Origin of the sequence: Paenibacillus sedimenti (assembly GCF_014534655.1) — a bacterium.
GTDB classification, from domain to species: domain Bacteria; phylum Bacillota; class Bacilli; order Paenibacillales; family NBRC-103111; genus Paenibacillus_E; species Paenibacillus_E sedimenti.
Genome location: NZ_JACVVD010000009.1, coordinates 1 through 57,671 on the forward strand (window position 1 = coordinate 1; position 57,671 = coordinate 57,671).

The following is a 57,671-nucleotide window of genomic DNA, read 5'->3' on the forward strand; positions in this document are numbered from 1 at the left end:
ATATATTTCCGTGCTAAGTGGGACGGTTCTTTCCCATACACATTTTTAAGTATACCACCTCATGAATTAACCATTAATAATTAAATATTGACAAGCTATTAGCTGGAATAGCTTAATGAAGCATTGTCAGTCTAATACTTTATTTTCTCAGTCTACAACTTTATTTTCCGAGTCTAACACTTTATTTTTCGGTCTAGAACTTTATTTTCTTCAAACAGTAATCGCAAATAGGGAGTATACTGATGAAGCTTATGCATTGGCACGATCAAATAAAATTCGTTTGATCAACCGGGAACAACTTGTTGAAATGATTCTTAAGCTAAATCCTGGTGCAACACCTACACCGAAAGCAGTAAAAGAAGCATTACCAGCAGTTTAAAAAAGCTTGCTCCAAGTGCGGAAGTAGGATGGTTTTGCGCAAAGGTCCAAAAGGTGAGTTTTGGAGTTGCAGCTCATTTCCGAAATGTAGGAATGTGAATGAGATTTAGATAAGATTAAGGCCCGAAAAGATTATTAATTCCTCGGGCTTTTTAGCTTCTCTCTAAATCTTTTAGACTACCGATCATTGAACTATAGTTTCCGTTAGTTTAATGGATTACTCTGAAATCAAGATACGTTAACAATTATTTTTTGATCCTATATATTATTCAATTTATACTTCGTTTTCTCTACTAGCCTTATCTTGTATTTTTCATTTAGATATCTTCCTATTGATTTCCCATCTCTGTTTAAGCAATGTGCAAATGATTTAATTTCATTTCCATCCCGTAACAAAAAGATATATTCATCCTCATCCGGTCCTTTCCCTAAACGGAAAGTAACCGTTCCGATTTTTTGTATCGTGACCGATGTGATTTGTTGAATTTCATCAACATTGAATTCACTGCTCTTGCAGAAAAATATATATTTCGCTAACAGTCCACCATGTAGTTTCCAGTAATACCCCTTCATGTAAAGCATGCTAATAATAAAGAACACCACGAAGAAGATTAATATAGGTTTGTTGATTCCAATCATGAAATGAACAATTATTAAAAAGATTAGAAACATCAACGGGTAAATTATAAGAGTCTTCTTGAAATTAAATTCCATCTTAGAATCCCTCAACCTCATTAGTTTAGCCCCCCATTCTGAATCGTAAGCGCCAAATAACTCGGTGGATGGAAAAAGAGCAAAACCCGAGTAAATGAGTTTTGCTCTATCGGCAGGCTTCTTGAACTTCAGAACTCCAAGGAAGGTAATCTTCAAGAAATTCCGGATGCTGGCCGAACTGCACCCCCGGCAATTGGCTGAAGATGAATTGAAGGTATTTAAACGGATTAAGACCATTTGCCTTAGCACTTTCGATGATGCTGTAAACGGCGGCACTCGCCGAAGCTCCTTTCGGACTTCCGCTAAAGAGCCAGTTTTTGCGTCCTATGGTAAAGGGACGAATGCTGTTTTCAGCAAGGTTGTTGGGAGGCACTTGGTCGTTGCTCCACGCCTTCGTTCCTTTTTCGCTGGAACTTCCAAATAGGCGCTTCACTGAAGCGGTAACGTTCTTTTTTATCATCTGTCATTTTAACGATCCTGCTTCCTGGATGTTATATAGATCATTTAGGATACGGTTCGGCATTACATTTGCATGTGAGAAATGCACCTTCGATCGTTGTGTACTTCATTATGTGAAGTCTCGTCACATTGCAACTGCAGCATCATGTGTTACGTGTTTCAAATAATGCTTATTGTCTCCATAGCCAATTCTCGAGTTGACTATAATCTGTCCTCCCATTGCGTGAACCAACTCTTTGGGATGGCCATTCCAAGCATGCTGCCTTCAATTGCAACGATCCGTGCCACAAAACCGCATATTTCATTTCTTGGTAGATTTCGGAGGCGTATCTAGCAGAGCGGCGACTTCCCGAACTCGGAGTACCACGGATCTTAATCACGCAACCGTGCATCTAGCCAATCTGCCATTAACTTTAAGGCAAGGCCCATGTTGCCTACTTGGCAATGATTATGTCCTTGCTCTTCCTTCCTAATAATTCTCCCGGTGACGGATTTGGCGTGGATCAAGGCTGCTATTTGCTTATGATGGATTTTCAGTGGGATAAAGTGGTCCTTAGCCCCCGTCAGAATAAGCACATCCTGGGTGACCTTATTAGAATGAAGATTTTCCTCATTGAGCTGAAGCATTACCTTAGACGCCTCAATTGGCGTGTCCTTCTTCGTAATATACATCAAGTTGTATATCCCCCATCGCTCCTGCATTCTTGCCCTTGCTTTCAGATAAGCCAGTTTATTCATTGTATTCGGCAGCTTGAGCAGCACCTTTGCAAACCAGGCAACAGGAGCCGGAGGAATTTGTAAATAATCGAAAGCAACACTGGAGGCGATCACTCGTTTAATACGAGTCTCGAAAGCAGCGGCACGGAAGCAAAGCCATCCCCCCATGGAAACGCCAAGCAGCGTTACATTGTCGAGCTGATAGTGGTCGAGTACCGCCTTTACTGGCTTCTCCCATTCATGTGTAAGGGGCAAGCCGTAGTTCTTCAAAGCTCCACCTTGGCCTGGCCCTTCGAACAGCACGACGTCGTAACCGCGGCGGGCAAGTGTATCGGCCCATGAATAAAGCTCTTCTACGAACGAATCGAAGCCGCCATGGATGACAACAGTACCTAAACGCTGATTGGTGCGGGAAGGCACATATAACGTCGGAAGATAGCCACCTTCATACGGAACACGCCCGCGCTCAAATACATGATTTGGATATGCTTTATCATAGAATATTTCCAAAAAACGGCCATAAATCCTTTTCTTGTCGGGGTCCGACGGAAGCGCGAAGAACTCCGCAGCCCGGAAGGCGAATGCCGCCTCGACATATCGCTCCTCTTGAAGCGCTCTTGAAGCCATCTGAAGCATGACAGGTTTCCAATCGTCCAGCGTCTTGATGAGTCTTGCCGCTTCCCGCATTTCGTGCAGTTGCGTATATCCGAACGAGTACCATCTGTTTAACTGATAATCAATAATCTTAACTTTATGCAGCTGATGGTAGCCGATCGGGAACGTGAATCCCCCTACCTCTGTCGTTGTCCTCATCCTTTTCCTTCACTCCTATCGTTTCTTGGATAAACCGTCTTTCAGCAGCATAATCAAGTGCTCTAGTGTCTCCTCCATCTCGGAAGGTTCTGCGGTGTCGGTCAGCTCGGTTGCATGCGTCAGTATGGTGGACACTATTTTGGCGATGAATGGCGACGGCAGATCGTCGCGCAATCGCCCTGTGTTCACCTCGTGTGTGATGAGCGCCTGCAATCCAGCGTCCTGAGCAAATCCATATTCTGAATCGATACTTTATCAATATGTTACCACATCAATTCACTGAAGATAACTGCCCGTTAGCGCAACAAAGCTGCCGATTATCGCGGCAGCTTCGTCGTGGTTTGTTTTTTTGCACTAACGTTCGCCGATAGATTAATGATCAATTCCTTATCCAGTCTTCAAAATTATCTGTTACAAACTCAATCTCACGCTCATAGTGCGCCAAGTGTCCTTTTTCAACCATTTTTTGATAGGCAGGATTTCCATCGGCAGCACCATTTCGTAATGTATCGCAAAGTGTAGTCAATCGTTGAATAATCCACTGTTGCAATTCATTAGGAATGGGAGTTCCATATGATTCAAAAAACAAATGAATTCGCCGACTTCGCTCTGCTGCATGTAAGTCGGATTGGTATGACATTGTTTTTTCCGAAGAATAGTCAGGTGCAAAGCTAGCAAGCGGAACCTAAGTGTACAGGGAATACGCAATGTCCCACATACGGGGACCTGGGCCTGCCATATCAAAATCAATCAGTGCCACAGGGACCCCTTGTTGAAAGACCACATTGTACAACGCTGCGTCATTATGACAGATCACTTCGTGCTGGCCTTCGTCAGAATAGCTAAGTTGCCATTTGCTTTCCGACGTGAGAGTGAATCCTTCAGTCGTATCATGGAAACGACGCAAAAGTCGTGCTAATCCCACAAGTGTTTCATCCGACCACATATATGGTTCAAGCTCAGGGTATTTATTACCTGAAACTTCCCCAGAAATAAATGTTAATATTTCACGTTCAGAATCGTCGATTCCAAGAAATTTTGGCGCACCTTCAAAGCTTTGTTTTTCCAGATGCTTAAGTAGTTCATGAACACACGGACTCTAATTGCCTGTGGGGCGGAGTACAGTGTTTTCTTTGCGAACAATGTGATTAATATTACCGCCTTCTAATACTTCTTCCTGAGTCAATATGCTTCACCCCTTGTATTACTTACATTACCACAAGAAACTGCCCTTTAGATCAACGGGAACATGGTGCAGCTACCGCGCGGCGAGCTGTTCCATGGTTATTGCGCCAGGGTAATTTTGCATTCGTATCAAACAATTAGGAGGATAAAGATCAGGTATACTGAATTATCCTGCCAGCTACTTCAACAGATTGCCGAGTAAGCCGACAGCCTGTTGTTTGTGCTATCGTTCCTCGTTTGTTCAATGTCAAAATTAACAGTAGGAAATAACAGAAAGAAGCACTATCGATTTATCGACTCGGTTCTAGGATAGAAACGGGAACCCGACATAAGCATGGGGAGGCGCTGGCCGCCTCTTTTCCATCTTGTAAGTTCCACTTTCAGTCTATCCCTTCGCTGCAAGATGTTCTCTTATTCCGTTTAATATGTACGTCATTCTCCCTTTAGGCTCAATTATAGAATCGGAACAGCTGCTCATTCGTAAATTTCCACTCCGGTGTTTGCAATTTATCACCAAAGGAGATATTGTACCAGGGATTTCCCTTACCATTAGAAGGGTTCTCCAGAATGTGGATTTCTTGTGCAGGCGTATATCCCTGAGCCAGGAGAAAGAGCTTCTCGCCGTTTTTTGGATTTTGGGCCATATCCATTACTACAATCGCATGTCCTGGTGATCCGCCTTCGAGGAAAACATCTCCGGGTCGCATATCCGATAGAGTTATATGCTCCATCTCCTTTGCCAAGGATAGAGTACCTGCATACGCAAACACCATGTTCAGATAGCTGCGGAAGCCCTCATAGCTATTGGAGCGGGCTCCACGTTTCACCCAGGAAACCTTATTCCCTGAAACCTCAATCCGATTTCCTTTCGTCCACGTAGCATAATCTGCTTTGAAGCCATTGGTAAAGTCAAAATGTATCTTGTCATACCATCCCTTACCGTATAAATATTCCGCTCTCAGTCTCATCACCGAATCGGCACATTGCTGGAGATCCCGTTCCCCCACATCCACATCCAATACCGCTTCGTAAACCTCTTTCGCCTTTAACTCACCGTTAAATAAATGAACCTTGGAGCCATGAGGCTTAAGCGGAATCTGACGTAAATATTCTTCATAAGATCCGGTCTCAACAGGCATCCGTTCGAAACCATTGGGCACAGCAATGCGTTCTGCCACATTTGTCCCATTTGGTTGAATCAAATCGGCCTTCAACGGCTTAACGGCAGACATAGGAGAATCGCCGCCCTCCGGTCCTTGACCCGGATTACCTTGACAGGAAACAAGCATGAATGCAAAGGATATGAATATAAGCATACCTTTTTTGTTCAACAATAGCAGCACTCCGTTCATTTGGAAGTCATTAATTAGACGATGCGGGCCTTATAATAGTTTATATCACCAAGCAATAACATACCACTTAACCCCATAGCCGCCGCAATGAACAACACTTAAATGAAGAAACCTAAGGTGCCTGTATATAATCAATCAATGGCAAATCGAGCGTTCAGCAAGATATATAAATACTATTTGGAGAATAACATTTAATAACATTTATCCTTCCGAAGGTGGCTATTATGCTTAAAATAAAGAGAAGTTCTATTAAAGAAACAACTCCGTTGTCAGGAGTGGCTTTATCTCTATATACTAATGTAATTCTTATGATCAAACAGAACTTTGTGTTTAGTTACACTACAGTGACCCGTATCACTAATAGGGAGCGATAATAAATAGCCATTCAACCACGCACTACTGCCAGTTACTTCAACAGGCTGCAGAGTAAACCAGCAGCCTGTTGTTATTGTCCTATCGCTTTTCGTTAGCTCAACGACTAATAATCTATTTAATGCTTTATTGCTTCTGTCTTTCTATTTTACCAGCTACAATTTGTGGAGGGTCGGATTGCATTACAACATATTCACCTTTGTCATTCGTTTTGGGAGTTACATTAACTTTTTCGCCTATCGTCAGCTCCTTGTAGAGTTGGGTATCTTCAATGATATAATTGACTAATTCAACATCATTCTTTTTAAGGGCTTCAAAGGTCTTACTTTCTGCATCTTTCCAAGAGATGTTCTTCGCTACTAAGATTCTTTGCTCTTCCTTTGCAATATTGTAATTCCCCTTTTCGGCTTCTGACGAGATACTACAACCAGCAAATACACATACGAAAAGTGCTAAGGCTACTCCTAATACTATATTTTTCTATATTCTCACCCATATTCAGTATAACCTTTAGACGAAAATGTAAGTGATAAGTTACGAACAACTACAATATTTAACTATTCTAGGACTTATTAGAGCCGGAAGAACCTCGTTATTAAAATCATCCCAGACAATTGCAATTTGTTAGAATCCTATTGTGAGCAATCAATAACTGTTGTGAACAAAAGTAATAAACAAACTATTAAAAAAAGCCTTCTTGGCAAGAATCCCCATAAATCCTTTTTAATAATTTAGAGACGGTTTTTTTGGAAAAAGTTACGATAGTCGGCTGTAATGAATAATACTATCGTTAACGCAATAACGGCTACCCCGCGGTAGCTGTTTTCACTATCGTTTTCGTCGCACAACATCAATATATTTTTGAATGCCTCTCGGCGGAACAATCCATGGACAAGTTTATCCGCTTGTTTGGCGGTTGTACCGACGTCTGACGAATGCCGCAACCAGCAGAATGAACGGTATGAATAGACCGAACGTAAGCGAAAAGGCGGTCCATGTCTTAACGGTAAACTCTATGAGAATGCTGACATTGGGCGCAATGATCAGCGCCGAAGGGAGCAGCATGAAAGCGACAGGGAACACAAGCGGACGTTGATCGGTTAAATTGAACGTTTGGGCAAGAATCAAAACGGCCGCATAGCAGCAGACAACCTCCTGGAAGTAGATCGATATGAACCAGATCAACGCCATGATCGCTTCCACGTGTTGGAATATGTCGATTTCGATAGTTCTTGCCAGTTCGTAGCCCGGATACAATTCGTTTGCGGTTCCGTCGCTTCCCATGACCAGAATGCAGAGGGCTGTTACAATCAACAGGCACGATCCCCCGATCAAAGTTCCTTGCGCGAATGCCTTCCCCGCTTCGTGGTTTTTATTGACAAATGGAAGTATCATTAGAAATAAAAAAAGGCTCATGTATGGAAATCCGAGTTGCTGGTACACCCCGCGCAACACCGGCCGAATCCCTTTGCCCAACACAGGTTGGAGATTATCGAGTTCAATCTGCGGGATAACAGAAACAACAAATAAGATGAAAAGCGGCATGGCCAGCAAAAAAAATATGTCCGCGGTTCTTCCCATGTTTTCAAGCCCATTCCGCACACCGATCGCCGCTGCAAACAAGAACATTCCCATGATCCACTCGATCGGCGTTTCGGGCATCATCGTCGACGCCATAAAAACACCAAGAGAACGGACGATCATCGAACCAAGCAAGAAGGCATAAACGAAAAATAGAAAGGCTACGGCTTTCCCCACCCACGAGCCCAGAAACTTCTGGGCGTATTCCGCCAAAGTCACTCCCGGATAGAGCTCACCTAATTTCCGGTACAATAAAACGAAGCAAAGGCCGATCAGCAATCCGCCCGCGGAGGAAATCCACGCATCCTGCTTCGACTCCGATGCGAGGATGCCCGGCACAATCAAGATCGCTCTTCCAAGCATAAATAACACGACCAGTTTTCGAAGCTGGACGGGTTCTATGTTGCCGTTATCCTGCATAAGTAACCGCCTCTCATGATAATATGCTCAAGATCGCCTTGCCGAACGGCTCATATACGGCCTTGATCCAATTCAACGGGCTTGGGATGTTCAGATCCAGAATAGTCGCCACATTCATGACAATTCCCGTTCCCAGCAGCAAGAAAACCGCCCACATATCCTTCTTCCGCTTTTTTTTGAGAAGAGCGGGTATTTCCACAGACGCGATAAGTGCGCCAAGCGCAAAAATTCCTGCAATATGCCATACCATGCGTGCTCTACTCCTTCATACGCTCCGGCAACGTTTTTTTCGTCTTGAAAATTTCCCGGATTTGTATGTCTGAGGATACATGAACCCGCACATCCGGAAATATATCGTCCCATTCCTTCTCCACTGTATACCAATATTTCGGTATTGAACGCTCGACCGCGTTTCCAAAACCGAATATGTCGGATTTGTACTTTTTTTGAGCCGTTTTGACGGAAGATTCTACGATTTCTTTAACCGTTTTGTTAACCAATCTCTCCATATCGCGAATCGCATCCTGCTTGGTCATATCGACGGGACATTTGGCGTCCGACATGTTGCCTTCGCCGCTCACCTTGACCTGAATAACCGGATTGCCATTCTTCAACTCGACTTTGCTCTTCGCATTCGTGCGGATCGCTTCGAAGAATGCCTGCTCATTGCTCCCGGGACAAGGTATGGCTATGTTGGAGCTTTTCACCTTTCCTCTTACAAAATTCACACCCAGGCTGTCCATTTGATTTAACCAACCGACGAGTTTATCATTTTTAAAGACCGCGAGACCTGTGTATTCCAGATTGGTCGGTACATAAATCCGCTCGACGTTTTCTTTAGCAGCCCCTTGTTGCGCCTTGCCCTCCACCGCAACTCCGGTCAATATAGGTTCCCGGCCTTTGGCAATGAGCATTGACAACAGTTCTCCGAAACGAATTGCCGCGGAAGCTCCCCATGATTTGGAAGACGACTCGAGGGAATCGCGCAATTTGTTTGCCGGTACGGACTCGAACGGTGTGAATACTTTCAAAATATCTTTCGCCCTCGCCCCCTTGGCAACGATCACGTAGAAATCCCTTCGGTATTCATGGTCCCTCGCGTAATGTTCCAGCGTCTCGATGATTCCCGATCTGGCCAACTCTTCTCCGATCACAAGTATCTGCACATGGCCTACATAAATTTTCTTTGAAACTTTCATGGTCATTTTTCGGACGGCTTGCTGTACCCCGGCTTCTGTTTCCTCCATCAAAGCGACGGGAGCTCTCTGTCCCCCTCCTCCATCTTTGGGGGAGACCGCCTCTGGATACAGGAGCTGATTGGTAACTATTATGTTGCCGCCTTTCCCTTTGTCCAGCCCCATTGCGGTCGAGATGGCAAGATCGTTCAATTCGCGGCGGTTCCAGCAGCCGGTAACGGCAGCCGAAGCAACAATGGAGCACAGGATGATCAAACAAGTTTTCTTCACGGTATCCTCCTGTTTGCAGCGACGGTGTGCGTGTATTGTTATTCGGGCGAACTGTCCTGCCGGTCCTGATTGCTCTGCGACATGAACCATGGACGAGTGAGCATCCTCCGCCATGGCGCGCGAAAGATGACGTCTTTGTGATCGGCTAACGTTACCGGACTGTATGGCGACATAAACGGAACGCCGAAGGAACGGAGTTTGCACAAGTGTTGAACGAAGAGGAACAATCCGATGATAATCCCGTATAGCCCGAAGGACGCGGCCAATCCCATAAAAACGAAACGCAGCATTCTGACGGCAATGCCCATGTTATATGCGGGGATTACGAAGCTGGCGATGGCCGTAATCGATACGACGACGACCATAACGGCCGAAACCACACCCGCCTCCACGGCCGCTTGACCGATTACAAGCGCTCCCACAATCGATACGGCCTGTCCGACTGCCCGGGGAAGACGTACCCCTGCTTCGCGCAGCAGTTCAAACGTAACCTCCATCATCAATGCCTCGACGAACGCGGGGAAAGGCACCCCTTCGCGTTGGGCGGTAAGACTTATCAACAGAGGCGAAGGAATCATTTCATGATGAAAAGTCGTTATCGCTATGTATACGGACGGGCCAAGCAAGGCAATAAAGAACGAGATGTAGCGAATAATCCGAAGCAAGGTGGCAATATCCGACCGTTGATAATAATCTTCGGCCGCGTGGAAAAATTGCGGAAATATCGCGGGAACGAGCAGTACGAATGGAGTCCCGTTCACAAATATGGCAACGCGCCCTTCCAGCAAGCCGGCCGCGATCACATCCGGCCTTTCCGAATGAAACATCGTGGGAAATGGAGTATACCTCTTATCCTGGATCAATTCTTCAATATACCCGCTTTCCAATATGCCGTCGATGCGGATTCGTTTCAGCCGCATCCGGACTTCCCGGACTACCTCGTCGTTGGCGGTCCCATGTAAGTACATAAAGGAAACGTTCGTTTTCGTCACCCGGCCGATCCTGAGCGATTCCAACCAAAGTTCGGGGTCCAATATTTTCCTCCGCACCAAAGCGATATTCGTCGATATACTTTCTGAAAACCCTTCTTTCGGCCCCCGGATGACGGTTTGCGAAGTAGGCTCCTCAATTGCGCGTTCCTTCCCACCCTTCAATCCGATCTGAACGCCCCGGTCATACCCGTCTGCAAGCACGATGGCTTTCCCGGACAAGATGGCCGTGAACAGGCTTTGTATATCCTTGACGTCTTCGATTCCTCCAACGGGCAGAATATACTTCAACTGCTCGACAACATCCGCACCCGAGGTGATTATCAAGTCGAATCCCGCGTCGCGGTTTCCAGACTTCAACGGTTCCATTATGAATTGGTTGACCGATTTTTCGTCCGCCAATCCTTCCATATATATAACCGCAATTTTGGTTTCATCCTTTTGTACAAATGCGAATTCCCTTATTACAACATCTGGGCTTTTACCGATGGAATGCAAAATGGTCTGCACATTGCTCTGCAGATCGGACGATAGCGGGAGGACTGGTCGAAGCGTGTCACTTTGATAGTTGTTTGTTGATGGTGCATCCTTTTTCAAAATATTATTGATGACCTTCCTATAAATCACCACATTCACCCGCCTTGTTGTTCTCCCCTTCGTCTATGGAATAATGTACCCCGGATGTTTACAAAATATTACCAGCACGTTACAAACAAGAAAAAGCACACTCCTCTCGAACCGTGACTGTATACTTACACTCTGGAAATCTATAAATTCTTGTTTACTCGACGAAAGCAATTAATTCATATTACATTCCCCAAAATTTTATAACTGACATTCAGGTTTACCAGCAGAAGCCAGCGTACCAATATGATGTCCCAAAAAACAAGAGAGAGATTTTAGAATGCACAAACTCTTTCAGCAAAATTAATCTGTTCTCCCATGGAAGAAAAATGTGGCATACCAGAGGATTATTTTGACTTTATTTATTCGATTTATGCCATAGGCTGGACTACCAACCTTGAGGTTACTTTTTGCCGGATTGTTTCTTATCTAAAAAAAGACGGCGTATTTATTTTCAGTTGGTCTCACCCTATACACAAATGTGTTGTTGCAGAAAATAATATGCTAACATTATCGGACCGTAAACTATCAACCTATGTGAATGCGTTGGCAAAAGCGGGATTTGTCATTGAGCAAATGATTGAGCAATCTGATGATGAAATTATGCAATCTCGTAACAGCGATTTTGCAAAAAAAAAGCAAAGATGCTTCCTGTAACTTTTGTAATCAAGGCAAGAAAACTATAGTACCCGTTAGCATAACGAGCTGATTTTCCAATCTCGCCTAATTTGACAAAGAAATTGGATATCAAATAGAAAAAAAAGCCTAGTCATTTGGGGCTGTTGACAAAATGGGTTGAGAAGCACTTTGCTCCTCAACTTGTTTTGTTTTACGTAAGTAGTTTGTCATTATGGTGCTTGAAACAGTGGTTACGCTCAAGCTTTTATCATACGCTTTATGTTAAAAGCCAATGAGGAAAAGAGACATTCTTTCTAACACATTTCGAATGCTCCGTTTATAGGTTTTACTTAAATTATGCTGCGTCTTAAGGTGCCAAAGGTACCTTCGCACCAGATGCTTCGTAGCCGTTGGACCCTCTTATACTCCTTGGATCCTGCCCGTTGTCGGTTGGTTTCCATAGCTAAATGAAACATCGGACGAGCTAATCACTCGTTTTGTAGCTGTCTTCCCAAAACGCTCATTACGAATTGGACAAGTTTTGCAATCTTTTGCTTTTGCAGAGTAGGCTTTTTGGTACCGGGCCATCTCTCGTTTCCATTTAAGATGGGTGAATTTTAGTAGATGAAGGTAAAGTCAACGCGGCTGCGAATTAATCGAAGCACATGATCTCGAGGAACCAGGTCATCCAAATTTACAAATAGAACCTGATTCTGTTTTTCCCGATCGATGCCCATCATTATTAATCGCCACCAAAAAAAAGAACCGTATAGACATTAATTCTACACGGTTCCCATTCGGATCGCTGATCTCTTTATTGAATGCCTTTATATTCACAAATCCAAACAAAGTGCCTTGATAAGCACTACAGAAAATTTTGATACGGTTCTGATATTCTTCCGCTTTTAGAATCTCAAGGTCTAGGTGATTAAGTTCTTGAAAGTTACTAGTGATGCCGTTCGCTAAAAAGTAAAACTTGGTCTGCTAAAATCATTAACTCCATCAAGTCCTTTCTTAGCGAAGGCTACCGGATCCATTTGCCGGCAGCCTCATTCTGATGAACTCTCGTTTCCCGTTATTAATTTAGTAGGTTATTATGATTGGCTGGCTTTAAGAAGGAAGGCTTTGATCAATGGATGAATGATATTTTTCAATGCTGAACGTTCTGGTTGAAATAACGTCCCGATAAAGAAAGGATGTTGATCAAGCTCCATAATTCGAACTTCACCATCAAGGTCTACTCCAGCAATGTTCAAGCCTGCTTTTTCTAACATAGGGCTAACCGGTGGTTAGCTTAAAAGTATGCATCTTTTCACTTACCGAGCATGTCAGAGGAGAAACTAGCTAATATCAAAGAAGCGGTAGGGTTTTCCTCAGCATGATCTGCTTCAGCAAGCCACATGACATTCCTTGCAAACTCAATAATCATGTGCTGAAAACCACCGCACGTACCTAAAAAAGGAATATGATTTTCGCGAGCAAACCGGATGCCATTGAGGGCCCCCTGCATGCTACGGTAAGGACTGGCAGAAACTACCCAAAGGGCATGATACTTGGATAGCTTCTGTACGAAATCTTGATCCAACGAAGGCGTTGAAACCTCAATCGAAATTGATTTGGACCCCCAGGTCATCTGCTATCAGTTGGATTGCTCGAGGTATAGCCAAGTGTGCTACGACTTCCTCATCATAATCACCAATTAATCCGATATTGCACACACTAACACATCCTCTCCACTTTTTGTTATAGCATCAACAAAAAAATTAATAATAAAGTGGTATTCATTTCAAATCAAGAATTAATTTCGCTATGCTGCCCGTTAGTTCAGCGACCTGGTTCCAAAAATCAAACAGCGGCAGTATTGGACGAGAAATATGAGTCCAAGACTACCGCTGTTTGATTTAAATATCGACTATTATAAGTTTTCTGCTCAATCTATTGCCCCGTAAATGACGGAACGCAGCCGGGGATGAATAAAAGGCTCCCGGCTCGGCAGCATCTGCTGCATGTATACGATAGAGAGCTCTTCCTTCGGATCGCTCAACAAGTACGAGCCAGCCATGCCTGCCCAGCCGAATTCACCGACCGAACCGTTAATTCCACCGGCCGCAGGATCGATCATAACCCGAACGCCCAGGCCATAGCCATAGCCGCTCATTTGCGACCAGTCGAAATCCCGGAGCTGCTGAGCATTCAAGTGGTTCGTCGCCATCAATTGAACCGTCTTCGGGCTGAGGATACGCGTTCCGTCTAATTCACCGCCCTTCGCCAGAGCTTGCGCAAACCTGCTGTAATCCCCGATGGTGGAAAGCAGCCCTGCTCCACCGCTTTCCAGCTGGCAATCCGGTTGGTAGCAGGCGTCCATTCTAATGTTGGGTGTCAGCGTGCCGTCCGCAGCACAATCATACATCATGCACAGGCGATCCCGCTGATCTTCCCTGATACGGAAGGAGGTTTCCTTCATACCGAGCGGCTCGAAAATTTCCTTCTGCAGAAACTCGCCGAATTTTTGGCCTGACAGCACTTCAATTAACGCGGCAAGAACATCGTGGCTCATCCCGTATTTCCAGCGCGTGCCGGGCTCGAAAGCAAGCGGTACAGACGCAAGAGCCTTCACCGCCGTTCGAGTATCCATGGTTTCTGCTGCATTCTCCATTATCACGCGGGTTTGGCGTTCGGTTTCGGTTCCATCTCCGCCATATGTAATCCCGGAGGTCATCATAAACAGATCCTTGATCCGGATCGGACCCGCAGCTGGAACCAAAGTCTTCTCCCCGAAATCGTTATACCTGTATACCTGCGGGTTTCGGAACTCCGGCAAGTACTCCCCTAGCGGGTCGTTCAGTAGATAGAGCCCCTTTTCATAAAGCATGAGTGCTGCTACACAGGTAATAACTTTGGTCATGGAATAAATCCGGTAGATCGTGTTTGGACCGATCTCTTTCTTTTTTTCCAAATCCGCATACCCTAGGGTTTCCTGATAAATTACTTCTCCCCGGCGCACTACTGTACAGGCGCAGCCGGCCGGTCCTTTCTCCATAAAGCTCTTTAACAGCGGAGTCAACCGCTCGGCTAGTCGATCGTTTCTGCCCATAGTCACAGCCCCTTTCGGAAACGTTTTCAACTACCATTATAACGGAATGGCGTCGTCTTGTCGCATCTAGCATCTCCAATTGCTAGCCCGATAAGGTTCTTAGAAACGATTGATCATAACAAACCTCTGGCCGTTACTCAAAGAGGTCGCTGCCGCGCCTGCTCCTGTAGTAAAGATTATTTTGGAGTTTTACTGAATATTTTGTACATCATTTCCAAGCACCAACCAGTTCAAAAGTTATATTCTTTTAATTCACAATTTCCTATATGAAAATAATAAAACTCTTCATTCGACTGCTCTTTAAAGTAGGCATTAATAACTCTACAGACACCACCATGGGCTACTAATAACACATTATGGTTTCTGTACTTTTCTTTGATGTCATCAAGTAAATTGAAAATTCTTTGTACTACTTGTAAGATTGATTCCCCACCGGAAAGTTTGTTTGCAAAATGAAGTTTTGCTTCTAAAAATTCTTTGTTGTCATGAGGAGATCCTTCAAAAACCCCATAATCCTGCTCAGTAAGTCGTTGATCCACAATGTAATCTGTACATATTTCCTTTGAAATTATTTCTGCTGTATTTAATGCTCTACACAGGGGTGAAGATATGATGATATTTATTTGCTTCTTACGAAGTAGTTGTGCTAGATCTTTTGCCTGTTCAATACCTCTATTTGTTAACCGAATATCAGTTGTTCCACAAACTCTATTTTCATAATTCCATTCTGTCTCACCGTGCCTCACTACATATAAACTCAATAAATCATCTCCCCATATTTTTTGAAATAAGATACTGATGTTATTCGGCAAGTCATTAAACTAACCAGTTAATACAACAAAGCTGCCGGTCATTTTCTCGGCAGCTTCTTGATGTATAGGATTAAACTAAAGCTCGCGCTCAATGGTGCGATTATTTTGGGTGAATGTTATTTTCTTCTCGTATTTTCTCCAAGATGGGATTGACAAAGCCAGTCTTATCATTTGCATATTTGTGCTTATTCTTGCTATTTTGGATTACTAACTGTCGTTTAAGCTCTTCGTATTGAAGTCTCGCCCGTTCGTTATTTCTTAAATAATCTCTAAATGATAATTGTTCAAGTAAATATTTATTTTAGCTCTCATACATATGTATTTGGTGAGTTCTTGGTTCGCCTTTACTAAATAATGTCTATCAGGTAAGAGTTCAGCACCTCTATAGGTGTAACCCAGCTGCTTTAAAGGTGCTAGGCTATCCAAACCAACTTTAAACGAAGGAATCACAATAGAAAGTCAAATCAGAAAAGAAGTTGTTATTGCCACATGAATACTCTTACGGACTTCCTAGACACTCTAATGAGCTTTAGAAAAGCACCATCGAATGATGATGCTTTTTGATACTAGACTTGTAAAACGCAGCGTTTTTTTACTTACATCTATTTCTTCTTTAAATTTAAATAACGTATTTGTGACTCTTTAGAATCAGCAGTAAAGAAAACCTGATAATCCCCCGCATGATAAACATAAGACCATCCGCCGTCAACACCTTCACCTTCATCTAGTGGTTCACCGATGAAATCTCTAATTTCATTTAAACGATATGGTATCACATTTCCGCTTACCCTAATCGAACCAGCGTTCCCATCTGGTTCCCAAAAAAAGAAATGGTAACTATGCCATCTATAAAATTCTGTAGACCAAGTTCCTATTTCGTGCGGTTCTCCCCATTTTTGAATAAGTTCATTTTTATTAGACCCAATTCCAAATTCGATACCTTTAATTTTTCCTTGTGATGCAATTATAAGAAAATCTTTATCTAAAACTAACTCTTCAGTCAAATTAGTATTTACAATTGAGATAGTTTTCGTATAATGCTCATATTTGACGAGTTTCCCCAGATTTTCGGCAACCCAACGAACTGGAACGTATGCGTGTCCATTGAAATTTAATGTTGTATATTCACTATCTAATGCTTTACTCTGACCATTAAATACGTACATTGCAGGAAACAAATATACTTGCAAAGTATCGGACGCATACACCGCAGTAGTAGCGGTTAAAGCAAAACCACATGTTAATCCTAGAACAAACTTTTTCATTAACTTTCTCCCCTTCATCCCTTTACATAATCGACGTTAAATAGGAATTATCTTGCAAATTTCCTTAATAGGAAACAGGTAACTTGTGGTGTCGTTTGTATTTCACTCATAATCGAGCGGCGGAAGTGCTAGGGCTTACCGCGAACTATATTTGCGGTGAACCGTATAATAAATCTACAGTCCGTGATTTCACTATTCTGCCCGTTACCTCACTCCGTCCCTCGGATTTCATCGCAGAAGTATAGTATGTTTACATTAACACATATTGGAAGTATGCTGCCCAATAGCTTAACAAGGTTGCACTCTCATCTCGGCAGTCCACTTCGGGCCTCTCTGCCTATTGTTACGAGTGTTGTCCTCACATCATATCAATCACTTCATGAGAAAACCTCTATCGAGGCCATTCAATGAAGTGCGACCGCGTTTAGAGGTAGGTTTTATCGCCAATAAGAAAGCGGTTTTCGGGAGCCGAAAACTTATACTTTCTTATGTGGTAAAAAAGTCCTCGGGAGGAAGCGACCATGTCTTTGCCAGCTCAAGGAGCTGTGCCTTCGCACCTGGCAGCTCCTCCTTCTCCGAGGTCAGCACCAAGGTTAGCGCAATCTGTCTAGCTTCACTAAGACGTGAAGCCGACGCATTCTCATAAACCGCAATTAGCCAATACTCGTAGTTCATTTCACCGTTATAGCTCATCGTCTTCTCGTCATACCTATCCCGTTCGACCTTCAAATAAAACAGATCCAGCCCATCCTTCTGCACGGTCTCCGTCCTTAACACTTCGGCATGGTTTCCGATCAAGCCGCCAACATATGGCTTCTCGCGATTCGGATGCCATAAATTCAAGGTATCGAGCTGCACCTTCATGCCTTTCCAGCGATATTCGTTCCATCCGGACTTCAAGGCATTGCTCTCTTGCTCCGCCGATAGCTCATGGAACCTTTCCATCACACGAATTGAGATTGGCTTGGCAACATCCTGCATGCGCCGCTCATGCTCAAAGGACAGTTTAAGATCCCCCAACACGAGATAACTCTGTCCATTCTCTAGCAAACCCTTTTGAGAGTCTGTATCCGGAACGTACCGGAGCGTATAGCTTTTAGTGACGACCTCCGCTTTTCCAAGCAGCGCTTCGCCAAGATCCTTCTTCCCCTCAGCAAATTCAAAACGGTACCTCTCCGTCCAAGGCGACTTCGTCCCTGCGACCTGAGGAATCCTTTCTATAGTGGCTTCATCTGGGTAAAAATAGACCTCATTTGGACCACGGAAATAGCTTCCGGTCATCTTAAGCTCCCCGTCCAACTCCATAATTACGTGATACATCGGCGTCTGCCCTACTTTCACCGAACGAACCGTAAGACCGGCCACCTTATCGCCTTCCCGCACCTCTTCCGGTACAAACCGTGATCGATGCTCTTTTTTCGGCTGTCTTGGCTCTTCCTGTAGAGCTGATGCTGTTGACGTAGCCGCCAGCATTTCCTTTGTCTGCGGTTCTTTCTCGCTAGTGCATCCTGTACACGCAAACAGCATTACTCCCAGCATAAGCAGGGCTGATCTTCTTTCTCCTCTGAACATCATCATCTCCACCTCATGGTCCAGGCCTTTTATAAATTTAAGAACACCATCTCTGCTTGAAATCTCGCGATATGGACAAAATCCATTTTTTCAGTTACGACAACCCCTTGTGATTATAAGTTCCCCCGAGTTTTATCCAATAATAATGCCATTCCAATTAAAAGACGTACTAAGTTGAGCAATAGTTCCACACAAAACTGCCCGTTAGCTTAATCGTTACACCTTACCAGCTTACGTTTTCAAATTCATCTAATCTAACAGGTGTTGAGAAAGGTTTTCAGTTACGCATAACAATACAAGTTCTTGTCATCATTCGGCAAACGATATATGTTCTTGTCATTGGCTTTTGACAAGAACATATATCGTTAAAACAAAAAAAGCCGCAACTACGCGACTTTTAAGCATATATGTTCTTGTCACCCGACAGTTTCCTGGTAGTTTAGAAAAATTAACTCGTGTCCAACTGAAGAATATACTATGTAATTCAGCAAAAGGTAAGAAAATCCTTTCAACTGGTCTATCTAACCACGCTCTACTGCCAGTTAGCACAGCAGGCCACCAAGTTTAAAATCGGCAGCCTGCTTGATCTTTGTTATGGAGCTATCTTTCCTCCGTTAGTTCAGCGTTGTGAACTTGGGGTTCGAGCTTGGGCAAATCTCCAAAATAGATACACACTTAACCCCATCCATGATATTCCGAAGGGAACCGACGACCATGCGGTAATGAATTGGTCGTTAAATATGAATAGCGAAACGGAACTCAACAACAGCAAAACCCTGGTCCATAACGGTAATAATTGCGCCCTCAGCATGCTTACACTAAAAAATAATAAGCCAGCGATGGTTATTAGAAAACCAATCGGCTGTACAACTTCGTATTGGATACTCAAGTTCATCGAAATACGAGATATCGTACCGTAAAGATAAATGAAGCAGCCGAGCAAAGTAACAATGAGTGCCCATCGTGCAAATCGTCCTGCGTCCTTTGCGGAAACATATAAACCAGCCAATCCTATGCCGATACAAGCTATACCGCATCCGAACCATGGCATAAATGACTGAGAACTTCGGTAAACCTGATCTTTTGGGTTACCAGGGGACATCAAGGACAACTCAAAGCCCATCCGTAGCCAAATCATACCGCCGATTAATGCCGATAAGGCGGTGATAAGAAAAACAACTCTTTTCATCAAAATTCTCACCCTCTGCTTTGTTGGGTTCAATTCATAGGAAAAGTTCCCTCATGGTTGATCTTTGGGATTCGAGTCCCGTATTACTGCGGAGAATTTATTTTTTTCAATTAAAAGGCTTTGAGTTAAGTATGTTGTTTCGATTATTCGATATCATCCATAATCCTCCGATGACGAACCAACCGGCGCCAAACGGTATTAGGAGTGGCTCGTTGAAGAAAGAGAGCAGCCCTACGGCGCCGAAGACTGCGATCAACAGGCAGAAGGCAATTTTTAGTTTGGAGCGGAATGCCGCAATTCCGGCTAGAAAAGACGCCATTGCGAACAGCAGGAAACCGATGCAAAACAAGCCCCAACCCCAATGCGAACCGAAGAACACCTGAGTGTTTCCTGTTTTATAAGCGGCGTACGCATTGGGTACGGATTGCAGGAGAACGATCCAAAACTCAAGGATGTTGCCCGCGGCGAGTAGGATGAACCCGGCCAACCCGATGTAACCCGCCCATTGTCCAAGCCTTCCCCACCGAACGAGGATGTGTCTTTGGAGAGCGGTAAAAACAGCCAGCATTAAAAGGAGGGGTAGCGTGAGCATTCTGTTGTAGTCGTCATAAGAGAAGGGCTGCGGTCCATGATTGATCAGATATTTGCAGACCACCCATGATAACCCGCCGAGCATTGCAAGTATTCCATATACAGCTTTCTTTATTCCTATAGGGTTCCTCAACGTGTCGATCACCTCATTTTACGTATTTGCAGTGCGCGGAGATAACTTGCGATAGACATCAATCTTTTAAATATATTATACGATGAGGTTATGAAGTTTTTTTGAAGTTTGTGCGAAGATTGTTAACGCCGCCAATGGTCGGCATATTGTTCTAATCACAAAATGATTTAGCTATCCTACCCCTTTCACCGTACAGCTGCTCTGTTGGTGTACGGCACTCCGAACGCTGCCCCTAATCTCTAAATCTTCTATCTAATAAATAAAAAGGCATTCACTAAACTAAGTGAGCGCCTTTTTACTTCAAAACTTTATTATCCTTCAACAGCTGCTGTTTAAAGGCTTTTAATTGGATGGAATGATTCGAATATCCTTATCCAAATTGGCAAGCATCATGAAATTGCGATTGAAAGTAAAGATGCGTTTTACCTGATAATAGGACATAGTCACAGCAGTGAATGCTTCGCTGAGCGAGAAACGAAGCTCGGGCCTGTCTATAAGTAGTCTGCGTGATTCCCCCTCAAGTTCGGGGTCGCTGGAGATGACCGCTAGTTTACCTTTACTCACTGCTTTATCAATTGCATTCAGAAAATATTCCGCTTGCTGATAGCTGTATTCGTTGCGAAGCCATTCGTGAAGATCAAATATAATAGAGTTGGTCGTCACGTAATTACGTTCAAGATCATACAAATCCAGAAACAGGGAACGGGCTTTTGCATAGTGGAGGTCTTCAGGGTTCATTAAAGCGGCTAAAGCTGTTTCATCTAGAAAAATTGCATCCTGAATGTTCAAGTGGTTATCCATATGTCAGCACTCCTTAATCCTCTAGTTTGCAAATACCATCCAAATACAGAAGCGGGTTATCTTCCTTTTGATCCACTGAGATGGGGGTTGATTTGTATGGGGCGCTTGCCAGGTATTGGGCAATGATTCCATTGACGATCGCTTGCACGGTCGTGCGCTGCATATCGGCGATTGCTTTAAGCTCAACATAATATTGCGGATTGAGTTCTATAGTGCCTTCTTCTTGCTCTTCACTTCTTGAAGAAATGAATTCGGAAGCGGTAGATTTCGCTTTTTCGAATTGATTTTGAATGAAGCGTTTGTATTTATTCGCCATCGTGATTCACTCCTTATGCATAGCTTTTATAACGATTCGTCGAATTATGTCGATTTCAGGGGGTGATGTCGGGCGGAAAGTCAGCGCCCATCACTATCCTTATAAATCTTACTTAAATTACAATTATATCCATTCGAGGTTGTTATGTAATCATGAAGCTTCTTTATCATTTGCTGCGTATCTTTATCGGTGGGGTATACATTTTGGCGGCTGTCAACGGATTCTTCTTCCTGTTCGGATTATGGGCAAGGATTTGAGGTTAGATAGGTTTCTTCAATTCCAGCATTTACGCCTCTTGATTTGTATCCTTATCTGTACAACCCGATACTAAAAGGAATAAGCACAAAACCAACAAAAGAATCATCACTATTTTCATTAGCATTCCTTCTTCATTGGTACGACGTTATTCCCATAAATTAGGATCTAGAAAACAAACGAATGTTGCGCTATCCTGCCCGTTCGTAAATTCGCCATGCTTGTGTCCAAACGAAACAGACACTCCAGAATACATTGTTAGTGGAGGTGTATGTAGCGATGACCAAATACTTGCATACTGGATCGTTTAACTATCAAACTGCTGGTATCAAAACGTTAGTTGTGGTCCCGATCGGGGTTGACGCAACTCTCGCGATTTCTAACAATTCAAACCAGCCCTTTACTATCTTGCTGAGTGGGGCCGTTACTGTTGCTGTAAAACCGTATGGGATTGCTCGAATTGGATTTTATAGTGGAGGGTTTACAACAACTGTTGCAATAAGGACGAAAGGACCAAGCAATGGGGCGTTTATTGTTCAACAAACCGCGTCCACATTGAATAGAAGAAGAAAGCGAACACACTGATAACTTTCGTCCATTCGCTACCTAATATCCAATGTAGCGTTTTTTAATAGGCTCGCGTGGAACTTCGCTAATATTCCGCCTTGTATTCAACAAGTTATATCAGCCAGACCACATAAGACGACCCTAACTCTTTGAGCGTCGCCATCATGAAAAACATCTAATAAATCATTAGTATCATTATTCAATATTTTCCTTAGTTCAATCGGCAAAATAATACGTCCCATTTGATCTATTTTGCGAATGATTCAACCCGGCTGGGGTGAATTACATTTTTTCAATATTATTATCCTCCGGCACTTATAAGACCTATTGATTTGTAGGCTACTCTGTGACACTTGCAGCTAATTCTTAGCTCCATTTCATCATCCCACTTTTCAGGCGCTTTCAAATAATGAATGAAGTGCGTCTTATTTAGTGCGGCCTTTTTCTGCTACTTTGGATAATTTTCATGGGGAGCTTGATCGTTGGTTCTTCAATTTCCTGCATCCGTCGAGAGTGAGATAATGTTCTTGTCAAAATCGGGAATGTCCTCAAGTTCTTGTCATCTAATTTTGACAAGAACTTGAGGACAAAAATGAAAAGCCGCATCACATGCGACTTTTAACGAGAATCCAACTTTCATCTTGATATGTTGTTGACATCAATTTATTTGTTGTGTTAACTCTTACCAAATAAGGTGTAATTAAAAATATAAAGAGAATGAGGATTGTTATTGCTGCAATCGTCCATTTATTCATCTATGTTACATCTCCCCCCTAAAAACAAATTTTGAATCCAAAAAACAACGGACATCTTAGACTTAAAGCCTGTCCTAGACAGCCGTTGATTCATGGGTGTTTACTTGCCTACTTGAATAGTTATTGATTTATATTTAGTTAAGTCTCCTCTACCTAGAAAAACGGCAAAGGGGAGCTGTTGCGTTTCTGGTTTCTCTGCACTGAGCGTCGTTGTCGCCGTCCCCAAACTAACTCCCTTATCATTAAGGAATGTGATGGTAATTTTAGCATCCGGTGAAACATCAGTTTGATTTATTGTAGAAAGAAATCCTCTTACAAGAGTGTACTCACCTGTCTTCAGCAAATTGACCAAACCAAACTGAACCTTGTTTTCGGAATCCTTTGTAGATATTTCGGCATGTAGGTCAGGAACTCTACCATAGAAAGGATTTGTACTCTCTAATGTAACTGCCGCGTAGTCTGAAATATCTGTTTTGCTGGTGGTTTCCAAGGGCACTATTTGTTCTGCACCGTTTAAAACATTAGAAATCTGGTATGGGACTTTCTCAATAACTTCTCCCTTTTCGTTCCAGAAAACAAGTTTTCCTGATGCTATAGTTTTTGTGTAATCCACAGTTGGATTTAATGATTGAATACTATCTATTAATCTGTGATTCCAAGAATCTATGCCAATATAGAGTTTGCCAGTAATACTCGAATGATTACCTTCCTTAATAATGGACAAATGTCCTGCACTTACACCGGAATTGTTAATATCTAAAATATTAAATCCATTATCCACTGTTATCGTCTTTGACACATCTTCATAAACTACCTTTAGTCCCATACTCTCAGCAATAAACCGAATAGGAACATACGCATGACCATCGTAATTCAGGGTTTCATATCCGTATGAATTTTTTGTTTCACCGTTAATAACAAACGTAGCTGGAAATAAATATGTTTGGATCGTATCCGCTGCAAAAACTGCAGTCGTTGTAGTCAAAGCTATGCCACACGTTAAACCAAGAAGAAACTTCTTCATTTCTAGACTCCTCAATTATAAAGACGTAAGATTCTCATGTTCGTTAGACGTGGAGATATATGGATTGGTTGCGAAAAAATACAATTTCTACGGAACAATTTAGTCATCTATTGAGTCTATATTTACAACATTAGGTAATTGAGGGTGGAAACAGTATATATGAATTTCAAAACACTATTTGTAAATTTAGTATTCCATTGTATTTTATACATATGTCCTTAAGATTGGTTAATAAATGACAAGAACTTTATCCCATTAGATTAATATATTTGTTCGGCGACACAAACATATGTGCTTTCGCGACATACATATGCGCCTTTACTCTCTCTTCCGATTTAAAGAAAGTCGGGCTGCTTCTTCAAGCAGCCCGACTTTCTTTGATCATTTTCACATTTCTTCAATACGGCTTTAAAGACTTCTTTGCTGCGGAGAAGAAAGCACGAATTGTTTGCTCATTGTTTCGCAATATCAACTTGAAAGTTGATAGTCAATTTGCGTCCCTGTTTCGGTGTTAATCTATTACTTCAACGCAGCGGCGAAAGAGACGAGCAAATCGGCTTGCTCAGCCGTGATTGCTTTTCCGCTTTGCGCTTTCGCTTGGTTTACGAAAGCTCCCAGCTGCCCTTCCTTCGCCTTCGCATTCCCTCTGTTAGCGGAAGCCTTGGCGGCATCCAGCTTTTCGATCAAAGAGGCGGCGACGTCCCCGTGCCCGCTTTCCTCGAACCACATTCTGGTCAGACGAGCAAGGCTATCGTAGTCAACGGTGACGATGACTGTAATCGAGGCGTTCGTCGCATGACCGGCTTGATCGGAGGCGGACGCGCTAAACGTGTGCTCACCTAGGCCCAATTCATAAGCCGGCACTTTAATCAATTCACAAGTCGTCGTGGCGATCCCCGACAAATCATCCGTTGCTTCGCAGCCGATCTTGACGGGCTGGTCTATCGCAAATTCGGTACCGTCCACAACGTCGAAAACAATGCTTGGCGCCGTCAGGTCGACCGATACGGACAACGCCTTCGCTTCTTCCACGTTACCCGCCCGATCAACGCTCCAGTAAGTTACCGTATGCACGCCTTCGGTTTCGATAACGGCTTGTATCCCGCTCGCAACGTCTCCGTCGTCCACGCGATAGTAGGTCTCTGCCACGCCTGAGACTTCATCGGTCGCGGCGAAATCAACGACGACAGCCGAACGGTACCAGCCGTTCTGCGATTCCCCTTCCGTCGTTGCGGTCGTCTTCGGCGCCGCATCGTCGCTGTTAATAAGCGCTATATCCTCAGTATTGTACATAAAAATAAGTCTTTCGTTCGTTGAGATATTCGGTATATCTGCTATTTGCGATAGGTTTTTTGTTCCCAGCCGGAGTGTTAAAACGGCACTGCTCCCTGATCCGGCCGCGTGTTGATACACGATACGATTGTCGTACTTAGGAGAAGCCAGGAAGAAAGGGCCGACCCCGCTGGAGCGTAAAATAAACTTTTCGTTTTCTCCTATCTCTGTGGCATCGGCTTTAATAACATTGTAACTCTCCGCCGTATCATCCTTTACCGATAAATAGGTGTTTGTCTTGACCAACCGTATCGAATATGTGCCGTCGTCGTTAGCGACCAACTGATAGAAAGGCGCGTCCTTCTTCATGACGCTGGTAACAAGCTCGCCGTTTTCATTAATACTATAATAAGAGTTCAGTGTCTCGGCGACTCTCTGACCGTCAACGATACTCCAATTCCTCTGATATAAGGGCTCCCATCTGGTCCGCATCTGAAAATACGGCCCGCTAGAGTTCAGCGGCTCTCCGTTATAGTACGTCAGGGTGCCAAAGTTCAAATTGTCAAAATGCACCATTCCCTGCGGGCGCGCGGCCGCCGCCGCTCTCGCCGTCCATGTCATATCGACGTCGCCCACCTTGTTGTAGAGGGCAAGAGCCTGCTCAAAAACTGGCCTGAGCTCGCCTCTGTTAAGCCCGTTATTCTCCCTGTCAAACCCGGCTCCATAATATCCTCTGCTGGTATCGCCAAAAACGTTCGGCATCGCAACGAAGGGTATATCCTCACCGTACAGCTCCTTCGAATACAGGTTGTATTTCGCCGAATATTCGAAAGCTTTCGCTAACCTGTTATCGTACAGGGAATACAAATCCACATCTTGATTGTAAGCAATCAGACAAATCTCTGACATATATCCGATAGCCAACAAGGCGTGTGCCTGATCACGGCCGGTTTCCATATTCTGGCCCGATTCGTGCACATAAGCAAAGATCGAACCGTTCGTATGAATGTCCTGATAAAAACTCATCGCACGATCAAAAACTTCGGTATTGTCAGATAAGACACCTATAGCCATCATACTGACTAAGGCCGCTACGTCCCAGTTGCCGTTGGCGAGCATGGGAGCAGCTGCGTCCTGGATAACCGGATATACCACGTTTATCATCATATCCTGCAGCGCTTTGAAGTCAGCGTCGCTGTATCCGCTGTATCCGCCGTTATAATACCTGATGATCTCCGCCGCACTGGCATATTTGTAAGCGTTGATGCCGGCGCCCAATATCCTGTCCCTGCCGTCTATCACTTTCAAGGTTTTCGCCCATTTTGTGAGAATCTCGGCGGCTTTTTCCGCGTATTGATTGTCCCCCGTGATAACCCACTGCAGGGCATTGAAATATGCGGCATTGCCGCCCTTCTCAAAATAGCCCATGTTGCCGGAATCCGATGGAGCGCCTCCGCGGCCGACATTCGAAAAGACAGTGTTCTCGTAATCGAAGCTGCTTAAATCATAGGATATACTGTGCAGCAGTCTCTGGTAATCGGAGTACCAGGGCTCAGCCCTCTCCTGAACACGAAGCTTCATTCTCTCCAGGTCTTCCGCGGTATGCAAAATACCCGGATGGCTGAAGATTCGGACATTCACGTCCGTGGTCGCTTGATATCCGCTTCCGTTGTATTCAACGGCATACGGATGAACGCCGACACTCAAGTTCGAAAGCGTCAATTGCATGAGGCCGCCGGAATAAACCGCTCCCGAGACAGTCCCATTGACACTGTAATTGGCAGGATTCGTATCACCGTTTACAGGCTTCCAGAACAACTTGGCGTCGTCTCCGGAAACTTCCTGGCTGATTTCCAGCTGATCCTTGCCCGATATCTTCTCAAAATAAATTCTGTATTCGGTATTCTCAGAAGCTGTTCCGCTGCTTTGCATAGAGTTGTCGGTCATTTTCACATTAAAACGGCCAAAGTTGTTATCGTCTCTCATTGTAGACAAATGCGACCAGATGCGGTAAAACCCTGAATTTACGTACTGATCTACATAAAATCGCTCGTTCCAACCCGGTGTACTTGCCGACGCCTTAATCTCGAACGTCCTGTCAGTTCTGCTGCCGCTTTGCGCGCCGCTTAAAATATTAAAATAATGATGAGTATTGCTCAGAAACTCTTCGGCCGTAAAATAATTCTGGATTGTCAGATATTTGTCATTGTCCAAGGATTTTATGGAATAAGCCGTCCTGGTGGCTCCAACCTCAGTTTCCTCATGATCCACGGTTGCAAAATAATCAAGGACATACAGAGCAAACGCGGACGCCTCGGCGGCATTTGCCGTGAGCGACAGCTTTTCCGTAACAGGGTCTACCTTAACATATTTGCCTGCCCCATTTTTCATTTTAATGATCATTGCCGCTGTCTTGCTGTTGTTATAGTAATTTCCCATGTTTGGGCCAGCAATCTTGGAAGGGCTCTCAGCAACCGCAAGGTTGTCCATCGCAGTTTTCAGCGCTAAAATGGCTTGGTTGACCTCGGCTTGCGTTGTATTGTTCAAACTTAATTCTTTTGCAGTAATGAGGGCCGACGAAAGCACTGCCCAGCTATCCGTAGTGTATGCCGTTTCAATTAACTGATCGGCTTGGGCAATCAGCGAGTTAAGTGCAGTTCTATCGATCCCGTCGTTCACAATCGGATCTCCCAGCGTGATGTTCAAGGATGGTCCCGGGTATCCCGATGTATTCCTTGAGGAATACATCTCGCTGGCATTTACCGTACTATCGTTCACTTTCGCTGTCGTAAGATGAATGCTGACTACTTTTCTTCCATTGCTCAATGCATTTCGGAAGATTGTGGACAGATCAACGGTAAGGTTTTCTTCGCCGTTTGATACAACATTTTTAGTTACAATCGGAGACCCGGCAATTTCGATCGGGCGATTATTATAAGTGACGTTGGTTACCGTCCATTCGGTGCTAGTGCCACGCAAGGTAGATTCGCTTTCAGTGAATACCAACTCATTTGGCGCATGCGATTTTCTAAAACTCAACGTCATGTTCATCTCGTCTATATCATATCTGTCCGTATCAATGGAGGATAAATCAAACTTGAGATAAGCATGCCGAGATTTTCCATAGATTAATTTAGTTGCACTTAAACTTGTTCCCAAACTACCTCCTTGCCCGTTGAAATTGGATACAAACGCGTCTTGCGCCGCCGGGAAGGACATTGTCTCAGATGCGGCCGCAACCTTCATAATTGATCCCAGAAAAAGGGATGAAATCGACATACATAGACATAACAGTAATGTTACGCCCCGCTTCAAATGCTGTTTCATACTCGCTCCCCTTTCTAAAATTACACAATTCGATGAATGCATTAAAATATTAGAACCACTATTCAGAATGTAACCGCTCTCAAAAATATGACGTCCCCCTTTTAAAATTAGCGTTTAATAAGAAAGGTTGTTCCCCCGATTTAAGCTTAACAATACCTTCTTTCGATATAAATACAGTTTTTTAAGTTTCGTATGTAGTTATTTAAGATATTTCTCGAAAAACATAAATGATCAAATGTAAGCGGATACAGAAAAGTCGATGGTTCCAATGTTGTTGTACAATAATGCATCTGGCAAAAATAACGAGCTGCAGCATTGCAGCTCGTTCCTTATAGTTAGCTTTTCTATTTATGTCCTAAATTTCCCGATAATCAAATTAATCAAAATCTGCATGTAACGTAGTTCTTGAGCTTTAGTTACCCATCAGGTTATCCTGCCCTTAATGGCCATGTGAATAATACAATTAGTATTCGAAAGACATCGCACTGATCAGCAAACAGCAGCAGCCTTGGAATAAATTATTCCTAGGCTGCTGCTGTTTTTATTAAACTAACGTTCTCCGTTTAGCTTAATAATAATTCAATTAATTGTTTTGGATTATTAAATAAAAATGTTGGGTTTAGTGGTGAAAGTCTTTCAAGTTTACCTTCTCCCCAAAGAGCCGCAACGCTAGTCATGTTTGCCGCATGCGTGGCTTGTATATCAGTCGGCTGGTCTCCAACATACAAGCATTGATTTGGATGTAAATTAAGTTTTTCAGCTAATTGCAGTAAAGGAACAGGACTAGGTTTGAACTCATGACAATCTTCCTTTGCCAAAACTACCTCAAAGAAAGGAAACAACCCAGTATTTCGTAATTCTTTCTCTGCATTTTGCTTTAATTTAGCGGTAACAATCCCAAGCTTCAACCCATTTTCATTGAGGATTTTAATCGTTTTACGAATACCGGGATATTCTTTAATTTGATGATTATAATTTTTATAATAATCTAATGTCTCTTCTATAATTTTTTCTTTCTCAGAAGGTGATAAGAAGGGGAAGATATCATCTAGAGCTTTAAACGGCTTTCCGAGTAAGTATTGTTTGTCAGTTTCGTTTAATTCTCGACTTAAAACTTTTTGAACCCCGTAATTATACGCTTCTGTACCCAGCCCTTCACTATTAATTAAAGTTCCATCCAAATCAAATAAAACACCAGTAAATCTGCTCATCTCGACTCAGCTCCATTTCTCCTCAACTTTTCTAGGCTTAAGCTATTTCCATTATATCCCGTGTTTTTTATCTATCACAATGACTTGTTAAAAACTGCCCGATAGTTCAACAGGCTGCCCTTAGTGCCGGCAGCCTGCTATTATTGTGCTATTGATCTCAGTTAATAAGATATTATAAGCCTTTCTATTTTCTTATATAATGCTTTGACTTGGTATGTTATTCGACAGGTATTAATAGCTCAACTTTTTCTTCTTCTGCTTCTTCTATGTAAAAAATCTCAATAGAACAAGCACCGCTGAGTTGCTTATACCCATGTTTTTTGATCCAATCGAATACATGACCATACCCGTCACGGATTGTTTTATTCGTGCAAGTCACCTTCGCATATGTATGACCAGGAAGCTTAAAACTCACCATCCCTTCAGGAATCGCTGTACCTTCAGGTACTTCATAACAGGCAAAATATGTAGCCAAGTTGTCGCACACATAGTAAGGACTAAAAACAACGTCAGTGTTTACGTTTGGAAGAAATTCGGATTTTCTGCTTCCAAGTCGTTGCTGAACCTTCACAGCTTCAGAAGGAAATGAATGTGGGAAAGGTCCTGAGAAACTAACTCCGGCCAGATAAATGGTGTCCCTTGTAATGATTTGACAATCAAACATGACGTAGTTCACTCCCTATTTTTGGAATTATTATCCACAAGTGAAATACTAATGTAAAGATATTTTCTTGTAAATGGTTACTTATAGAATTGAGTTGTGACTCAAGGAATCTGCCCGTTAGCATAACGAAGCTGCCGATTTATGTTGACAGCCTCGTTGTAGTTGGTTTCTTACGTAAAAAAACAGCGTGGAGCTTACTCGATGACTAATTTAATAGCCGTTGTTTGACCAGGATAAGAAGTCATCATAACTCCGGTTGTCCATACTTTTGCTTCCCGGCCGACTAACGACTCACTTAGACCGGTTGCTTTGCTACCGTCGACAACAAGCACCGCATCTGCTTGCAATCCTACCCAAGTCGCTTCGGGATCGTCGGTATTGCCGTTCTTCTTCTGTTCATTGACGATTAGTATCCGGTCTTGTTCCTTATCATACGATCTGATTTTGCCCGTTACATTCGCAGCATTCTTACAGCATTCCATCACTGACAGCTCCAACGGAAATTCGCCTCCAGCGATGCCGAACAGCGTTTGTTTCACACCCTCGATCTCATCTTCAGGCATCGGGTTTTCCACATCGCCGGTACGCCTAACTTGTACAATGATGTGGTCTTTTCCGATTCCCATCATCATCAACTGAATAGAATGCCGCTGCTCTATCAGTTTCCGGTCCGCTTCGAGCTTCTTCATAGCAAATTGTAAGTTTGCGGCTTCGATTTGCTCTAAACTTCTGCTTACAGCCGGTTCACGCAGCGGAACAACAACCTGTTTGTCGGGAAATACAGGTGCAACAGGCACGGCTAGTGTCGGCGGATTCGGCATCGACTGTTCGAATCTTTCAACCGGACAGTAGATTGTCGCAAGCGTAGCACTCGCAATAATTAGACTTAATATCGCTTTCATCGCCCCTCCTGTTTTTTCCATTTATATTTATTTAAAGATAGATTGAACATGTAGATACTTAGACAAATGTTCCACAAATAACCCGCCTTTAACGTAAAGAGTCGTTATTAATTTCTTCCTTTTGTTTAAGTATCCTGCCCAATAGCTTAATGAAAAAAGGAGCAGCTGCCACGGCTATCTGCTCACTGGTTTGTTTGAACTAACGTTCACGTCAATAAGGACTTGTTCATTTTGTTCAATCAGATAAATAAACTTTCTGACCAACATGAATTTGCCCAGGATTTTTAACAGAGGCATATAAGCCAAAGCATAAATTCATTTGCTCATTTACTTTCTTCAACAGAGAAGTATCCCGTACAAGTGTATCAGGGTCAATCGTAATTATTGAACAACGCTCACAGTAAGATTCAATTTGTAATTTTGTATCCCCAATTGATATTTGCTTTCCTATCCAATCGTTTTCGTTGAATGTGTTTTCGTCAATCGACACAATTAAGTTTGCTCTAAACCGTTGTTTATCTAAGTTCTTTCCCCACATGGCTTCAAGTTTGTGTAATGAAGAGTCTGTAATAATAAGGACACTAGCTAGGTCAACTGACATAAGGCCAGGATTCTCAGGGTTCGGCGCTTTATAGTTCGTCATTGAGATTTTTCTTTTGGAGTATCTTTGAATTTCATCTAATAATTCTTCATTCCAGCTAAAGGTTAGTCCATTAGGTGATGTAACACTTACTCCCTTGTCGATGAGTTTAGCCTTATAAGCGAGCATATTAGGGATATCTCTAGCAGTGATAAAGCTATCCCAACCTTCCTTTGTTTCATCAACAAAGGCGCAAAAACGGTCGCCATATAACCCATATGTATTAATTGTGCAAGTCTCCACACTCTCTCCCGCAAACGATTTTACAGGATATCGGTTTATTTCACTGATTTGACCAACTAGTGATGTCAAAGTTACTACCCCTCCGATAAAAATATTGCCTTATTATAGTTCGTATTGCCTCTATTGAACATTACCCGTTAATGGATTAGGCCACCGAGCGATTCACCGGCAGCCTGTTGATCTTTGCTATGAAGCTATCGTTTTCCGTTAGTTGAATGAAGTAAAATACCACAATAACCATATATTAGAACTAATCTGCCCGTTACTTGAACAGCTGCCATGTATGACGGCAATGCAGTATTGGAGGACTTTAGTCAATTTCTTTTTTGCCCCAAATAGTAGAGACTTCAGTGATTTATTCAAGAGGGTCCTTTTTGTTATGTAAATTATGTTTTTATACTTTTACTGCTTCAAGAAATGCCTTAATCAAAGGGTGTACAATATTGTTAAAAGCCGAACGTTCAGGCTGAAATAGTGTTCCGATAAAAAAGGGATGCTGATTTAACTCCATTATACGAGTTTCTCCGTTTTCATCTATTCCGGCGATAATCATTCCTGCTTGTTCTAACATGGGCGCAAATTCTGGATTCAAACCATAGTTGCAAATACCGTATTGTTCAGTAATTTCGTCATTACCATAAAAAGCAGCAACCTTTGAGCCGGTTTTGAGTTTAAAGGCGTGAGTTTTTTCACTCACCGAACATGTTAGAGGAGCGACCAACATTAAGGAAGCATGAGGATTTTCCTCCGCATGATCTGCTTCGGATAATCCCATCGTATTTCTGGCAAATTCAATGATCATGTGTTGGAAGCCACCGCATGTTCCTAAAAAAGGAATCTGTTGCTCACGTGCATATCGGATGCCGTTAAGCGCACCTTGCATACTTGCGTAAGGACTTGCAGGTACTGTCCAAAGCGCTTGATATTTTGCCAACTTTTGTTCAGAATCTTGTTCCAACGAAGGAGTTGATATCCATTCAAATTCAACCTGAAATCCTAGATCATTTGCTGCCAACTGAATAGCCATAGGAATTGCCACATGCGCTTTAACCTCTTGGTCATAATCACCGATTAGCCCGACACGAATCATTTTTTTAACACCTCTCCATTGTCAAAATACATAAAGAATAATTTTAATCCAATAAATGACTCGCTGTCAATCTAGGATCGTGCGAATCTGTAACATCCGTGTATACTCCCTGTCTATGTGGTGAACTTTTACTTATAAATCTCACCTTAGTTAGCTGTTCATTTCTTATTTTTAGTACATCCCATAGAATTACGTTATCTAAACCCTTTTCAGCGAATGCTCTGTTGAATAATCTTTCTTTTCCCCACCTTATGTGATAAGAACTTTGATAATCCCTTTTTCTAAAATTACGCTTCTCCCTGTTATTTGAACTAACCTGAACGGTTACTCCATACCGGGATATCGTCCACCAAATGCAGTTGGACTAACAGCATCAATACGGGATAAATCATCACTAGATAGTTGTATATCTATAGCTTCTAGATATTTTCTTCCTTTCGTACCTGGAATCGGCAACGCGCCTTTTGCTATTGTCCAGGCTATTGCTAGTTGTGCAACTGTGCAGTTTTTCTCTTTGGCAATATCCCTAAGTTTTTCCATAATGTCAACATTCCTTTGGAAGTTTTCTCCTTGAAAACGCGGCAAATATTGACGCATATCATCAGCTTTAAAATCCTCGTAGTTACGAAGTTCGCCGGTTATGAATCCCCTGCTAAGAGGACTATAAGCCACAAAAGTGATTCTAAGTTCTTTTACAGTAGGAATAATTTCTACTTCAACACCCCGACTCCAAAGGGAGTATTCCGTTTGTAATGCGGAGATCGGATGAACCGCATGAGCTCGGCGAATGGTAGCTGCATCTGCTTCAGATAGACCAAGATGACATACCTTCCCTGCTTTAACCAGATCGGCCATTGCACCAACTGTCTCCTCAATTGGGACATTAGGATCGACTCGGTGCTGATATGGACGCTCCCATCGGCTTCTTTAAAATGGCTTAACGACCATAAGCACCAATATGGCAATCATCAACAGCTGTGCTGCCGTCTCGATTGGTACGATCTTTTTTATCAGCAGTCCGAACTCGGCGGGTATTTCATTACCCAGGTCTTGACTTTCAGATATGATCTTTATGATCTTTTTCATGCGCGGCTCGATCCATCCGTCGATCATGACGACGATGAGCAGCGATAAAAGGATGGATACATTCAGCCACATTTGGGATAACCCCATCTTGGCTATGATCATAAGCCAAACCCCGGTTAAAATAAGTATGGCTCCGCCAATTTTAGGCATTATGGCAAGCTTGGTCGTTATACCAAAAGCAAAGTGCAGCTGGCCGACGGTTCTAGCGGATCTTCGAATGATGGGCAGGACGAAAGCGGGGCCAATTATGGCGATCGAAGCCAATATATGCAAAACGAGCAGTAATCCAAACAAACCCATTATCCCCCTTCTCCTCAGCGCACCGTAATATTGCTTTGATAGGCTAGACCGACCCTTTTTCTTTTAAACGCTCCTCCGAGCTCAAGATGGTCCAACATACATTTTGCGACATCGTCATAAGCAACATTCAGCTCTTGAAGTCGGCTGAACAAGTGACCGGCTATATCTGCCTCGGAATATTCCTTGATCGTCTCCGGAATCGGAACGGGCAAGGTTTCCGTTGTTACATTCAGATGAACCGGATCTGGATGCTCTCTCGAATCAATCATTGTTCCCGGACACATAATGGACCAATCGAGCTCAGTCTGTTGTAGCCTTTCGAAATTCCGGTTGTGATTTCTATATTCAGGTGGGAAGCCGGGTAAATTGTTGCCGATAAGATCAGTATATGGAATATCCAGCAGGCCGGCTCCTCCCATTATCCATACCCGCCCAGAGAAACTAGGTTGGAATTCACATTGGCTTATAATGTTATCGACGATACGAACAAACTCTTCTCCCTGGCCCGCATGGCCGGCTGCAATAATAGCGGCGTCTTGATGCGCAAGTGCCTCACCGACGCTCACCGGGTCCATAATATCGTCCACGATCACCTTCACATGCTTTGCGGAATGCTCACCTAGTTGATCATAAAGCTTTTCAGAATTTCGCACAAATGCGGTCATTTCATGCCCCATTTTTAACCCTTGTACCAACACTCTTTTCCCTGTATTCCCCGTCGCTCCAAAAACAATAATTCTCATTGTTCTTTCCTCCTCTTTAATGGACCCCAATATTTGGTTAACTCAAGCTTAGCATCGCTTCAAAATTATGTTAAGAACCCACTTTAAAGTAGGGTACTTACTTAAAAGTAAGCATGACAGAAAGGGATACCATAATTAAACGCGGAGGTCGGGAGGACAGGAAAATTCTAAATATCAGGGGTGCGACTGTAGGTAAACAAAAGCTGCCCGGAATCCCGTGGCAGCTTTTGTTTTGAGTTGATTGAATTAGTGTACAAGTTCATGTGAACCAGCTCTATGACGCTGACTCTTCATATTTCCGCTTATTATGATTTTCTCCCCAAGCACACATGACTTCTGCTACAGGAATCAATGTTCTGCCGTATTCACTAAGAGAATATTCTACTTTTGGAGGGATAGCAGGGTAGACCGTTCTATCGACTATGCCTTCTCGTTCCAAATCTCGGAGATGTTGTGAAAGCATTTTTTGTGAAACATCAGGTATAAGCTTTTCCAGATCGTTGAATCTCTTTTTGGATTCAATCAAATGCCATAAAATCATTGGCTTCCATTTGCCACCTAAAACATGAATGAGTGTCTCAACTGGACATTCACGCTGATGAATCATTGATAAATCATCCCCTTACTTTAAAGTAAGTGCATTACCTAAAATTAACATAACAAAATTTTACGATAGCTCTACAATCAAGTCAATCATTGAAACTAAAAAGGATAAAGACATTAACGAATGCAGTACTCACCATTCGTCTGGCCGGCTGCCGTTGTGTCTTTATTGTGCTATCGTTCAGCGTTTGTTGAATATGAATTTTTCTTATGGCGATTAAATACCTTGTTTTAGCTTTTCGGCTTCAACTTCCCATTGTTCTTTGCTACCAAGAAAAAAACTAACCACCGTTGGAAAGTCTTCTCTACGTCCATCTGAGTAACTCGTACTATGGCTTCTCGTGCCTACAGCATGTATCGTTTCCTCATTACGCCCCGTTTCCGTAAGATTTCCATCGCTATCAAGGTAAAACACTCTCAGGTTTCCTTCTATCATCGGGGAAGATGTTTTTAGCTTTCCGCTAGCGGGAATGTGGTAAACATAGGTTCCGTGTTCTTTCTCGAGTGGCGGAGAATCAGCCTGTTCAAACGTTACCTCAACCCAGCCGGTATAACCCGTCTTAACGATGTATTTGTGATGTTCGGGCGATAAAAGCACTATACACCCGACGAATATTCCTAAAAAAGTAACAACAATAAGGGTATAAATAGCAAGGAATATTTTCATCCTAATTCACCACCTTTACGAATTTACCCGGACTTACCTGATTAAACCATTTTACATTCGCGAAAAGTCCATATCAATATATGGTTTTGCATTTCTGCCAGATACTTTCTCAAAGGCTGTCACTACAAAAGCATCATCAATTGTATGAAGAAGATCGCCTGTTAAAGACTGAATCGGACTAGCTACTTTTACGCCGGACTCCGCCAAAAACATGATAAAGTTTAATTCCGCTTTCGTTAATATATCATTCCGATGTGTGGGCAATTCTTAGAATAACTTCACGATCTCCAACCAATCCAGAATAAACGAAGTTTTGAAACCCAATTAATTCGATCATTGAGTCTTCGCGTATACCATAACGTTCTGCGGCTTGTCTCAATATATCTTAATTGATAGCAGTAAATAAAAAACATTTTTAATTGAATATTTCGTAAAACGATTATGCACCTATATTTATGCCGCCGGACACCATTTAATGGTTCCTTACTATTTCCGCTCCGCTAATGGCCTCTAACGTTTCTGCAAGTGGAATGTGCATATAGAAAGAGCCGACAACTGTGAATTCATTCACATGTTATCGGCTCTGCGTCTTAGCGTCTGGCTCTTTGATAATTGACATATCCAAATGTTTTTGTTGACCATTATCATTTTAATACCTGCAAACATTAAGCTGCTTTCCGTTTGTACGCGCGCATCGCAAAGATATAAGCCACGAGCATAATTCCGACGCACCACGCAAGCGCGATCCATATATCATTGCCCACAGGCAGACCTGACAGCAGCGCACGGATGGTTTCCACGATTGAAGTCACCGGCTGGTTATCGGCAAAAGCGCGAACGACCTTCGGCATCGAATCGGTCGGCACAAAGGCCGAGCTGATAAACGGCAGGAAGATAAGTGGATAGGAAAACGCGCTTGCACCTTCCACTGATTTTGCGGACAGTCCTGGAATCACCGCGACCCAAGTTAGAGCAAGTGTAAACAGCACGAGTATACCGGCTACGGCAAGCCACGGCAATACGCCTGCTGACGAGCGAAAGCCCATAACGAGCGCTACTAGAATGATGACGATAAGAGAAATGACGTTGGATACCACCGAAGTCAGCACGTGCCCCCACAGCACGGCCGAACGTGCAATCGGCATGGAGTGGAACCGCTCAATGATGCCCCGCTGCTTATCCAAAAACAGGCGGTAAGCCGTATAGGCTATGCCGCTTGCAATCGCCATCAGCAGGATACCGGGCAGCAGGTAGTTCGCATAGTTATCCGTACCGGTTTGGATTGCGCCGCCAAACACATAGACAAACAGCAGCATCATCGCAATCGGAGTGATGCAGACCGTGATGATGGTGTCCATGCTTCGCAAAATATGGCGCATGGAACGTCCAAGCATAACGCTCATGTCGCTGAAAAAATGTTGATTCATGGTTACTTCTCCCCCTTTTTACCGATGATTGCGAGGAATATCTCCTCCAATGAAGGTTGTTTTTCCACATACTCTACCTTTGCGGGCGGGAACAGCTTTTTCAGATCCTCAAGCGTGCCGTTAGCGATTATCCTGCCTTCGTGCAAAATGGCAATTCGATCGGCAAGCTGCTCTGCCTCATCCAGATACTGAGTGGTCAGGAATACCGTCGTGCCGCTGTTGGCAAGCTCCTTGACAATCTTCCAAGTCTCAATGCGTGCCTCGGGGTCCAGCCCGGTGGTCGGCTCATCGAGGAAAATAAGCTGAGGATTTCCTATCAGGCTCATGGCGATATCGAGCCTGCGTCGCATACCCCCCGAATAAGTGGACGCCTTACGGTCGGCGGCGTCGGTTAAACCGAAGCGTTTCAGCAAATCGTCCGCAACTTGACGCGGATGATGAAGATGCCGCAGCTTCGCAATCATGATCAGATTTTCCCTCCCGGTCAAAATCTCGTCCACGGCAGCGAACTGTCCAGTAAGGCTGATCGACTGCCGCACGCTGTCGGGCTTTGACACAACGTCAAAGCCGTTTACGGTAGCGGTTCCGCTGTCTTGTTTCAGCAGCGTGGCGAGGATTTTGACAACCGTTGTCTTGCCCGCGCCGTTGGAGCCAAGCAGGGCGAAAATATTGCCTTTTTCCACCTCAAAATCTACGCCTTTCAGAACATGAAGCTGTTTGTAAGACTTTTGCAGTCCCTTCACTTGGATTGCGATGTCTCTCATTTTGAATCGTTCCCCCTTCCTAATTTATTCATCATGTCGCGGTTTAATTTATTACGAAAGTTATCGGTCCACTTTTTCGTGTCACGCAAAAACTCGTCGCAGAACCCGACAACATCTTCGCCCGTCACGTCGAGAACGTGCTTGCCGTCCGCCGCGCTGGCTTCAAACAACTCTATCAATTCGTGTTGAGTTTTCAACATGTCAGAGCCGTCTCCTCCCGCGAAATTCCACATGTATCCCTGGATTTTTTTAAATACGAACCGATAGTCTTCAGGCAGCGCTTCTACCCTTGCCATTTGCTCCCTATACTCTTTTTTATCCCCGATCATTTTTTTGATAAGCTCCAGCATCGTTATCGCTCCTCCTTGTTAAATTTTCCCATAACCTCTTTGTTTAGTTTTTCTCGCAGTGTTTCAGTATTGGTAGCCGCAGCGCGCATAAACTCATCACAAAACTTGCCGACGTCACTGCCTGTGACATCAAGAACCTGTCTGCCCTCTGCCGCGCTTGCTTCAAATAAATCCACTAAGTCCGTAAACATCGTCAAGTCCGTAAATATCGTCATGTCACCGCCAGGGGGGCCAACGCTAAACATATAATGTTGAATTTTGCGAAATGCAAACCGATAATCTTTCGGCAGGGCGTCAACCCTCTTCATCATTTGTTTATAGGCCCGTTTATCTTCCATGTCGCCTTTTAACAATTTTATAATAGAATCAAGCATTGTTACTGCTCCTCCTTTAATTGATTGATTTTCGACGCAACAAATTCCCATTTTTCCCAGAACCTTCTCAATTCCTCACGCCCCGCGTCGTTGAGCGCAAAAAACTTTCGCGGCGGCCCCATGTCGGAGGGCTTTTTGGTGATCTCTACAAGCTTGCTTTTTTCAAGCCGGATCAGGATGGTGTACACCGTTCCCTCCACAACATCTGCGAAGCCGAGGGCGTTCAGCCGCCGCGTGATTTCGTAGCCGTAGGTTTCTTTGCGGCTTATAATTTCAAGAACGCAGCCCTCAAGTACGCCTTTGAGCATTTCCGTTAGGTCTTCCAGCACAATCACCCTTTACTATTCTGTATGACTGATATTCTGTATTACTTACTACCACTATATAGTAATACATAATAGTTGGTTTGTCAAACCGGTTGCTCTGATAATGAATTTCAACTAAAACGCAAGATGCTAACCGGCAAGCAGGGCAACCAGCCCCAAACCCTGCCACTTAGGGCCAACTTAGCCCGAAGTGAGGCGCTTTGCTCCTATGTTGCGTCGTGTCGCTATGGCTCCATTTCCTCCATTTCCGTTAGCCTCTTCGTATTATTGCTATTGTTACTCGTTAGAGTTTAAGTAGCTAGTTATTTCGATGGTATCTTTTAATGTTATGGACTTAGAAAATAATATTTTCTCCCGACTTATTTATAACCGTAGGTTAAATTCGACTTTCAAAAATTATCATTCCAGATAAACATGTTCCTGAATATTTCAAAAGTCGGTTTATAGTTTGATTTTTCTATTCTTAGTAACTGTAGGATAAATCTTCCTGCACACAACGATAGATAGCCAAGCGTATACATTCCGACTCACGAAAAAGCAGCCCGCGCATGATCGCGCGGGCTGCTTCTAGGCCGCTTCCACCGGTTCGCGCCCCCCAATAGCTAGTGGAAAGGGGCTGAAAAAATATAACCCCCTCCGTACATTGTTTAACCGCCGACAGAACCGCCACAATATTATCAAATGTTATAAGGATTTGTTCTTTAGTTCCTCTGTCGGAATTAGGAATTTTTTCATCCTCTTCTTTTTAGAGGCCATTATGCCAAATGATCTCCGGCGCCCAGAACGTATTGCGGCCCCATTCGATATCCTGTCCGGGCAGCGTACCCCGGTAAACCTAGATGTTGTCGCCGTCACTGGAGGAAGCAACGCCTAGATCGGCCCCTTGTACCCAGGCAACACTCGAGCCTTCTGCAGTCGCTCTGCGATTCATTTGTGAGTGTCCTTCCTGGCATCGGGTTCGACTTCCACAATCGATTACTTAACGTTACGATAATCCTTACTCTTTTACAGAACCGAGCAGCACGCCTATAATAAAGAACCTTTGCGCGAACGGGTACATGATAATCATCGGAATCGACGCAATGACCATCGACGCCAGCTGAAGAGTTTGGGTCGTCACTAATCCCTGACCTTGAGATTTGGAAAAAAGTTCTGAAACTTCGCGATTATAGCTCTGTGCAGTATTAGCCAGCTGTTCAGCCGCCGAGCTCGACTGGATGAGCTTTAATATCAGATACTGCAGAGTCTGCAAATCGCTGGACTGGGTGAAATACAATGTCGCACCGTAATCGTTCCATACGCCGACAGCAGTGAAAACCGACAGGGCAGCCAAAACCGGCTTCGATAACGGGATGACAATACGGAAGAATATGGTATATTCACTCGCTCCATCCATTTTGGCCGACTCAAAGTGCGAGTCGGGGATCGCCTTGAAATTCGTATTGATAATAATGACGTTCCAAAATCCGCCAAAAAGTGCAGGAATGATATAAACCCAGTAGGTATCATACAACCCGAGCCAATTCATTAACATAAAGGAAGGAATCAACCCGCCGCTAAAATACATGCTCGCAAAGCCTATTGCAATATACCATCTTTTTCCTTTCAAATACGAACGGGAAAAGGCGTACGAAAACATCGCCGTATACAGAATGGATATGAAAGTTACAATGACCGTTCGCGAAGCGGTAATCCATGCAGCCCGAAGCATGCCCGGATCCGACAAGACCGTCAACCAGCTCGCCCACGTAAAATCCTTTGGCCATAGAAAATTAGCATGATGAAGAAGTTCGATACATTAAAAGCGCGATCTCCCCAGCTCCTACCTCCAACCATACAGGACAGCTCCTAAAAGTTATTCGCGCTGCTTCCCTGAATGGCTTCTGTGCAAGCGAAAAACTCGCTTCGGAAGCATACGCTTAAAACAAACCTGATTTTGTCAGCTTTTTGGACAGAATATTGGCTCCAAGCAAAAGCGCAAGCGCAAACACCGATTTCATCAATCCGATCGCCGTGGCCGACGCAAACTGGAACTGTTGAAGCCCCGTTCGATACACGTAAGTATCGATAACCTGACTGGCGGGCAAGTTCAAGGAATTCTGCAGGACGTAAATCTGCGTAAAGTTATTATTGAGCATCCCGCTCACAGCGAATATGACCAGAATCATCACGGTAGGCAAAATGCCAGGAAGCGAGATGTGCAGCATCCGTTTGAAGCGGCCCGCGCCGTCAATTGCGGCAGCCTCATATAAAGACTGATCGATGCCTGCAATGGCGGCCAAATACAGGATGGCGCCCCAGCCTATTTTTTTCAATAATCCTGTCCCGATAGCGACGCCCCAAAAATAAGCGGGATCGCCCAAAAATTGAATAGGTTTATCGAACAAGCCCAGTTCCAAGAGCAGATAATTCACGACGCCGCCATCAGGATTAAGCAGCGTAATAAACAATCCGCCGAAGATAACCCACGATAAAAAATGCGGCAGGTAAGTGACCGTCTGAATGAATGATTTAAACTTGGGACTCCGGATCTCGTTTAACAGCAGAGCGAATATCAGGGTTACCGGGATCCCTATCAGCGACCCAAAGAGATTGATTCCAACCGTATTTTTCACCATGGGCCAAAACTCAAAGTGCCGGAAAATGAACATAAAGTTCTCGAAGTTATTCCATTGACTTGTAAAAATGCCTTTGACTCCAGTAATATGGATCGTAGTCTTTAAACGCCATCAACAAACCGTACATAGGGACAATTCTAGCATTTTTATACCTGAAAAACTTGAAAAAAATACACTTCGTTCCAACGAGGAAACAAAGCGTATGCTCATCAAATCAGAGGGATTGTTCAAACTTACATGGAAGTTCCCACGTTAACTCATGCAGAATTGATTCGTATGTAGGGGTAATTGAATGGTGGATCAGGAATGGAATGCCATATCCGCCTCAAGTAATGGCCAAACAAGTTGGGGCCTTGTTAGAGAGAACTCTATAATCCATGTATCTAACCAGAGCGGCTTGCTTAACCTGTCGGGACGCATCGGGATTTGCTATATCTTTTTCATAAGCATAAGCTTGATTGGATTCCAAAACGGGAGCGAGCACAAACCCTAATAACCCCGCCTCTGAACGAAATTTTGTTGTACGTTTGCAGAACAATCAGCGAATAGAAGAATAGCAATCATAGATATTGTTAAGACTTTTTTCAACTTTTATCACCTCTAATCCATTTTTTCAATTTTCACTGTAAAAATACCAGTCATATTGGCAAGCTTTTCTATTCCAGATTCAATCTTCCCTAATTTAATAAGTCCGTTTGAATAATGAAAATCTTTATAAAATATAGCCATATTTCCCCAAGGGGAATAATATGTGAAATCTTCCACTGAAGGATCAATGCCTGATGGTGCATCTACTGTAGATAATCTTTTCTCTAGATAATTAATTTTTTCGGTTCCTGCATAATCTTCTAATGTTAATGTTAAGGGAAGTAATCTTATAAAATCCCTGCTTGTTGGATTATCATCCATTTTCACAATTACTTCCTCGTTGTTAAACGTCAATTTTATTCTGCCATCTACTGCATGGCTATTTTCATTTTTCGATTCATCAGTTGCACCTACTTGTTCGATCGGTTCTGTCCAACCCTGGTAGGCCAGAGTAAAAAATCGATACCCTCCTCTGTTTTATATGAGATAAGCTAACGAGAGCATCAACTTTTAACCGAAAGCTGAACCGTCCATTGTGCTTCCTCGATCCATGTCCGATTGCTGAACTCGCGGCCGCGTAGCACGACCTTATCGGCAAAGACCTCAACGAAAAGGCCTTGCGAAGCGTCCTTCCTTACATGTTGGTACCTGCTATCAAGCACTCTGCCGACCGACGAATTCTTAAACCAATGGAACGTTTCCTTGATGTAGTGCTGCGTGTTGTTCGTAAAATCCTGATGGGTATGTCCGGAGAATACAAAAACGTTCGGATATGACTTCAAAACCTCGCGGAACTGCTTTGCCTTGATCAGAGTATGGTTGCCTCCGTCCTGACCGCTTGGGGGCAGCTCTTGGTGGATCATGACAAACACCGGCTTGCCGTCCTTGTTTTCTGCCATCTTGCTCTGGAACCAGTTCATTTGCTCGTCGGAGTACCAAGCACCTTCACCGACCTCCGGTTTTTCCTGAACATACGTCTCCTGCGACAGTAGGATAAAGTGCAACCCGTTCAGCCGTACGTCATGGTAGGGCTTATCCAGTTTGAATAAGTTTGTGAACGCTTGACGCGCCATAGCATCGGTCTTGCCGTTTGGGAATGCGTCCTTATTCCACGCGCCGTTCTTGTCGATCCAGACATTGTAATAATCGTGATTACCCATATTGGCATATACAGGCGGCAACTGGTATTGGGAGATGATATTTTGGTATTCCCTATACTCTACCGGTGTCGCCGAATCGGTAATGTCTCCGGTAATGAAGATTCCCTGAGCTTTATCTCCGAACGTCTTAATGTCATTGAGCGCTTTTCTCAGATGATTGGACTGACTGGAACTGCCCGAAGTGATATGCAAGTCGCTGATAATGAAAAAGGAAAGCAACGGTAGGGCAACGGTTTCAGTCGGGTGCTCCGTCGGCGCCGCTACGGACTCCGTGAAGCTTCCTTCCGTATCCGCCTGAGAGCGGCGGATCATCGAAAATATGGAAACGGTTAGAATGAATGTCCAAACGGCAGCGATCAGCCATTTGATGAAGTTGCGTCTTGTCATTATGTGATATCCCCCTTTTGGGCATTCTTAAAAAATTCTTAGACCTAACACGAGGTGTATAAACAAAAGAGATTGTTTAATCAACTCACGTTTAATCTTATATAATTTAGAAGCATGCATTCAATGGCTAAAGAAACGTAATTTGTTGATAATTCAACACAGCGATTGAAAATGTTAATTATCTAAATGAAGAAGCAGTTAGCAGAGCGATCAAACGGAGTGGCGTGGCAAGAGAGGAATTATTTATCCCCAAACGCCGTTCCTGTCTGCAGATTCGATTTCCGCTTCCAATATTTCGATACTACCCATTGTGCTATGCGCCGTAGCCGTCGTTATTGGACGATCATTCACCAGGGCTTCTGCATAATACTTTAGTTGATAGTAGTAACCTTGATCCGCGGAAAGCTCCGCGTAGAAACCGGGCACATTATTCGGGTTGACCTTCAAGGTATCCCCGTTGAAGAGAATATTGCCGTGTTCAAAATTGACTCAAAAGCCCATTTCAAACCGCGATTGGCGATTGGTTATACCGGTATGTTGCGGGAATTGATCTGGATGAAGATGCTCCTGGATATCAACATATTCATATCAGACCGCAGCCTGGGGAGGGTTTATCCTGGGCGGAAGCAAAGCTGGAACGATGTATGGATGGATCAATCCGCATGGCGGAAACATGGTGACAATACCTTGGAAGTCAAGATTCGGATTCCGCCGAATACGACGGCTTCTGTCCTTCTTCCGAATGCAAAAAAAGCCATGCTCCGCGAACATGGTGCTGCACTTAAACAAACAGTGAAACCAAGGGAGACGTATCTCTAACTTTAGGGTCTGGAGAGTACAATTTTAGTTATTAAACTAGGGTACCCCCTTCAAAAAACGTACCAATCAGATTTTTATAAACGAGTACATATGCGTAATTGATTACCATCGGGATCTACGACTGTCATCATGCGAAGCCCTTCAAGATCCTCGCTTGGAGGCTCAAAAATATAGGTATCTATTTTGCTCTATAATTCACTGTACCAGCTATCAACATTTGGAACAAAAAAGTGAATTAATCCACCAACTTGGCAGTCACCCTTATGTTTAGTCAAATAAATAGTCATATCATCCCTGGTAATCTGAATAAAAACAGGAAAATGCGGTTCAAATCGATGTTCCCAATCGATTTGAAAACCCATTCCCTCGACGTAAAACGCCTTACTTTTTGTATAGTCAGTTATGCAGAATGCAGAGTTTAATTGTCCTGCCCGTTTACGGAATATAGGCCACCGTGCGATTCACCGGCAGACTAGAGCGCATATTATTATGAAGCTATAGATTCCTTTAGTTTAATTTCATATCAAGCGCTAAATGTCCTTTTTAAGATAATAATGCGTATGCCTTCCAGCATTTTGAATCGTTCCAAACACTTCAAAACCTTGTTTCTTATAAAAATCTATTGCTTGAAAGCTTAAGGTATCTACTTTTATGAACTCGCATTTTTTCTCTTTTGCAATTTTTTCTGCTTCCAATAGAAGATTTTTTCCGTATCCTAATCCTCTAAGGTCTTCTTCCACAAATAGATATTGTACCTCCAACCAGTTCCAGCATATTTCTCCAACGATTCCACCAAATATTTGACCATCAGCATTTATTAAAAACAGATTTACCTCTTCATATCTACCTTTTAAATCATCAGGAAAATGCTTTAAACTCAATCATCTTATTTCTTACAAAAGCTTTGTCAGCACTATTTAATTCATTAGAAATATATAGCTCCATATTCGCTCTCCTGTTCCCTTTCAATCCTAACTTGTCATGAGCAAAATTCTACATTAAACCCAACTTAACATATTCCCCCAATTTATGGATAAGAAATAATCCTTATATCTAAACTTTACTGCTAGACCTTCACAAAAGAAAAAAAGCCGCCGCAAAGCAAGCTCCTCCACTCTCAAGCACAAAAACTTCGCCTTGGGACAGGCTCTAGGGTTCAAGCATAACTGCCCGTCACGGGAAAGTAAGCAGTATAACCCCATGAGAATGCTGTTTAGGGCATAAAAAAGGCTGCATCTGTGTCGGCAGCCTCAATCGAGCTATCGTTCCCTCTGACGAGAACCAAACTTCATCGGATACTTATTTGTCGGGGTACATTGGCAGATGATACTATTCTAAGTCATTTCGGGGATGCGGATTAATCGGCGGATATAAGAATTGATTATCGAATTGATTATCTTTCTTCGGATCATGATCATCAGGGTTTTCGCTTTCATCTGGCATCTTAGCAGCAGTCATAGCCGACATAGCTTCAAAGCTTACGAAGTCTTCGACTTCTTCATACTGTTTATTTTCAGTCATTGCAAGCCTCCTAAAGGTGAATTCATTACTAGGCAATTATTCGCTTTATATTTACTTTTTATTCAGGAATTCAAGAAAGCTCTTGTACTAATCATTTAATCCCTTTCCATCGAGAATTTGCTGCAAATATTTTTCAACCCTTGACTCTCGAGTTTTGGGTTGTTTGGGTTCTGAAAAATAATGAATGTATGCTCTTTGCCGTCCCGGCGTCAATGCTTCAAAAGCAGTTTTCAAGGTAGGGATTTCATCGAGTTTATTTTGAAATTCTTTAGGGATTATGAATTCTGTCGTCTTCTTAAAATTCACTTCCAAACCGGCTTTTTCAACTTCAATGGCTTCATAAATATAGGCTTTCAAGATGGTTTCCATTTCAATTATTTCTTGAACATTGGTGAACCGAATCTGGCGCGCCGCCTGTACATTCTCCGTTTGTTGGATTAGAATCCCATGGGTATCCTTTAACAAGGCACCTTTGTGAAACAGAAGCGCACAATACTCCTTAAATCCATGTATTAAAACTATGTTTTTTTCCTCAAACGTGTAACAAGGATGCATCCACTTAAATTCTTCGGTCAGCTCACAGTCAAGAACGATATCTCTCAACTTCTCAAATTCCGCCTTCCACTTTTTGGCTTTTCTTAAAAAACCATCAACCTTAGGATTCATTCTACTATTTGTCATCAAGGAACACTCCTCTTCAATTTTTCGACCTGCTTAGCATCGGCAAGTGACTACAGAGCCATGGCAGGAATCCCGCCATGGTTCTGTAGCCGCTTGCGGTTATTGTTCCAACACCTTTTCAAGCTCGCCGCACCATTTACTCCAGCCATACTTAGCTCCACCCAGTGCTTGATCGTTTGAGATTCCGGTTTGTTCGAGATGAAGGTTAACCTTTCCATCCCCTAAATCCTTCAGCGTCCAGGTGACCGTGTGCTTCTCTCCGCTAGCCCAAGTATAGGACAACCGATTTGGTTGCTCCACGATAAGCACTTCGCCTTCAATAATCCCATTCCAATATTCGGTCGGCTGAGTTCGAAACTGAAAACGGTGTCCTACGAAGGGCTTAAAATCATTCTCCATCGCTTGACCGGTGTGGATGTTTGCCACCCACTTGGCAAGCTTGCTTGAATCGGTTAATGCGGACCAAAGCTTCTCGATTGATGTCGTAAACTGAAAATCCATAGTTAATGTTAAACTCATTCTTCTTCCTCCTCTAATAGTTGTTTTAAACGCAATATATTCCCACTCCAGAACTTGCTGTAGAAAGCCACCCAATCTTGAATTTCTTTGAGTGGGGAGGCGTTTAGCCTAAATCGTGTTTCTCTGCCGACTTTTCGGTCAAGTACCAGTCCGGCCTCTTTAAGGATTGTAAGATGCTTGGATACCGCTGTACGGCCCATTTGAAACTGTGCCGTTAATTCATGAAGCGGTAACTCCTCTGTCTCTGCTAATAGACGAATCAATCGGCGCCTAGTTGGATCTGCAATCGCGTCAAACACATCCCGCAACTGATTGTTCTCGCTCACAGCACCCTCTCCCAAATATTATTTTCGATAGTAGAAATCGATATTTAGTGCAGCGTAGGAAAGCGGGAGGATAATATAAAATCCGTAATCACCATAATCGTTAGCAAACATATGTGATAAAGCTGCACCTGTCATTAAAAAGAAGATACCAGCGTGAACCCATTCTTTAAGCCGAGGAAAACCCGGCACGACGACAGCGATGGCTCCAAGCACTTTCCAAATCCCAAGAATAGTTAATACGTATAATGGGTAACCAAGATTCTTCACTAACTCGATGTTTCCCCTCAATTGCATCAGTTGCCCGATACCGCTTAACATAACAGATGCAGCGAGCAGCAATGTGACTGTCCAATAAGCAATCATTTTCCCCGGGGCCGGGCTTCTACTTTCGTGGTTGTTTCCGTACCGATAATCGTACTCATTTATTTCCTCCTCATAATGGTTTCAAGTGAACCTTATTCAGGTTCCAAATTTTCCAAATGGTATACTTCTGATCGGACACCATTTAGTGACACTTTGATTATAGGTCACCATTTGGTGTCGTGTCAACAACATTATTAAACTCCGCATGAAAACGTCAGTTAGCAATGTGTGACAACATATTATGCCATTTGGCTCTTTGACTAAATGTTAAAAAGCTCGGCACAATAATGGAGGCCACTGAAAAAGTCCTGACGTCGTTTTTCAAAGATGCAAAAAGACCGTTTTTAGCCTGTGAGAAGGCTTTAAACGGTCTTTTCGTTGTTTTTCTTTAACATAAAACTAAAAAAGCAATGCGTTACGGAAAATACACTGCTTTTTCAGTGGCCTCGCGATAATGCCGAAGCTTTTTGATCATGACTCAACGGCCTCCAACCGAGATGTATTCGTCTGGTAGTAACCATACCCTGCATGGCTGCCTAAAAAATAATCGGAATCTCATTAATATTTCGGTATACGGTTTTCCCTTTTTCCGCAGCTACTCTCACCATTTCATCTGCACCCGCCGAAGGCCCTCCGACTCGCAATACCGCATCGCAATGAGACAGCAATCTCACTGCTGACGGGTGAAAAATGCGGTCGTATACCACATCCCCTATAGTGCGGGATCCGGCTGTGTCCATCAATGGGAGTGCGTACCACTCCCCAAGAACAGGCATATGTCCCATTTCATAAACCCTGAGGGCAGCTTCATTCATATACCGCATATTTTTTTCGATAAGCAAGGGATCATCGCCTGTATTAGATCGGTAAGGACCGGCGATTAATATATGCTCGGCTATTCGCGCCGGTTGAAAAAGCTGGTATATTTGCGCGTACTGCAACAGCATAATCGTTTTGGCGTCCCTGATTTGACCTTGTTTGACCATATCCAGTGCTTCCGCAAAAGGGAGCTCCAATACCTCAATATGTTCCTGTTCTTCCGTAACTCCTCCGCCTTCATTCACCCGCATATGGGAATCGTATTCTGCTACAAAAAAATGCAGCAACTCTGTCACCGAACCCGGTGACATATAGGCTTCACCGAGCTTTTGAACGCTTGTGATTTTGTATCCTGTTTCTTCTTCTGTTTCCCGGCGAATGCATTCCTCCGGGCTGTCCGAATCGAGCAAACCCGCGCACGCCTCGATAAGCATCCCCGTGTCATTGCCGTTGACATAAGTCGGCATTCGGAACTGACGGGTGAGAATGACGGTTTGCTTTTCCCGGTTGTACAGAAGAATGACAGCCCCGTTTCCGCGGTCATAAACTTCTCTCTCTTGGGTTTCCCAAGTACCGTTGTTGTTCTGGTAGGAAAATGTGATTTTCTTTAGTAGATACCAATTAGTGGATAATACCGTCTCAGCCATTATTTCTACCCTTGGATTCGTGCAAATGTTCATATTAATCCTCCTCGTTATGTGCTTATCTGGCAATAAATCATTCAGACAACCCTCATTTTCTTGATAGAAAAAATCCGGAATCCATCGTAATAAAGATTCTTCCGTTACCTTCCTGAATTTTCGCATTCAAATACGATCGGAAGGCTTCTAATCTTTCGCCTGTAAGAAAATGTCTTGCATTCATTGGTGTTGATATCATGTAATGAATAAGCGGTTCCGCTTCATTCACCAACATGTAATTTTCATATCGGATCAATTCAATATCTGTGAATCGAGAAGCCAAAATCTCCGATCCGTTGTCCAAGTGGAACCGTTCCATGACATCGTCCAGCACCCGTATAGCAGGGTCGAATGCCCTCGCAAGTTGCTCCATTTCCTGAAGGTGGCTCTTGCTCATGGTAGACGTATAGAGCAAACCGTCGCTCTTTAGTACCCTGTGACATTCAGACAGAGCATGCCCGATATCCAGCACGTGATAAAGCATGTGATTCGCAATGACGATATCGAATTCGCCGTCGTGGAATGGAATCGATTGCGCGTCAACCGTCAAAAACGTGAATTGGTTGTTTTGGTCATTTATATTGGTGCGGGCGGCCTCTATCATGCCCGGTGATTTGTCGGTAAGCGTAATGTTCCACGATGGCGGAACCCTGTCAATATTTCGGCTCCACAAGGCAGCATCTCCGCAGCCAAGTTCCAATATTTTGAGATCGGGCACCAACCCGAGTTGATCAAAGAACCACCGGTGCCATCCGATTTGATTGACGCTGAATCGGTCGTACAGCTTGATTCTTGCCTGCAGCCGGAGTGCGTTGCGGTATTGCTCACCCCAATTTTTTTCGGTATGAATCGTCTGAATGATGTCCGACAAGCTATCCCAATCCGCTTCTGCTTGATGTTCTCCGAGCATATCCAGCGCTTCATCGATTGCTTTGGATACAAACTGCATGTGGGCAATTTTTTGCCGGATTACTTCTTTTTGCATGATTAGAGAGCTTCTTAAGTCCTGTTCGGGAAATGAGCCTTCATAGATAATTTGTTTAATGTCGGAAAGCGTCAGACCGATATATTTTAGTGCATGTATTTTTTGCAGCCGCACTAAGTCTTCTTTACTGTACAAACGGACAGAAGCATCGTTATATTGCGATGGTTTGAGCAATCCGATCTGATCATAATATCTCAAGGTTCTAATTGTCATTCCCGTCCGTTTCGCGAGCTGTCCGGTTGTCAGATACTCTTTGTCCCTCCTCTTCAAGACAGTAACTCCCCCCGCCATGGCCCCTGTTTACTTTCAGCATATCCGTATGGATGTGTGCGATGCCACTCCCAGGCGCTTTCGACCATTTTTTCCAGGCTGCCTCGCTTCGGGTACCAGTTCAGCTCTTCCATGATGAGATCAGGCGATGCGATTAATACAGCCGGATCTCCTTGGCGTCTGGGGGCAATTTGAATGGGAAATTCCCGTCCGGTAACCTTCTTGACGGCTTCAATTACTTCTTTTACCGTATAGCCCTCGCTGTTACCGAGATTATAAACGGCGCTTTTCCCCCCGTTCCTCAAGCTGTTCACCGCCAAAAGATGCGCCTCGGCTACATCCATAACATGTATATAATCTCTAACGCAGGTTCCGTCTTTCGTTGAGTAATCGGCTCCATAGATTATCATGGATTCTCTTTGTTCTAATGCAGCTTGAATAGCCAAAGGGATAAGATGAGTTTCCGGATCGTGATCCTCTCCGATTAACCCGTTGTCATGAGCTCCTGCAACATTAAAATATCTCAAAATCACATATTTGATGCCGTGGGCCTGTTCCGCCCAATGTAGCATCCGTTCCACTGCTAATTTGGTTTCCCCATAGGTATTCCTCGGCATCTTTCGGTCGGCTTCCCGGATCGGAATCCGTTCCGGATCCCCATAAACCGCAGCTGTAGAAGAAAATACGATTTTATCCACGCGGTGCTTGTGCATAGCTTCTAGCAATCGCAATGTTCCTTCCACATTATTGCGATAGTATGCTAATGGCTGCGTCATACTCTCGCCGACAAGAGAACTGGCCGCCAGGTGAATGACGGCTTCGATTTCATTTTCCTTAAAGACAGTGTCCAATATCTTCGGATCATTCAAATCCCCAAGATACAGTTTACCGCCCAGTACTGCCTTCTCCCTACCGGTTGCCATGCGGTCTATAATAACAACTTCCTCATGCTGTTCTATGAGGGCGGCAACTACATGGCTTCCAATATAGCCGGTTCCGCCGCAAACTAATACTGCCATTTACAAAATACCCCATTTCGTCGTATCGTTGTCTTGATTATACAGGGTTACGTTACGTCACGTTCAAGCTTTATTTTTTGATCATATAAAGTTCATCATTACCAACATTGTGGTAATATGGATAAAAATACTTGATGGAGATTATAAATGGAGAGAAGTTATGAACCCTAAGTGGATTGTATTGGATTTGGACGGTACTCTTCTAAATTCAAAGAAACAAATATCTCGAAGAAATTTGTTTGCTTTGCAGAAGGTAAATTCTGATGGTATTCAGATTATTTTTGCAACAGCTCGTCCGCCAAGGGCTGTTAACTATGGAAACGTAAATTTGTCCTCTTTTGGGACGATGGTGTTTTATAACGGTGCTTTATTTCGATGTAACGTTACAAATCAGGAAATTCATTATTCAATATCAAAAGAATTAGTTGGTGCTATTTTCGATTATTGCTTATCGGTGGACCCTGAAGCTAATATCAGTGTCGAAGTCAAAAATGAATGGTTCACTTATAAATCGTTAGATTATCGAGAAATGATGAAGGTTACAACAAACCCAACAATTATCAATATTGAAGAATTAAAAACCTATGATTGCACTAAAATACTTATAACCGATTATAAGAATACTGAAGATATCGTTAATAGGTTTGGAGACCAGGTTCATATCTTGAACACAGATGATGGAAAATTGATTCAAATCATGTCAGTTAGATCTTCTAAAGAAAATGCCGTTAAATATCTGATTGAATCACAAGGATATAAAATGAGTGATGTTATGTGTTTTGGTGATGACTTCAACGATTTAGGTTTGTTTCATTCATGCGGTTTTCCGATAGCAATGGGGAATGCAATTCGAGAATTAAAAGAAATTGCAACAGAAATAACAGAAACGAACGATAATGATGGAGTTGCTCTAATATTAGAGCGAATCCTCCATAAAAGCCCCCTGAATTAGACTTCAAATTCCTTCCACTTCCTAACAGGAAAGTCGGAAGGGATTTTTTTGTTCTGGGATATTATTCCATGTTCACACTGCCGGAAGTTACAAGTACCCTTTCGGGTACTATACTGTTTCCAACTCGGATGTGATAATGACTCTATTGACACACTTCCACTTTTGAAACCTATTTTTAATGAAGGAGACTGAAGCTATGAACAAGCATCCTCTATTTATTCATATAAATACGATTACAGAACTAGATCTTCACGATGCATTGGTTGCCGCACGTAAATTTTTTGTTACTTTTATTCACAATATTCCTGATCTCATCCTCGACGCCCCTCCTTTTGGTCCAGGGATGAACTAACCTGTAAAGTGAGGAAATACATGACCGAGAAAAAAATAAGAAACTTAAGCATATTGGGGTTAACATGGCCGATATTCGTTGAATTATTGCTACATATGCTAATGGGGAACGCAGATACATTGATGTTAAGTCAATACTCAGACAACTCCGTCGCTTCGGTTGGTGTAGCCAACCGAATTATTTATATCATAATTCTTATTTTCGGTGTAATCGCAACAGGTACATCTGTGCTAGTAGCGCATCATCTTGGCGCAAAAGAATTTCAAAAAGCATCGGAAGTGGCCGTAGTCTCCATATTCGGAAATCTAATTCTTGGATTAGTATTAAGCGTGATGATTTATTTGTTTGGAGAACAAATTCTTCGAGTCATGGGATTACCCCAGGAACTGTTTAGTGAAGCTATGCTATACATTATTTTCGTTGGGGGATTCTCGTTTATTCCCGCTGTTATTCTGACTGTAAGTGCTGTGCTCAGAAGTCATGGCTTCACAAAGGATGTCATGTTTGTCACGATCGGAATGAATTTATTTGATGTCATTGGCAATTTCCTTTTTATTTTCGGTCCTTTCGGGATACCGATATTAGGTGTATTCGGAGTGGCTATTACAACAACGTTTAGTAAAGCTATAGGGCTTATTGTCATACTCGTGATCCTAACAAAGCGCGTTGAATATCCACTGCCGTTTTCAAATATTTTTAGTTTGCCAATGGAACATTTGCAAAGACTGTTCAAAATAGGGGTACCCTCTGCTTGTGAGCTGCTTTCATACCATACTTCTCAGTTAGCCATTACCTATATCACTACATTTCTGGGTACTCAAGCTCTTACAACCAAGGTTTATGCGGAAAACCTAATGATGTTTATCTACTTGTTTAGCATGGCTATCAGTCAAGGAACTCAAATCTTAATAGGACATTTGGCAGGAGCAAGACATTTTCAAGACGTCTATGAACGTTGTATCTATAGCATTCGCATTTCTTTTGCCATTTCGTTAGGGATGGGGATCATCATGTATATTTTCTCCAACCAACTTTTTGAAATATTCACTGATAATCCAGCCATCATACAATCGGGAAGCTTACTTCTGTTGGTAACTATCCTATTAGAACCTGGGCGATCATTCAATTTAGTCATCCTTGGTGCATTACGCGCATTGGGCGATATTCATTTCGCTGTTTATTTAGGGATAATCTCCATGTGGGGGATTAGTGTTGTCATGTCATATTTACTTGCAATATACTTCGAACTCGGCTTGCTCGGGATCTGGATCTCATTTGTTGTTGATGAGTGGTTGCGAGGGCTCGTCTTGTTAAGGAGATGGAAATTACGTTTATGGTTGAGAAAATACAATCATCATAATGAATTCGTTTCATAATTCGATCAGAATTTGAAATCGGACGGTTTTATCTTGGTGGAATATAGTTACCATCAAAGACTTATATAGGGAGTGTGCACGAATGTCAATTTTCATTGCGATGTGCTTTTTTTCATTATCCATGTCAATCTCTCCAGGCCCAGTCAACATGACGATACTTTCTTCGGGGGTGAATTTTGGATTTAAACGCACATTACCTTTCGTATCCGGCGCAACTATCGGGTTTACGTTCTTGTTGACCGCTGTTGGATTAGGAATATCCAATTTCGTGGAACAAGTTCCTATATTCTATGATTTACTAAGGTATTTAGGGACAGGATATATAGGTTATATTGGCTACAAAATTATGGTTTCACGTCCGGAAATTGAGTTCAAGGAGGAACAAATACCGCGTTTTCAACATGGTTTTCTCTTGCAGTGGCTTAACCCCAAGGCTTGGATTGCATGTTTTTCCGGTGTTTCCGCTTTTGGTCTGACTACATCTATGCTTCTTGTATTTTTGTGTATTTATTTTCTCATTTGCTATCTGTCTCTTGCCGTCTGGGCACTTCTGGGATCTAAATTGCAATTTCTCACTAAAGTGAAGAACGGCATTAAGATTTTTAACATCGCAATGGGGGGATCATTAATTATTGTAGCAATCTATCTTTTGTTTTCAACCTACTAGAATTAACAGAAGAAAACAGCAGACTTATGATGGCATTGTGCAGGAAATTTATCCTTCATTTTCTTCGCCAACAGAAAATCGGATTTCACCACGGATCATCGTCCACGTAACTTTAAAGTCTTCATCCAAGAGTACCAGATCGGCATAATAACCAGTATCAATCCGCCCAAGACGATCTAAACCGAGTAATGTGGCAGGTGTCGTGGCAGCCATTGCTACTGCATCTGTAACGGGTATACCAGTTATCGTCGTTAATCGCAAAGCCTCGTTCATTGTAACGGTACTAGACGCTAGCGTTCCATCTCGCAATCGAGCTATACCCTCAGATACGGTGACAACATGACCTCCAAAAGAATATTCACCATCGCCGAGACCCATCGCTTGCAGTGCATCAGTAATCAGCACCATACCCTCCGGCCCTTTAATGCGGTGCATCAAGCGAACGACAGCCGGGTGTAGATGCACACCATCAACTATGGTTTGCAGGCTTACATGCGGTTCCTCGAATGCCGCTACTATTAGACCGGGGGCACGATGATGTATCGGTGGCATACCGTTGAAGCAGTGGGTTACATGGCTGGCTCCCTCCTCGAACGCCAGTTTGGCTTCCTCATAGGTCGCGTCAGAGTGTGCTAGAGACACGATTATCCCCTGCTGTTTAAGGAACGATAGCAGTTCCATCCCGTTTGGCAACTCAGGTGCTAATGTTACCATCTTTACCAAATGACCAGCTTCCTTGAGAATACTCTTCATCTCATCTATATTGGGATGGCGCAAGTATGCCTCATTCTGCATGCCCTTACGCTTAGGATTTAAGTAAGGTCCTTCAAGATGCAATCCTGCTATCCGAGCTCCAACTTCCTGGCCGATGACAGCCTTCACACCTTGGATCATTCCCAACAGATCCTCAATGGTAGAGCTAACAGATGTTGCCAGGAACGATGTACAGCCGGTTTCAGCGCATTTCCGGGAGACTGCCTGTACGCTCTCTTCCGTTCCGTCCATCATGTCATATCCTGCAGCCCCGTGAATATGCAGATCTATCATACCTGGAATAAGCATTTGGCCCCTTGCATCGATCAATTTAACGTTTTTCTCCTCTTCGGTTATGTCATTCCTTGTCACCTGTTCAATAATGCCATTGCGAATCCAAACAGCCGCAGAAGATTGCTGTTCCCCAGAGAATGCAAGACGTGCATTATGTATGACAGTTAATGTTTCCATCTTTCAACCTCCTACCCTCTTATATGTTCTTGAATGATAAATAATACTCGTTTACATGGATGAGTAAAAAGATCGCACCCGCCTGGCCAAAAAGGTCTTGAGGAGTTCGCGATCTTTTTTCGCAAGCTTCGATTCCGTTTCTGCTGTTTTCACAACCGATCTTTTATCTATTCCACCACCTTAAGTTGCCGATTTGGCGGAGTAGCAAAATCAGGATGTGATGGCAAGATCCGATTCACGATTGGCAGATTCCGATATCTGACCTGCCTGCTGCCAGGCTTCGATGCCGAACAG

Annotated in this window: 58 protein-coding genes and 8 pseudogenes (1 of these 66 running past the window's edge); 9 read left to right on the forward strand and 57 right to left on the reverse strand. The window is 43.3% G+C overall.

Annotated features, from left to right (window positions below; translation table 11 throughout):
• Positions 1-115 precede the first annotated feature (115 nt).
• The gene (locus ICC18_RS22215) at positions 116-379 is read left to right on the forward strand and encodes a restriction endonuclease (RefSeq protein WP_188176661.1); all 264 of its coding nucleotides are present in this window, start codon (positions 116-118) and stop codon (positions 377-379) included.
• Positions 380-395: 16 nt separating this feature from the next.
• Positions 396-488: pseudogene (locus ICC18_RS34820) on the forward strand (topoisomerase DNA-binding C4 zinc finger domain-containing protein); the annotation flags it as partial.
• A gap of 148 nt (positions 489-636) precedes the next feature.
• Here the strand turns inward: ICC18_RS34820 and ICC18_RS22225 are convergent.
• The 11 genes and pseudogenes from ICC18_RS22225 to ICC18_RS22270 form a co-directional block, all read right to left on the reverse strand.
• Entirely contained in the window at positions 637-1,248 is a 612-nt protein-coding gene (locus ICC18_RS22225; RefSeq protein ID WP_188176662.1) for a hypothetical protein, read from the reverse strand.
• Positions 1,199-1,456, reverse strand: a pseudogene (locus ICC18_RS22230) (transposase domain-containing protein); the annotation flags it as partial. The pseudogene ICC18_RS22230 and the gene ICC18_RS22225, both read right to left, overlap by 50 nt.
• 467 nt (positions 1,457-1,923) lie before the next feature.
• Complete coding sequence (locus ICC18_RS22235; protein WP_188176663.1) at positions 1,924-3,081, reverse strand: alpha/beta hydrolase family protein; 1,158 nt, start codon at positions 3,079-3,081, stop codon at positions 1,924-1,926.
• Between the two features lie 15 nt (positions 3,082-3,096).
• Positions 3,097-3,255: a hypothetical protein gene (locus tag ICC18_RS22240; RefSeq protein WP_188176664.1), complete on the reverse strand. Its 159-nt coding sequence runs from the start codon at positions 3,253-3,255 to the stop codon at positions 3,097-3,099.
• A 205-nt stretch (positions 3,256-3,460) separates the two neighbouring features.
• Entirely contained in the window at positions 3,461-3,721 is a 261-nt protein-coding gene (locus tag ICC18_RS33930; RefSeq protein WP_223192775.1) for a hypothetical protein, read from the reverse strand.
• Between the two features lie 45 nt (positions 3,722-3,766).
• Positions 3,767-4,027, reverse strand: coding sequence for a phosphotransferase (locus tag ICC18_RS33935; protein ID WP_223192776.1), 261 nt, complete (start codon positions 4,025-4,027; stop codon positions 3,767-3,769).
• A 688-nt stretch (positions 4,028-4,715) separates the two neighbouring features.
• Entirely contained in the window at positions 4,716-5,600 is an 885-nt protein-coding gene (locus ICC18_RS22250; RefSeq protein ID WP_223192777.1) for a DUF4846 domain-containing protein, read from the reverse strand.
• A 1,287-nt stretch (positions 5,601-6,887) separates the two neighbouring features.
• Positions 6,888-7,991, reverse strand: coding sequence for a GerAB/ArcD/ProY family transporter (locus ICC18_RS22255; RefSeq protein ID WP_188176666.1), 1,104 nt, complete (start codon positions 7,989-7,991; stop codon positions 6,888-6,890).
• Between the two features lie 13 nt (positions 7,992-8,004).
• Positions 8,005-8,241 carry a hypothetical protein gene (locus ICC18_RS22260; protein ID WP_188176667.1) on the reverse strand — a complete coding sequence of 79 codons (237 nt, stop codon included), beginning with the start codon at positions 8,239-8,241 and terminating at the stop codon, positions 8,005-8,007.
• Between the two features lie 7 nt (positions 8,242-8,248).
• Positions 8,249-9,457 (reverse strand): Ger(x)C family spore germination protein, encoded by a 1,209-nt coding sequence (locus ICC18_RS22265; RefSeq protein WP_188176668.1) that lies wholly within the window; start codon positions 9,455-9,457, stop codon positions 8,249-8,251.
• Between the two features lie 38 nt (positions 9,458-9,495).
• Positions 9,496-11,076: a spore germination protein gene (locus tag ICC18_RS22270; RefSeq protein ID WP_188176907.1), complete on the reverse strand. Its 1,581-nt coding sequence runs from the start codon at positions 11,074-11,076 to the stop codon at positions 9,496-9,498.
• Positions 11,077-11,361: 285 nt separating this feature from the next.
• Here ICC18_RS22270 and ICC18_RS22275 point away from each other — a divergent pair.
• Positions 11,362-11,756, forward strand: a pseudogene (locus tag ICC18_RS22275) (methyltransferase domain-containing protein); the annotation flags it as partial.
• Between the two features lie 549 nt (positions 11,757-12,305).
• On the opposite strand, the gene ICC18_RS34385 reads toward ICC18_RS22275, so the two are convergent.
• The 31 genes and pseudogenes from ICC18_RS34385 to ICC18_RS22425 all read right to left on the reverse strand — a co-directional run bounded on the left by ICC18_RS34385 (position 12,306) and on the right by ICC18_RS22425 (position 42,669).
• Positions 12,306-12,428, reverse strand: a complete 123-nt coding sequence (locus tag ICC18_RS34385; RefSeq protein ID WP_262495889.1) for a hypothetical protein — start codon at positions 12,426-12,428, stop codon at positions 12,306-12,308.
• Between the two features lie 354 nt (positions 12,429-12,782).
• Complete coding sequence (locus ICC18_RS33940) at positions 12,783-12,962, reverse strand: CTP synthase (protein WP_223192779.1); 180 nt, start codon at positions 12,960-12,962, stop codon at positions 12,783-12,785.
• A gap of 38 nt (positions 12,963-13,000) precedes the next feature.
• The gene (locus ICC18_RS33945) at positions 13,001-13,273 is read right to left on the reverse strand and encodes a glutamine amidotransferase-related protein (RefSeq protein ID WP_223192780.1); all 273 of its coding nucleotides are present in this window, start codon (positions 13,271-13,273) and stop codon (positions 13,001-13,003) included.
• A gap of 345 nt (positions 13,274-13,618) precedes the next feature.
• Entirely contained in the window at positions 13,619-14,782 is a 1,164-nt protein-coding gene (locus ICC18_RS22285) for a serine hydrolase domain-containing protein (protein ID WP_188176669.1), read from the reverse strand.
• 230 nt (positions 14,783-15,012) lie between these two features.
• Positions 15,013-15,543 carry a histidine phosphatase family protein gene (locus ICC18_RS22290; RefSeq protein ID WP_188176670.1) on the reverse strand — a complete coding sequence of 177 codons (531 nt, stop codon included), beginning with the start codon at positions 15,541-15,543 and terminating at the stop codon, positions 15,013-15,015.
• Between the two features lie 151 nt (positions 15,544-15,694).
• Positions 15,695-15,823, reverse strand: a pseudogene (locus tag ICC18_RS34825) (GrpB family protein); the annotation flags it as partial.
• Positions 15,824-16,196: 373 nt separating this feature from the next.
• Positions 16,197-16,859, reverse strand: coding sequence for a stalk domain-containing protein (locus ICC18_RS22300; RefSeq protein ID WP_188176671.1), 663 nt, complete (start codon positions 16,857-16,859; stop codon positions 16,197-16,199).
• Between the two features lie 486 nt (positions 16,860-17,345).
• Complete coding sequence (locus tag ICC18_RS22305) at positions 17,346-18,437, reverse strand: hypothetical protein (RefSeq protein WP_188176672.1); 1,092 nt, start codon at positions 18,435-18,437, stop codon at positions 17,346-17,348.
• Positions 18,438-19,050: 613 nt separating this feature from the next.
• A complete protein-coding gene (locus ICC18_RS22310; protein ID WP_188176673.1) occupies positions 19,051-19,620 on the reverse strand; it encodes a hypothetical protein in 570 nt (189 codons plus the stop codon).
• Positions 19,621-19,726: 106 nt separating this feature from the next.
• A complete protein-coding gene (locus ICC18_RS22315) occupies positions 19,727-20,344 on the reverse strand; it encodes a hypothetical protein (RefSeq protein WP_188176674.1) in 618 nt (205 codons plus the stop codon).
• A gap of 342 nt (positions 20,345-20,686) precedes the next feature.
• Positions 20,687-21,145, reverse strand: coding sequence for a hypothetical protein (locus ICC18_RS22320; protein WP_188176675.1), 459 nt, complete (start codon positions 21,143-21,145; stop codon positions 20,687-20,689).
• A gap of 13 nt (positions 21,146-21,158) precedes the next feature.
• Complete coding sequence (locus tag ICC18_RS22325; RefSeq protein ID WP_188176676.1) at positions 21,159-21,461, reverse strand: hypothetical protein; 303 nt, start codon at positions 21,459-21,461, stop codon at positions 21,159-21,161.
• Between the two features lie 1,677 nt (positions 21,462-23,138).
• Positions 23,139-24,062 (reverse strand): stalk domain-containing protein, encoded by a 924-nt coding sequence (locus tag ICC18_RS22330; protein WP_188176677.1) that lies wholly within the window; start codon positions 24,060-24,062, stop codon positions 23,139-23,141.
• A gap of 519 nt (positions 24,063-24,581) precedes the next feature.
• Complete coding sequence (locus tag ICC18_RS22335) at positions 24,582-28,703, reverse strand: OmpL47-type beta-barrel domain-containing protein (protein ID WP_446673945.1); 4,122 nt, start codon at positions 28,701-28,703, stop codon at positions 24,582-24,584.
• A 521-nt stretch (positions 28,704-29,224) separates the two neighbouring features.
• Positions 29,225-29,872 (reverse strand): HAD family hydrolase, encoded by a 648-nt coding sequence (locus ICC18_RS22340; protein WP_188176679.1) that lies wholly within the window; start codon positions 29,870-29,872, stop codon positions 29,225-29,227.
• Positions 29,873-30,089: 217 nt separating this feature from the next.
• The gene (locus ICC18_RS22345; protein ID WP_188176680.1) at positions 30,090-30,536 is read right to left on the reverse strand and encodes a GyrI-like domain-containing protein; all 447 of its coding nucleotides are present in this window, start codon (positions 30,534-30,536) and stop codon (positions 30,090-30,092) included.
• A 194-nt stretch (positions 30,537-30,730) separates the two neighbouring features.
• Positions 30,731-31,438, reverse strand: a complete 708-nt coding sequence (locus ICC18_RS22350) for a hypothetical protein (RefSeq protein ID WP_188176681.1) — start codon at positions 31,436-31,438, stop codon at positions 30,731-30,733.
• Positions 31,439-31,673: 235 nt separating this feature from the next.
• A complete protein-coding gene (locus tag ICC18_RS22355) occupies positions 31,674-32,390 on the reverse strand; it encodes an MOSC domain-containing protein (RefSeq protein ID WP_188176682.1) in 717 nt (238 codons plus the stop codon).
• 325 nt (positions 32,391-32,715) lie between these two features.
• Positions 32,716-33,411, reverse strand: a complete 696-nt coding sequence (locus tag ICC18_RS22360; protein ID WP_188176683.1) for a CTP synthase C-terminal region-related (seleno)protein — start codon at positions 33,409-33,411, stop codon at positions 32,716-32,718.
• A gap of 324 nt (positions 33,412-33,735) precedes the next feature.
• Positions 33,736-34,317 (reverse strand): annotated as a pseudogene (locus ICC18_RS22365) (aldo/keto reductase); the annotation flags it as partial.
• Between the two features lie 21 nt (positions 34,318-34,338).
• Complete coding sequence (locus ICC18_RS22370; RefSeq protein ID WP_188176684.1) at positions 34,339-34,797, reverse strand: DUF2269 family protein; 459 nt, start codon at positions 34,795-34,797, stop codon at positions 34,339-34,341.
• Positions 34,798-34,811: 14 nt separating this feature from the next.
• Complete coding sequence (locus ICC18_RS22375) at positions 34,812-35,540, reverse strand: NAD(P)-dependent oxidoreductase (RefSeq protein WP_188176685.1); 729 nt, start codon at positions 35,538-35,540, stop codon at positions 34,812-34,814.
• Between the two features lie 274 nt (positions 35,541-35,814).
• Positions 35,815-36,147, reverse strand: coding sequence for a winged helix-turn-helix transcriptional regulator (locus ICC18_RS22380; protein ID WP_188176686.1), 333 nt, complete (start codon positions 36,145-36,147; stop codon positions 35,815-35,817).
• A gap of 213 nt (positions 36,148-36,360) precedes the next feature.
• Entirely contained in the window at positions 36,361-36,810 is a 450-nt protein-coding gene (locus ICC18_RS22385) for a DUF6843 domain-containing protein (protein WP_188176687.1), read from the reverse strand.
• A 665-nt stretch (positions 36,811-37,475) separates the two neighbouring features.
• Positions 37,476-38,237, reverse strand: a complete 762-nt coding sequence (locus ICC18_RS22390) for an ABC transporter permease (protein ID WP_188176688.1) — start codon at positions 38,235-38,237, stop codon at positions 37,476-37,478.
• A gap of 2 nt (positions 38,238-38,239) precedes the next feature.
• On the reverse strand, positions 38,240-39,001 hold the full coding sequence (locus ICC18_RS22395) for an ABC transporter ATP-binding protein (protein WP_188176689.1): 762 nt from the start codon (positions 38,999-39,001) through the stop codon (positions 38,240-38,242).
• The gene (locus tag ICC18_RS22400; protein ID WP_188176690.1) at positions 38,998-39,351 is read right to left on the reverse strand and encodes a DUF1048 domain-containing protein; all 354 of its coding nucleotides are present in this window, start codon (positions 39,349-39,351) and stop codon (positions 38,998-39,000) included. Before ICC18_RS22400 ends, ICC18_RS22395 begins: the two co-directional genes overlap by 4 nt.
• Positions 39,352-39,353: 2 nt before the next feature.
• Positions 39,354-39,713 carry a DUF1048 domain-containing protein gene (locus ICC18_RS22405; RefSeq protein ID WP_188176908.1) on the reverse strand — a complete coding sequence of 120 codons (360 nt, stop codon included), beginning with the start codon at positions 39,711-39,713 and terminating at the stop codon, positions 39,354-39,356.
• A gap of 14 nt (positions 39,714-39,727) precedes the next feature.
• A complete protein-coding gene (locus tag ICC18_RS22410; RefSeq protein ID WP_282559206.1) occupies positions 39,728-40,033 on the reverse strand; it encodes a PadR family transcriptional regulator in 306 nt (101 codons plus the stop codon).
• Between the two features lie 1,015 nt (positions 40,034-41,048).
• On the reverse strand, positions 41,049-41,786 hold the full coding sequence (locus ICC18_RS22420; RefSeq protein ID WP_223192782.1) for a carbohydrate ABC transporter permease: 738 nt from the start codon (positions 41,784-41,786) through the stop codon (positions 41,049-41,051).
• 184 nt (positions 41,787-41,970) lie between these two features.
• Positions 41,971-42,669: an ABC transporter permease subunit gene (locus ICC18_RS22425; RefSeq protein ID WP_188176691.1), complete on the reverse strand. Its 699-nt coding sequence runs from the start codon at positions 42,667-42,669 to the stop codon at positions 41,971-41,973.
• A 272-nt stretch (positions 42,670-42,941) separates the two neighbouring features.
• On the opposite strand from ICC18_RS22425, the pseudogene ICC18_RS22430 reads away from it, so the two are divergent.
• Positions 42,942-43,043, forward strand: a pseudogene (locus ICC18_RS22430) (TetR-like C-terminal domain-containing protein); the annotation flags it as partial.
• A 226-nt stretch (positions 43,044-43,269) separates the two neighbouring features.
• On the opposite strand, the gene ICC18_RS22435 reads toward ICC18_RS22430, so the two are convergent.
• The 3 genes from ICC18_RS22435 to ICC18_RS22445 form a co-directional block, all read right to left on the reverse strand.
• On the reverse strand, positions 43,270-43,611 hold the full coding sequence (locus tag ICC18_RS22435) for a cyclophilin-like fold protein (protein WP_223192783.1): 342 nt from the start codon (positions 43,609-43,611) through the stop codon (positions 43,270-43,272).
• 149 nt (positions 43,612-43,760) lie between these two features.
• Positions 43,761-44,804, reverse strand: a complete 1,044-nt coding sequence (locus ICC18_RS22440) for a metallophosphoesterase family protein (RefSeq protein WP_188176692.1) — start codon at positions 44,802-44,804, stop codon at positions 43,761-43,763.
• 243 nt (positions 44,805-45,047) lie between these two features.
• Positions 45,048-45,251: a hypothetical protein gene (locus ICC18_RS22445; RefSeq protein ID WP_188176693.1), complete on the reverse strand. Its 204-nt coding sequence runs from the start codon at positions 45,249-45,251 to the stop codon at positions 45,048-45,050.
• 27 nt (positions 45,252-45,278) lie between these two features.
• On the opposite strand from ICC18_RS22445, the gene ICC18_RS33950 reads away from it, so the two are divergent.
• On the forward strand, positions 45,279-45,623 hold the full coding sequence (locus ICC18_RS33950; RefSeq protein WP_446673946.1) for an alpha-L-rhamnosidase C-terminal domain-containing protein: 345 nt from the start codon (positions 45,279-45,281) through the stop codon (positions 45,621-45,623).
• Between the two features lie 188 nt (positions 45,624-45,811).
• Here the strand turns inward: ICC18_RS33950 and ICC18_RS33955 are convergent, their stop codons facing one another.
• From ICC18_RS33955 to galE, 10 genes and pseudogenes are all read right to left on the reverse strand, one after another.
• A complete protein-coding gene (locus tag ICC18_RS33955) occupies positions 45,812-46,084 on the reverse strand; it encodes a glyoxalase superfamily protein (protein ID WP_312029593.1) in 273 nt (90 codons plus the stop codon).
• Between the two features lie 69 nt (positions 46,085-46,153).
• Positions 46,154-46,568: pseudogene (locus ICC18_RS22455) on the reverse strand (GNAT family N-acetyltransferase).
• A 384-nt stretch (positions 46,569-46,952) separates the two neighbouring features.
• Positions 46,953-47,144: a hypothetical protein gene (locus ICC18_RS22460; protein ID WP_188176694.1), complete on the reverse strand. Its 192-nt coding sequence runs from the start codon at positions 47,142-47,144 to the stop codon at positions 46,953-46,955.
• Positions 47,145-47,231: 87 nt separating this feature from the next.
• Complete coding sequence (locus ICC18_RS22465; protein ID WP_188176695.1) at positions 47,232-47,825, reverse strand: YdeI/OmpD-associated family protein; 594 nt, start codon at positions 47,823-47,825, stop codon at positions 47,232-47,234.
• Positions 47,826-47,924: 99 nt separating this feature from the next.
• Positions 47,925-48,344 carry an SRPBCC family protein gene (locus ICC18_RS22470; protein WP_188176696.1) on the reverse strand — a complete coding sequence of 140 codons (420 nt, stop codon included), beginning with the start codon at positions 48,342-48,344 and terminating at the stop codon, positions 47,925-47,927.
• On the reverse strand, positions 48,341-48,670 hold the full coding sequence (locus ICC18_RS22475) for an ArsR/SmtB family transcription factor (RefSeq protein WP_188176697.1): 330 nt from the start codon (positions 48,668-48,670) through the stop codon (positions 48,341-48,343). Before ICC18_RS22475 ends, ICC18_RS22470 begins: the two co-directional genes overlap by 4 nt.
• An 18-nt stretch (positions 48,671-48,688) precedes the next feature.
• Positions 48,689-49,092: pseudogene (locus ICC18_RS22480) on the reverse strand (DoxX family protein).
• 477 nt (positions 49,093-49,569) lie between these two features.
• Positions 49,570-50,532 (reverse strand): GDP-mannose pyrophosphatase NudK, encoded by a 963-nt coding sequence (nudK, locus tag ICC18_RS22485; RefSeq protein ID WP_188176698.1) that lies wholly within the window; start codon positions 50,530-50,532, stop codon positions 49,570-49,572.
• Positions 50,533-50,584: 52 nt separating this feature from the next.
• Positions 50,585-51,787: a MerR family transcriptional regulator gene (locus ICC18_RS22490; protein WP_223192786.1), complete on the reverse strand. Its 1,203-nt coding sequence runs from the start codon at positions 51,785-51,787 to the stop codon at positions 50,585-50,587.
• Entirely contained in the window at positions 51,784-52,806 is a 1,023-nt protein-coding gene (gene galE, locus ICC18_RS22495; RefSeq protein ID WP_188176700.1) for a UDP-glucose 4-epimerase GalE, read from the reverse strand. Before galE ends, ICC18_RS22490 begins: the two co-directional genes overlap by 4 nt.
• A gap of 160 nt (positions 52,807-52,966) precedes the next feature.
• On the opposite strand from galE, the gene ICC18_RS22500 reads away from it, so the two are divergent.
• From ICC18_RS22500 to ICC18_RS22515, 4 genes are all read left to right on the forward strand, one after another.
• Positions 52,967-53,758, forward strand: a complete 792-nt coding sequence (locus tag ICC18_RS22500; protein ID WP_188176701.1) for a Cof-type HAD-IIB family hydrolase — start codon at positions 52,967-52,969, stop codon at positions 53,756-53,758.
• Between the two features lie 196 nt (positions 53,759-53,954).
• The gene (locus ICC18_RS22505; RefSeq protein ID WP_188176702.1) at positions 53,955-54,110 is read left to right on the forward strand and encodes a hypothetical protein; all 156 of its coding nucleotides are present in this window, start codon (positions 53,955-53,957) and stop codon (positions 54,108-54,110) included.
• A gap of 20 nt (positions 54,111-54,130) precedes the next feature.
• Entirely contained in the window at positions 54,131-55,486 is a 1,356-nt protein-coding gene (locus ICC18_RS22510) for an MATE family efflux transporter (protein WP_188176703.1), read from the forward strand.
• Positions 55,487-55,568: 82 nt separating this feature from the next.
• Positions 55,569-56,153, forward strand: coding sequence for a LysE family translocator (locus tag ICC18_RS22515; RefSeq protein ID WP_188176704.1), 585 nt, complete (start codon positions 55,569-55,571; stop codon positions 56,151-56,153).
• Between the two features lie 48 nt (positions 56,154-56,201).
• Here ICC18_RS22515 and nagA read toward each other — a convergent pair whose 3' ends face one another.
• Positions 56,202-57,377 (reverse strand): N-acetylglucosamine-6-phosphate deacetylase, encoded by a 1,176-nt coding sequence (gene nagA, locus ICC18_RS22520; protein WP_188176705.1) that lies wholly within the window; start codon positions 57,375-57,377, stop codon positions 56,202-56,204.
• Between the two features lie 210 nt (positions 57,378-57,587).
• Positions 57,588-57,671 carry the end of a hypothetical protein gene (locus ICC18_RS22525; RefSeq protein WP_188176706.1) on the reverse strand. 510 nt of this gene lie beyond the right edge of the window, so 84 of the gene's 594 nt are visible here — the last part of the coding sequence; its start codon lies beyond the right edge, outside the window — the gene reads right to left on this strand; it ends in the stop codon at positions 57,588-57,590.

Bases quoted from the DNA above. Each gene is read 5' to 3' on its own strand.
- ICC18_RS22470 (WP_188176696.1), bottom strand. From the start codon at position 48,344: ATGAGTTTAACATTAACTATGGATTTTCAGTTTACGACATCAATCGAG.
- ICC18_RS22325 (WP_188176676.1), bottom strand. From the start codon at position 21,461: ATGGCGAATAAATACAAACGCTTCATTCAAAATCAATTCGAAAAAGCG.
- ICC18_RS22235 (WP_188176663.1), bottom strand. From the start codon at position 3,081: ATGAGGACAACGACAGAGGTAGGGGGATTCACGTTCCCGATCGGCTAC.
- ICC18_RS22310 (WP_188176673.1), bottom strand. From the start codon at position 19,620: ATGAAAAGAGTTGTTTTTCTTATCACCGCCTTATCGGCATTAATCGGC.
- ICC18_RS22370 (WP_188176684.1), bottom strand. From the start codon at position 34,797: ATGGGTTTGTTTGGATTACTGCTCGTTTTGCATATATTGGCTTCGATC.
- ICC18_RS22350 (WP_188176681.1), bottom strand. From the start codon at position 31,438: ATGAAAGCGATATTAAGTCTAATTATTGCGAGTGCTACGCTTGCGACA.
- ICC18_RS22305 (WP_188176672.1), bottom strand. From the start codon at position 18,437: ATGATGATGTTCAGAGGAGAAAGAAGATCAGCCCTGCTTATGCTGGGA.
- ICC18_RS22500 (WP_188176701.1), top strand. From the start codon at position 52,967: ATGAACCCTAAGTGGATTGTATTGGATTTGGACGGTACTCTTCTAAAT.
- nagA (WP_188176705.1), bottom strand. From the start codon at position 57,377: ATGGAAACATTAACTGTCATACATAATGCACGTCTTGCATTCTCTGGG.
- ICC18_RS22510 (WP_188176703.1), top strand. From the start codon at position 54,131: ATGACCGAGAAAAAAATAAGAAACTTAAGCATATTGGGGTTAACATGG.
- ICC18_RS22400 (WP_188176690.1), bottom strand. From the start codon at position 39,351: ATGCTGGAGCTTATCAAAAAAATGATCGGGGATAAAAAAGAGTATAGG.
- ICC18_RS22215 (WP_188176661.1), top strand. From the start codon at position 116: ATGAAGCATTGTCAGTCTAATACTTTATTTTCTCAGTCTACAACTTTA.
- ICC18_RS22285 (WP_188176669.1), bottom strand. From the start codon at position 14,782: ATGGGCAGAAACGATCGACTAGCCGAGCGGTTGACTCCGCTGTTAAAG.
- ICC18_RS22440 (WP_188176692.1), bottom strand. From the start codon at position 44,804: ATGACAAGACGCAACTTCATCAAATGGCTGATCGCTGCCGTTTGGACA.
- ICC18_RS22330 (WP_188176677.1), bottom strand. From the start codon at position 24,062: ATGAAGAAGTTTCTTCTTGGTTTAACGTGTGGCATAGCTTTGACTACA.
- ICC18_RS22300 (WP_188176671.1), bottom strand. From the start codon at position 16,859: ATGAAAAAGTTTGTTCTAGGATTAACATGTGGTTTTGCTTTAACCGCT.
- ICC18_RS22380 (WP_188176686.1), bottom strand. From the start codon at position 36,147: ATGATTCATCAGCGTGAATGTCCAGTTGAGACACTCATTCATGTTTTA.
- ICC18_RS22460 (WP_188176694.1), bottom strand. From the start codon at position 47,144: ATGACTGAAAATAAACAGTATGAAGAAGTCGAAGACTTCGTAAGCTTT.
- galE (WP_188176700.1), bottom strand. From the start codon at position 52,806: ATGGCAGTATTAGTTTGCGGCGGAACCGGCTATATTGGAAGCCATGTA.
- ICC18_RS22335 (WP_446673945.1), bottom strand. From the start codon at position 28,703: ATGCATTCATCGAATTGTGTAATTTTAGAAAGGGGAGCGAGTATGAAA.
- ICC18_RS22425 (WP_188176691.1), bottom strand. From the start codon at position 42,669: ATGGTGAAAAATACGGTTGGAATCAATCTCTTTGGGTCGCTGATAGGG.
- ICC18_RS22255 (WP_188176666.1), bottom strand. From the start codon at position 7,991: ATGCAGGATAACGGCAACATAGAACCCGTCCAGCTTCGAAAACTGGTC.
- ICC18_RS22345 (WP_188176680.1), bottom strand. From the start codon at position 30,536: ATGTTTGATTGTCAAATCATTACAAGGGACACCATTTATCTGGCCGGA.
- ICC18_RS22260 (WP_188176667.1), bottom strand. From the start codon at position 8,241: ATGGTATGGCATATTGCAGGAATTTTTGCGCTTGGCGCACTTATCGCG.
- ICC18_RS22375 (WP_188176685.1), bottom strand. From the start codon at position 35,540: ATGAGAATTATTGTTTTTGGAGCGACGGGGAATACAGGGAAAAGAGTG.
- ICC18_RS22410 (WP_282559206.1), bottom strand. From the start codon at position 40,033: ATGCTCAAAGGCGTACTTGAGGGCTGCGTTCTTGAAATTATAAGCCGC.
- ICC18_RS22385 (WP_188176687.1), bottom strand. From the start codon at position 36,810: ATGAAAATATTCCTTGCTATTTATACCCTTATTGTTGTTACTTTTTTA.
- ICC18_RS22395 (WP_188176689.1), bottom strand. From the start codon at position 39,001: ATGAGAGACATCGCAATCCAAGTGAAGGGACTGCAAAAGTCTTACAAA.
- ICC18_RS34385 (WP_262495889.1), bottom strand. From the start codon at position 12,428: ATGATGGGCATCGATCGGGAAAAACAGAATCAGGTTCTATTTGTAAAT.
- ICC18_RS22505 (WP_188176702.1), top strand. From the start codon at position 53,955: ATGAACAAGCATCCTCTATTTATTCATATAAATACGATTACAGAACTA.
- ICC18_RS33930 (WP_223192775.1), bottom strand. From the start codon at position 3,721: ATGTCATACCAATCCGACTTACATGCAGCAGAGCGAAGTCGGCGAATT.
- ICC18_RS22390 (WP_188176688.1), bottom strand. From the start codon at position 38,237: ATGAATCAACATTTTTTCAGCGACATGAGCGTTATGCTTGGACGTTCC.
- ICC18_RS33935 (WP_223192776.1), bottom strand. From the start codon at position 4,027: ATGTGGTCGGATGAAACACTTGTGGGATTAGCACGACTTTTGCGTCGT.
- ICC18_RS33940 (WP_223192779.1), bottom strand. From the start codon at position 12,962: ATGTTAGAAAAAGCAGGCTTGAACATTGCTGGAGTAGACCTTGATGGT.
- ICC18_RS22465 (WP_188176695.1), bottom strand. From the start codon at position 47,825: ATGACAAATAGTAGAATGAATCCTAAGGTTGATGGTTTTTTAAGAAAA.
- ICC18_RS22515 (WP_188176704.1), top strand. From the start codon at position 55,569: ATGTCAATTTTCATTGCGATGTGCTTTTTTTCATTATCCATGTCAATC.
- nudK (WP_188176698.1), bottom strand. From the start codon at position 50,532: ATGAACATTTGCACGAATCCAAGGGTAGAAATAATGGCTGAGACGGTA.
- ICC18_RS22340 (WP_188176679.1), bottom strand. From the start codon at position 29,872: ATGAGCAGATTTACTGGTGTTTTATTTGATTTGGATGGAACTTTAATT.
- ICC18_RS22320 (WP_188176675.1), bottom strand. From the start codon at position 21,145: ATGGATAACCACTTGAACATTCAGGATGCAATTTTTCTAGATGAAACA.
- ICC18_RS22360 (WP_188176683.1), bottom strand. From the start codon at position 33,411: ATGATTCGTGTCGGGCTAATCGGTGATTATGACCAAGAGGTTAAAGCG.